Origin of the sequence: Streptomyces sp. NPDC001027 (assembly GCF_040299045.1) — a bacterium.
In the GTDB taxonomy this organism is placed as follows: domain Bacteria; phylum Actinomycetota; class Actinomycetes; order Streptomycetales; family Streptomycetaceae; genus Streptomyces.
This window is the reverse complement of the sequence record NZ_JBEPBI010000041.1, coordinates 1-52054: the sequence shown is the minus strand read 5'-3', so window position 1 is coordinate 52054 and position 52054 is coordinate 1. Positions and strand designations below refer to the sequence as shown.

The following is a 52054-nucleotide window of genomic DNA, read 5'->3' as shown; positions in this document are numbered from 1 at the left end:
CGGTTACATTCCGAACCCGGAAGCTAAGCCTCACAGCGCCGATGGTACTGCAGGGGGGACCCTGTGGGAGAGTAGGACACCGCCGAACAATCATTATAGGAAACCCCTGTGTCATTCGGCACGGGGGTTTTCTGCGTTTAAAAGGAATTTCCGAGTCGAAGCTCAGGCGCTACTGTGCTTTGCATGTACACGTATGCGGTTCGGGTGGTACGGCCGGAGGAGTGGGCCTCGGTCAAGGCGTTGCGGTTGCTCGCGCTCGAGGATCCGGCGGCGCCCCTCGCCTTTCTGGAGACGTACGAGACGGCCGCGGTCCGGCCGGACTCGTTCTGGCAGGAGCGGGCTGCCGGGGCGGCCGAGGGGTCGCTCGGAGCTCGGCAGTACATCGCCGAGGCGGAGGACGGGCAGTGGGCGGGTACCGTCACCCTGCTCGTGGAGAAGGCGGGCAGCGTCGACTGGGCCGGCCACCCCGTCGAGCGATCGCAGGGGCATGTCGTCGGGGTGTTCGTGCGGAAGGAGTGGCGGGGAAGCGGGATGACGCGTGCACTCCTCGACGCCGCCGCGGACTGGGCCTGGGAGCTGGGGCTGGAGCGGGTGCGGCTCATCGTGCACGAGCGGAACCTGCGGGCGCAGGGGGCGTACCGCAAGGCGGGGTTCGTGCCGACCGGGCGGACCGTGCTGCTGGGCGAGGACTCCCAGGAGAACGAGTACGAGTTCGCCCTCGAGCGTCCCGGGGCGTCAGACCGGTAGCTCGTGGTGCGGCCAGCGGGCCTTGGCCTGTTCGCGGGAGCGGAGCAGGGCCAGGGTGGGCAGGCCCCGGTCCGGGCCGTCGGCCAGGAGGTCCGGAAGCTGGGGGATCGGGGCCACGCCCGCCACATCGTCGAGGACGAGAGTCAGTGGTGGGTCGAGCCGACCGGAGGATGACCGTTCGGCCATGCGCCGGCCGCGCTCGACCACGCTGGAGACGAGGGCCGTCAGGAGGGGCATCGCGCCGGGGTCGGTCCTGGGGTCCTCGAGAGATTCACCGAGCACATAAAGAGTGCCCCCTTCGTCCACGAAGGAATCCAAGGCGAGGGCATCAGTTCGGTTGGGAGTGCACGCCTCGCGGATGTTCACCGTGGAGAGCGCGGAGAGGGCACGGGCCGTCAGTTCCTGGGCGATGTCACGGCGTTCGGGGTGGGCGGTCAGGGCGGCTTCAAGCTCGCCCGCCGCACCAGGAGCGGCCTTTGGGCTGGTGCGCAGGGTGCGCACCGCTTCCTGGACGCCGGTCCCCTGGGACCAGCGGTGGAGGTGGCGGACCGTGCGGCCGTCGATGGCGGCGGCGTGGAGATAGCTGCGGAGCAGTGTCTCGGCCGTCTCGGCCACCGCCTGGTCCAGCCGGGCCGTGGGGCGCACGGGCGTGAGGAGCGCCGCCGCGCGGGAGGCCGCGGTCGGTCGGTCCTCGCAGCCGGCGATGGGGGACCAGTGGAGGCGGGCCGGGGTGTCGCAGCGGTGCGCCGGGTCGTAGAGGTGGACCGGGCCCAGTTTGGCCCGGCCGTCCTTGGTGTCCTGCCAGAGTGCGGGGTCGGACGTGAGTACGAGGGCCGGCCCCGCGGCGTCCCGGACGGCCTGGGAGGCGAGCGTGAACCGGGTGGCGGGGGGCGCGTAGTGGACCGTCCCGCCTTCGGAGGGGGAGGTCTCCCAGCCGTGGGCGGACGTGGCGACGGCGGCCGCGTCGGGCTGCCGCGGCTCGGCCGGGTGTGACGGGGACGGGTGCGACGGGGGCGCGGGCGCCGGCGGGGGCGCCGTCACGGTCTGCCGGTCCGCCGGCGGGGCGGCCGAGGCGACGGACGGGGTCTGTGCGGCCGGGTCGGTGGGCGTCGTCTCCGTGCGCGGGGTGGGCACCTCGTGGTGCTGGGGCTCCGGGGTGTGCACGGGGGTCGTCCGGTCCGCCCTTCGGTGTGCGCGCACCGCCCGCCAGCGGGCCAGCGTGCCCATGACGAACACCGTGAGGACGAGCAGGATCATCAGCTGGCCGATGAGCAGGCCCCAGAAGAGGCCGTAGCCGGAGAAGCCCGCCGGGTCCGCGTCGGGCCAGGCCCCGGGGACGTCGTGGGGCTGGGCGATGAGGTGGCGCATGGCGAGGGGCGTGCGGGTGAAGGTGACCCCGGACGGCCAGGAACCGTGGGCGAGGAGAGCCGACAGTCCGGTGGCCGTCCAGACGAGGAGCGTCATGCCGAGCAGAAAGGCCAGTATGCCGACGAGCAGACCGTCGGGAACGCCCCCCTGCCCGGAGCCCCGGCCCGCGCCGTGGCTGTCGTGGCGATGCTCGTCACCCGGTCTCATGGCCATCCCGCCCCCTACGCCACCGTCGACTCGGAGGAGCCGTCCAGGTCGGCGATGTGCTGTTCCATGAAGGCCGCCGCGCGTCGTTCCTGTTCCAGCTCGGCGGCGAGCAGCGCGTCGTCGTCGGCGATGCGGTCGGCGGAGGACTCCGTCATCGCGCGGTCGGTGAACACCAGCGGGCGTTCCGTCTCGGTGACCAGGTGTTTGACGACCTGGACGTTGCCGTTGACGTCCCACACGGCGATGCCCGGGGTGAGGGTCGGGATGATCTCCACGGCCCAGCGGGGCAGGCCCAGCACGCGCCCGGTCGCTCTGGCCTCGTCCGTCTTCTGGGCGTAGATCGTCCTGGTGGAGGCCATCTTCAGGATGGCGGCGGCCTCCTTCGCCGCCGCTCCGTCCACCACGTCGGACAGGTGGTGGACGACGGCCACGAAGGACAGGCCCAGCCGGCGGCCGAACTTCAACAGCCGCTGGAAGAGCTGGGCCACGAAGGGGCTGCTGATGATGTGCCAGGCCTCCTCGACCAGGAAGATGCGCTTCTTCCGGTCGGGGCGGATCCAGGTGTGCTCCAGCCAGACCCCGACGATCGCCATCAGGATCGGCATGGCGATCGAGTTGCGGTCGATGTGGGACAGGTCGAACACGATCAGCGGGGCGTCCAGGTCGATGCCGACCGTCGTCGGGCCGTCGAACATGCCGCGTAGGTCGCCGTCGACCAGGCGGTCCAGGACCAGGGCGACGTCCAGGCCCCAGGCCCGCACGTCGTCTATGGCGACGTTCATCGCCTCCGCGGACTCCGGTTCGGGGTGGCGCAGCTGCTCGACGATGTCGGTGAGGACCGGCTGGCGCTCGACGATCGTCTCGTTGACGTAGGCGTGGGCGACCTTGAGGGCGAAGCCGGAGCGCTCGTCGAGGCCGTGGCCCATCGCCACCTCGATGATCGTGCGCAGCAGCGCGAGCTGGCCCGTCGTGGTGATCGACGGGTCCAGGGGGTTGAGGCGGATGCCGTGGTCGAGGGCGGCCATCGGGTCCAGACGGATGGGGGTTATTCCCAGCGCCTGCGCGATGAGGTTCCATTCGCCGACGCCGTCCTCGCCCTGGGCGTCCAGGACGACGACCTGCCGGTCGCGGAAGCGGAGCTGGCGCAGGACGTAGGTCTTCTCCAGGGCCGACTTGCCGTTGCCGGACTCGCCGAGGACGAGCCAGTGCGGGGCGGGCAGCTGCTGGCCGTACAGCTGGAAGGGGTCGTAGATGTAGCCCTTCCCGGAGTAGACCTCGCGGCCGATGATGACGCCGGAGTCGCCGAGGCCGGGCGCGGCCGTGGGCAGGTAGACGGCCTGGGCCTGGCCGGTGGAGGTGCGGACCGGAAGGCGGGTCGTCTCCACCTTGCCGAACAGGAAGGACGTGAAGGCGTCGGTGAGGACGGACATCGGGTCCCGCATGTGAAGCCCCTACCTTCGGATTCCGGTGGCGAACGGGAGGGTGTTCACGAACGCACGGTGGTGCTCCCGGTCGCACCACTCCAGCTTCAGGTACGACTTGCCGGCCGACGCCCTGATCGTCCGCTTGTCGCGGGCGAGGGCCTCGGGGTTGCGGGAGGAGACCGTGATGTAGCCGACCAGGTTCACGCCGGCCGCGCCGGACGCCAGGTCCTCGCCGCGCTGGTCGAGACGGGAGTGCGCGGCGACGTCGCGCGGGTCGACGGTCCGGTTCATCTTGGCGGCGCGGCTGGCCTCCGCCTCGTCGTTCGTCTTCTCCGTGAGCATGCGCTCGATGGCGACCTCGGTGGGTTCGAGGTCCATCGTGACGGCGACCGTGCGGATGACGTCCGGGGTGTGGACCAGCAGGGGGGCCAGGAAGTTGACGCCGACCGGGGTCATCGGCCACTCCTTCACCCAGGCCGTGGCGTGGCACCAGGGGGCGCGGGTGGACGACTCGCGGGTCTTGGCCTGGAGGTACGTCGGCTCCATGGCGTCCAGCTCGGCGGGCCAGGCGTTGCGCCTGGTCATCGCCTGGATGTGGTCGATGGGGTGGTCCGGGTCGTACATGGAGTGGACGAGGGAGGACAGCCGGCCCTGGCCGAGCGGCTGACGGACGCGGATGTCCGCCTCCTGCAGGCGTGAGCAGATGTCCGTGAGCTCGCGGGCCATGACGACGGCGAGGCCGGCGTCGCGGTCCAGCTTGCGGCCCGACCGGGGGTGGGCGGCGCGGGCCATCGCGTGGGCCTCGGCGGCCAGTTCGCGGGTGTAGTGCATGCACGCGACGAGGTAGGCGCGGTGCTGCTCGCTGCTGGTGGACACCATGGACTGGAGCTGGTCGTAGGAGCGGGCCAGCCAGTCGGGGGACTTCTCGTCCCCGCGGACGGCTACGTCCTTGGCGTGGGCGTCGGGGTCGGCGGGGAGGGTGCGGGCGAGTATCTGCAGCCGGGTGACGAAGCCGTCGCCGTTGGCCACGTGCTTGAGGAGGGTGCCGAAGCGGTCGACGAGGGCTTCCTGGTCCTCGCTGTCGCGCAGGCCGACGCCCGGGCCCTCGATCTCGATGGCGGCGGTCACCGTGCGCCGGTCCGCGTGCAGCAGGACGGCGATCTCGTCGGGGCCGAAGGGGGCGGCCAGCCAGCTGATGCGGCCGATGCCCGGCGGGGGGCCGACCTCGATCTCCTGGCCGTCCAGGCGGGTGCCGGCCTCCGAGGCGGTGGAGCGGTAGGCGGTGCCCCGGCGGAGGGTGCGCTTGTAGCTGCGGTTGATCTCGAACCACTTGTAGAAGGTGCGGTGCTTGTACGGCACGTACACCGCGGCCAGCGCGAGCATGGGGAAGCCGCTCAGCAGGACGATGCGCAGGGCGAGGACGGGGACGAGGAGGCCGCACATCATGCCGAGGAACGCGCCGATGACGATGAGCGCGATCTCGCCGGTCTCGCGGTTGCGGCCGACGATCGCGTTCGGCCGGGCGCGGCCGATCAGATATGTACGGCGGGGCGTGATCGCGTGGGACACGTGGGATTCGGTCGTCAACGCCCTTCACCTCCCGTGCGGTTGTTGCTGCTGTTTCGGGTGTTGCCGGCGTGCGGGGTGTTGACGGGGCTGCTCGCGCGGGGCGCGGGTGCGGCGGAGGGGACAGATCCGCCGCCCCCGTTCGGGGTGCGCGAGCTGTGTGCGGCGACCCCGCCGGACACCGGGTTGGCGGGGCGGCCGCCGGTCGCGCCGGACGAGCCGCCGCTGTCCGCGCGGGTGCTGTGCGTCTTGATGCCCTGGGCGACCAGGTTCGCCGGGGAGCTGATCACGGCGGCCGCCTTGCCCTCGGCTCCCTGCATGATGCGGTTGTTGCGGCCGTTCGCGATCTCGTCGCCGAAGCCGGGGACGAAGCGGTAGATCATCGCGCTGGCGAAGATGGCGAGCAGGATGATGGAGAGGCCGGAGACGACGGCGGAGAAGGAGTCCGGGCCGTCGCCGGAGGACAGCGCTCCGGCCAGGCCGAGCACTATCACGATGACCGGTTTGACGAGGATGACGGCGATCATGATGCCGGCCCAGCGGCGGACATGGCTCCACAGGTTCTTGTCGACCAGGCCTGCGTAGACGACCGTGCCGAGCAGCGCGCCCACGTAGAGCAGGGCGGCCCGGATGACGAGCTCCAGCCACAGCACTCCGGCGGCGAGGATCGACACGAGGGACACGACGATCAGCATGATCGGGCCGCCGCCGATGTTCTCGCCCTTGGCGAGGGCGGCGGAGAAGGTGCCGAAGAACGTGTCGGTCTGGTTGCCGGTCGTCTTGGCGAGGACGTCCGTGATGCCGTCCGTGGCGGAGACGACGGTGTAGAGGACGAGGGGGGTGAAGGCGGAGGCCAGGACGGTCAGCCAGAGGAACCCGACGGCCTCGCCGATGGCGGTCGTCAGGGGCACTCCGCGCACCGCCCGCTTGGCGACGGCCAGCAGCCACAGCAGGAGCGTCAGGACGGTCGAGGCGGCGAAGACGACGGCGTACTGCTTGAGGAACCGCTCGTTGGTGAAGTCGACGTTCGCCGTGTCCTTCACGGCGGCGCTGAGCTTGTCGATGGTCCAGGAGGCGGCGTCGGCGCAGCCCTTGGCGAGGGAGGAGAGGGGGTCGAGGGTGTCGGAGACGCCGGGGTTGGTGGTGGAGGAGTCCGCGTTGCCCCGCTCGCAGTACTTCTTGGCCTCTCCGGGGATGAGGCTGCAGTCGATGCTGCTGGACGGCGAGGGGGACGCGGAGGGCGTCGGGGTGGGCGACGGGTCCGCGAAGGCGCGGGTGGCCAGCAGCACGGCCGAGGTCTGGACGGCTGTCACGACTCCGGCGAGCCGGATCAGGCGGCGCGGCTTACCGGGCATACGTGAACCCTCCGTACTCCTCGATGGCCTTGCTGATCTCGTCGGACGTGGCGGCGGCGTCGTCGCCGGGGACCGGCGCGGGGCCGTCCTGCTGTGCGTCGTGGACGATCTTCCAGTCACCGTCGGTCCATTGGAGGTCGAAGGTCCAGGTCTTCCACGACGAGGTGACCGGGTCGGTCGACGTCGTCCCGGACATGCCGATGAGGCCCAGGTACCAGACGGCGACCTTGGCCGTGGCGGCGGAGTAGGACTGGGCGGTCGTGCCCACCGGCACCACGCGGGAGACGAAGGTGTCGCCCTTCGGCGCGTTGCCGTCGGCGTCGAGGCCCATCCGTGCGAGGAAGTCGGCCGAGTACGCCTGGTCCATCGCCGCCTGCAGCTTGGCCGCGGCGGCGGTGGTGTACACGGTGTCGACGAGGTCGTGCCGGCTGTCCTTCTGGAACATGCCGGTCGAGCCCAGGGCCACCGCGAAGTTGGCGGCGGCCGACTCGGCTCCCTGCCGGGTGTGGGCGAAGCCCGAGGGGATGCCGCCCGTCTTCGACTGGACCGGCTTCGTGCCGGTGGGGGCCGTGCTGGTGGCGTTCGGCTTGCCGCCGCCCGTCGAAGGGGACGACGTGGAAGAGGAATCGTCTCCTCCACGGTTCGCGAAGGCGATCGCCGCGATCAGCACGACGACGACGCCGACCACCGTCACCATGCCGCGCGACGGGCCGCGGGTCCCTCTTCGGGGGCCGCCGTAGAGGTCGTCCTCCGGCAGCCGGAGGCGGGTTCCGCCGTAGCGGCGGCCCTCGTCGGTGCGTGCGGGCTCGCCGTAGTCGTGTTCGTCGCCGGGAGTCATGCCGGGTACGCCCCCTCGTTGCCGTACCGGAACGCATAGCAGTACGACGGTAGCCGTGCTGGTTCCCGCGCGGGCGCGGTGTGGTGACTCGACATCAGGGACATCAGGGAAACGCAACCTCAGCCGGTGGGCACGACAGGTGGGTGGGGACGGGGGGCCGGGCGTGCCCGGACGGGACTGGGGGTGGTGCGGTGGCCGCAGCTACACGGCCATGCCGTACACGATCGTGAACAGTGTCCCCAGGGAACCGATGATGAAGACGCCTGTCAGACCGGCGATGATGAGGCCCTTGCCCTGTTCCGCGCTGAAGGTGTCCCGCAGGGCCGTGGCGCCGATGCGCTGTTTGGCCGCGCCCCAGATGGCGATGCCGAGGCAGAGGAGGATGGCGACCGCCATCACGACCTCGATCATCACCTTGGCCTCGTTGCCCAGGCTGCCGAAGGGCCCCCAGTCGGGAGCGATCCCGCCGATGATGGTGTTGATGTCGCCCTTGTCGGCCGCGAACAGCATGTAAGTCACCGCCCCTGGTGGGTAGTTCCGCCGCCCTCTGCCGGTGCGCAGAGGTCACGTCTCATTCTCGCCGACAAAGTCGCCGTCGTATGTCGACTTGGCGTCATTGACGGGCCGGATTCGTACGAATAGCTCGTATGGTCACTCTGTGTATCACGGCAGGTCACGCCGGGCAACGAGGCCGGAGCGGAACCTGTGGTGTGGTTCCGTCGTTAGCCCACTTCACGGCCCTGCGCGGTTTCTGACGGCCGGTCGGGTGAGCGTACGTTTCGATGTTCTCACGAGGAAGGGCGAACGGGCCGCGGCTGGGTGCCGCGGCCCGTTCGCCCTTTCGCCACGGGTGGCCCCCACGGCCCACTGTGGCTGATCGGTGTGACGGAAGGTCAGGTCACGAGGTCAGATCGTCAAGTCAGGTCATCCGGTGAAGGCGGCCGTCCCCTCGGGCGTGCCGAGACCGGTGGGGCCGTCGTAGCCGGAGCGGGCGGTGCAGAGGTAGGAGGCGCTGGAGGAGCAGGTGCCGTTGCTGCCGCTGGTGACGTCGTTCAGGGCGGAGGAGCCGGCGGCCGCGTAGGGGTACGAGGCCGGGTAGTCGCTGCTGCCGGGCGTGCCGGCGAGGGCGTAGACGGCGGCGATGATGGGCGAGGAGGCGCTGGTGCCGCCGAAGGTGTACCAGCCTGCGGTGACGCCGTAGGAGTCGTAGACGGAGACGCCGGTCGCCGGGTCGGCCACGGCCGAGACGTCGGAGACGGTGCGCTTGGCGCAGCCGGTGTCGGTCTGCCAGGTCGGCTTGGCGTCGTAGGCGGAGCAGCCCGAGCCGGTGCCCTCGGTGGAGCTGGTGTTCCAGACCTTCTCGGTCCAGCCGCGGGAGTTCGAGGACGCGGACAGGGCGGTGCCGCCGACGGACGTCACGTACTTGGAGGCGGCCGGGTACTCGGCCCCGTAGCCCTCGTCGCCCGCGCTGACCGTGATGGCGACGCCGGCGTGCTTGAAGTACGAGGTGTCGTACGAGGTGTCCGAGGAGGACTCGGAGCCGCCGTAGCTGTTGGACACGAACTTCGCGCCCAGCGTCACGGCCTCGTTCACGGCCTTGCCGAGGTTGGTCATGGAGGCGGAGTTGGCCTCGACGAGCAGGATCTTGCAGTTCGGGCAGACCGCGCTGGCCATGTCGAGGTCGAGGGACTCCTCCTCGGCCCAGCCGCTGTCGGCGGAGGGCAGCGAGGTCGTCGAGCCGGTCTGGCTCACCTTCTTGAAGCAGCCGTTGGCCACCGTGCAGGCGGGGAGACCGTAGTAGGAGCGGTACTTGGCGAGGTCGGCGGCGGCGTTCGGGTCGTCGTACGCGTCGACGATCGCGATGGTCCTGCCGGAGCCGTTGCTCGCGGCGGCGTCGGCCAGGCCGTAGGCGTCCTGGAGGTCGGACGGACCGTAGCCGGTGGGGGAGGCGGCGGCCGCCTTCGGGGTGACGGCGGCGGTCCGGCCGGTGTCGGCGGCGCGTTCCCTCTGGAAGGCGGTGCTGCCGCCGGTGACGCGGAAGGAGTTGCAGGTCAGATCACCCTTGTGCTTGGGGGTGGCACAGGGGGTCGCTGCCCAGGTGACCTTCGAGGGCGTCGTCTTGGCGGTGGCGGTGGGTGCCGCGCTCGCCTGGGCCGCGGCGCCGAGTCCGGCGAGCACGAGGGCGGCGGCGCCGAGGATCGAGGCGCCGGCGCGGCGTCGTCGGGCGGATCTGGCGGGGGAGGCGGGGGAAGTCGTCGTACGCAACGGACAGCTCCTGATGACGGGGTGACAGGGGCGGTGCGGGTGGGGGTGATGCGTGCCACCGGTACGTGGTCCCCGGAGGCGGGCGGCGGCCCACGACGACTGTTCCTTTGTTGAGTACGCGACAACAAGACACCCGGCGGAATCCTGACTTCCGCCTTACTGAAGGGGGTTGTGTGATTGCTGACCGATGGCGGGGGGATGGTGCGGCGATGGCGCTGGCTTGACCTCGGGGCGATCAAGTGGTCGTCGAGCCGCGGGACTTCGGCGCGCAACGCGGCATGCGGTGACGACCTTGGCCCGGACGTCGGGAGGCGGGGATGCGGGGAGGGAGACGGATGCGGGGAGGGAAGCGGAGGCGGGGGAGGGAAGCGGAGGCGGGGGAGGGAAGCGGAGGCGGGCGTGGGGTGTCGGAGGGCGCGGGCCGGGTACCCGCCTCGGTGCCTCAGTGCCTCAGTGCCTCAGTGCCTCAGTGCCTCGGTGCCTCGGTGCCTCGGGTTCCGGGGCCGGGGGCGAGGGCGGGAAGGTAAGGGTCGGGAGGTTGTGTGAGCCAGGTGCGGGTAGCGTCGGAAGTGCTGTCTGTCGCTTCTCTCACCTTCGTGGGACACAGTGGATCCGATGAACCGAAACGCACTGCTCGGTGCGGTCGTGCTGCTGGCCGCCCTCTCCGCCTCCGAGGCGGCCGCCGACGGGGGGCCCGGACCCCTCGGGGTGACGGCCGTCGCCGTGGCGACCGCGCAGTCCGCGAAGGTGGGCGCACTGCTGTCCGCAGACGACGCGGACGCGGGCAGACTGGCCGGCGAGCACGTCTGCACGGCGTCCGTGGTGCACAGCCCGCACCGTGATCTCGTCGTCACGGCCGCGCACTGTCTGATCGACGCCGACGACGTGGCCTTCGTCCCCGGCTACCGGGACGGAGAGGCCCCCTACGGGGTCTGGAAGGTCGCGAGGGTCTTCCTGCCCGACGGGTGGAAGCAGGGGCAGGACGAGGACAGCGACGTGGCGTTCGCCGCGCTCGAGGAGCAGGACGGCGAGGGCGTCGAGGACGTCGTCGGCGGCAACCGGTTCGCCCCGGGCACCGCCACCGGGGCCACGCCCGTGACCGTCACGGGGTACCCCAACGCCGGCGAGGCCCCGATACGGTGCGTGAACAGGCCCACGGTCCACACCGCCACCCAGCAGCGCATAGCCTGCCCCGGCTTTTCCGGCGGCACCAGCGGCAGCCCGTGGGTGAACGGCTACGGCGAGGTCGTCGGCATACTCGGCGGTCACGAGCAGGGCGGATCGACGGACGACGTCTCGTACAGCGTGGTCCTCGGACCGGAGGCCGCGCAGCTGTACCGGGAGGCGGCCTCCGATTCCTAGGGGGCCCTATGCGACAGGGTGCACGAGCTGGGTGGTCAGCTCGTAGCGGGCGCCGACGACGGCCAGCTCGCCGGCGGCGATCTTCGCGGCCAGGTCGGGCTCGGCGGCGAGGCGTGAGCGGACGGCCCGTATGTTGGCGTCGATCGTCGAGTCGACGCGGGCGTCGCCGGTCCTGGTGCGGTCGATGGCCGGGGAGATCTGGTCCGCCAGATACTGGATGTGGGCGGGCAGCCGCTCACCGGTCAGATCCGCCTGCACCGCGGCCTTCACCGCGCCGCACGACTGGTGCCCGAGCACCATGACCAGCGGTATCCCCAGTTCCAGCACTCCGTAGGCCACGCTGCCGAGCACGGCCTCGTCGAGGACCTCGCCCGCGCTGCGGACGGTCATCAGGTCGCCGAGGCCCTGGTCGAACACCAGCTCGGGCGGCACGCGCGAGTCGATGCAGCCGAGGATCAGGGCGAAGGGGTGTTGTCCGGCCGTCAGGTTCGCCCGGACGGCGGGCGTCTCGTCCGGATGGCGCTCACAGTAGGTGCGCCAGCGCCGGTTGCCCGCGGCGAGTTCCCGCAGTGCGCCGTCGGCGGTGGCGGGTCGGGGCGCGGAACCGCGCGGGGTCGTGGTGCGGGGGGCGGCGGAGGCGGGGGCCGCGGCGAGGGCGAGGCCGCTCAGGGTCGCCGTGCCGGCGAGGCCGCGCAGCAGTGCGCGGCGGGCGGTGGCGGCCGCGGGGCGCTGTGCGGAGCGGTGGGGGGCGTCTTCAGGATTCACGGGGTGGAACGTATGTCCGAGCCCGAAGGCGATCGCGCATGTTGCCGAATCATGGTCCCGCGTGACGATCAGGGGATCGAACGTTGGGCGATGCTTGACGTCGGCCCGGGCCGCCCTTTGCCCGGACGGAGGCCGGCTCGCCCGGACCGGTGGGGCGGGGACCGTTTCCCCGGCCAACTGAGCTGTATGGCATGGTCGGTTCGGTGGACGTACTGAAGGCTCAGGACCCCGCGCGGATAGGCGCGCACACACTTCTCGCGAGGCTCGGCGCAGGTGGCATGGGGCAGGTCTACCTCGGGCGGTCGCCCGGCGGACGGCTCGTGGCGATCAAGGTCATCCGGGACGAGATCGTCGACCACCCGGAAGCGCTGGCTCGGTTCCGGCGCGAGGTCGAGACGGTGCGGGCGGTCCGCAGCGCGTACACGGCCAACCTCATCGACGCCTCGCTGCAAACGGCGCCTTATTGGCTGGCGACGGAGTATGTGCCGGGGCCGACCCTGGGCGGTGCGGTGCGGGAACGGGGGCCGTTGCCCTCGGACAGCGCGCGGCGCCTGTTCGCCGCGCTGGCCGAAGCGCTGGCAAGCGTCCACGGGTACGGAGTGACACATCGGGACCTCAAACCGCAGAACGTGATCCTCTCGACGCAAGGCCCGCTGCTCATCGACTTCGGCATCGCCCGAGGGACGGCGGACACGGCCCTGACACAGACCGGACTCGCCCCGGGGACGCCCGGGTACACGGCGCCGGAGGTGCTGATCAGCAATCAGGTGGGGCCGGCCACCGACATGTTCGCCCTGGGGGCGACACTCGCCCTCGCCGTGACGGGACGTCCGCCGTTCGGGTCAGGCCCCACACACGCGGTGTCGTACCGGGTGGTGCACGAGGACATCGACGTCGGCGGGGTCGAGCCGGATCTGGCAGAGCTCATACGGGACTGCGTGGCGAAGGACCCCGCTCGGCGACCTGGGCCGGCCGAGGTGATCGCCCGCTGCGCGGTGGTCTCCGCGCTCGCCGAGGATCCGTTCTACGTTCGCCTCACCAGCGACGTCGAGGCCGCGCCGCAGGATCTCCAGGCCGCCCGGGCGGCCGGGCTGGTCCCGCCGGGGCACGGGGCCCCGACGCCGCCGGCGTACGCGCCGACCGCCGGGCCCGGCTACGCGCCGACGGCCGTCCCCGGATATGTGCCCACTCTCGTGCCCTCGGCGCCGACGGCCGTGCCGGGACGGCGACGGTCGCGTCGCACGCCGTGGGTCGTCGCCCTCGCGGTCGCCGTGGTGGTGGGGACGGGGACCGCGGTGACGCTGAAGGTGCTGGAAGGGAACAGGGCGGGGGCGAAGGGCGGAGGCTCGTCGCCCTCGGCGTCTCCCCCCGCGAGCAGGGCGCCGCAGAAGGCCCCGGAGTACATCCTGAACGACCGTGTCTCCCGGGACCGCTGGACCCTGTCCACGGAGCCGGCCGACGCCGCGCACGGTGTCGGCAAGTGCGCCCAGATCGGAGCCGTCAATGCGCCGATGGAACTTCAGTACGGGGTGGACGACCTCGACCACCCTGGCTCCCCCTCGATCGACAGACGAGCGAAGATCACCTTCCGCTTCAAGTACGCGGACATCGAGGACGAGAAACCGGCCCCGTACTACGTCTCGGTGGGCGTGAAACCGCCGCACGACATAGACGCCGACACGGGCAAGCCGTACGAGGTGATGGCGGACAGCAAGAGCGTCGGCTACACGAGCAGGCCCATGGACATCTACGAGCACTGGAAGACCGGCGGGTTCGTCCAGCTGACCTATCCGGACGACTTCCGCAGCCACTTCTCCCCGAGCGACTCCGAGCCGGCCATCCCCGTGATCAACGACCCGGGCGACTGGACCGCCGTGTTCTATCACGTCAAGAGCAGCCCGACCGACTACGAGAGCATCGGTTGCACCGGATTCCGGGTGGGAAGCTCATAGACTGACGAGGGCGGAATGCCGGGCGGCGAGGGGCGGTTGACGGTGCGTAAGGCGTGGCTCCTGACGGCCGCCGTTGCCGGGGCGGGGCTCAGCTTCGTGATGCTGCTCGTCGTCGGCGTGTACGTCGTCGCGGGGAACATCGTCAACGGTGTGGGCGGCAAGAGCGTGGGCCTGGCCAAGGGGGCCGTGCCGGCTGCGTACCAGGCGCTCGTGCAGAAGTGGGGAAACCACTGCCCGGCGATCAATCCCGCACTGCTCGCCGCGCAGCTGTACCAGGAGAGCGGATTCAACCCCAATGCCAAGAGCCCGGCGAAGGCGGAGGGAATAGCTCAGTTCATCCCCGGAACCTGGGCCACGCACGGCGTCGACGGCGACGGCGACGGCGACCGCGACGTCTGGGATCCGAATGACGCGATTCCATCGGCGGCGTCGTACGACTGCCAGCTCGCGTCCTACGTCAAGAGCGTGCCCGGGAACATCACGCACAACATGCTCGCGGCCTACAACGCGGGGCCGGACGCGGTCATCAAGTACGGCGGGGTGCCCCCGTACAGCGAGACCCGCACCTACGTGAAGACGATCACGACGCTCGAGAAGTCCTTTGCTGCTCCTGTTGCTCGGGTGGATCCCTCCAAGCAGGCTGCGGGGGCCATCTACTTCGCGCAGAAGAAGCTTGGCACGCCTTATCTGTGGGGTGGGAACGGCACCGCTGACCAGGGAGGACGGTTCGACTGCTCGGGGCTGACGAAGGCCGCCTACGAGAGCGTCGGGATCACCCTGCCCCGGGTCGCCAACGATCAGTACAACGCCGGGCCGCATCCGAAGCGGAGCGAGCTGCTGCCGGGGGACCTGGTGTTCTTCTCCACCGACCTCGGCAACTCGCGGGCCATCCATCACGTGGGGATCTACGTCGGCGGCGGGTACATGATCGACGCGCCCTACACCGGGGCCGTCATCCGCTTCGACCCCATCGACACCGCTGAGTACTTCGGAGCCACCCGGGTCACCGAAGATGGCGCGAAAGCGCTCCCGACGAGGGTGTGAGGAGGGCCGGAACCCCGGCTCTGAGCTGCGCGGATCTGTCTCTCTTCGATAACGTCTGAGTGATCATTCAGTGGAGAGTGGAACGTATCAACCGGGGCCGTGCGTTCCTGTTGAAGCGGGCGCATGCGAGGCGCGCCGAGCAGAACACGATGAAGGGGCCGCAGCACCATGGCTGGACTCGCCGAATCCGGGTCGAACCCCGACGTCGACCTGCTCTACGACATCAACGGGCTGGCCAAGGACGCCCCGCACTGGTTCGATCGCATCGTCGAATTCGTCGGTGAGTACGGGCTGTTGCTCGTGATGATCCTGCTGGTTCTGGGGTGCTGGTGGGGAGTGCGCCGTCGGCCGGGCGGAGCCGAGGAGGCCGCCTCCTCCGTGGCCGCGCTGGTGTGGGCGCCGCTCGCCGCAGCCGTCGCCGTGCTGGTGAACGTGCCGATAAGAGGGTTCGTCGAGCGGCCGCGGCCCTTCCTCGATCACCAGGGTCTCGAGGTGCTCGTCTCCGGCAAGACCGACTACTCGTTCGTGAGCGACCACGCCACGCTCACCATGGCCATGGCCGTGGGCCTCTTCGTCGCCAACCGGAAGTTCGGACTCGTCGGGATAGGGGTCGCCCTGCTCGAGGGGTTCTGCCGGGTCTACATGGGCGTGCACTACCCCACCGACGTGATCGGCGGGTTCGCGCTCGGCACCGCGGTGGCGCTGCTGCTGTCGCCGGTCGCCTCCATGCTGCTCACCCCGGTGCTGAGGGCCGTCGACCGGTCGCCCCGGATGGGCTGGCTGGTGCGCAGCCGGTCGGCCCGGGCCGGCGAGCGGGAGGGGTTCGGCCGCGGCGCCCGGCACGAGGTCGCCGCGGAGGAGCGGGACCTCGCCGCCTGACCCTGACGCCGCCTGACGCCGCGTGGGTCGCCCCCGGGCCTCAGAGGGCCTGGGGGTAGGTGAAGAAGCCGCCCGGGTCGTAGTGCTGCTTCAGCCGGGTCAGACGGGGGAGCGCGTCGCCGTAGTAGGCCTTGCGCCAGTTCGTCAGGGTCGGGTCCGCGTAGTTCTGGTAGGCGGCGCCCGAGGCGTACGGGGCCATCGCCCGGTGGGCGGTGTTCAGCCAGGACTGCGCCGCCGTCCCCGCGGTGCCGGCCCGCCAGGACGCGATGTACTGGGCCAGCATGCGTGAGCGGCGGTGGACGAACGCGGTGGCCATCGGCGAGACCCGGTTGACCGCGCCGCCCAGCGCCGTGAGCGCGATGCTGCCCGAGCCGCCCTGCACCGACGTGATCTGCTTCAGCAGCGTCTGGATGCCCGCCGCCGAGAGCGAGACGTCGAAGAAGTCCGAGCGGGCCGCGTACGTCTCCCGGCCCAGCGCGCCCTGCGGGGAGCGGCCCGGCGTGGAGCCCGGCAGGTGGCACTGGGCGTCCGAGGAGAAGGAGGAGCAGCCGGCGTAGATCTCCATCGCCGCCTCGTAGGTGCGCCGCCGCAGGGACACGTTCGTCGCGGGGGCGCCCACCCGGTCGGCGAGGCGGTCGACGGCGTTCTCGAGCTGGCCGTACGTGCCGATGCAGAACGCGGCGACGGAGATGGTGGGGGTGCCGCCGGGGGCGTTCGCCACGTGGAGGGAGGACCAGATCTCGTCGGGCTGGGCCGGGCCCCACTCCTGCCACGCCTTCATCACCGCGGCCGCCTTCGACCAGGGCCAGGTGAGGTAGCCGGTGACCGCCTGGGGCGCGGGGTGGGTCTTGAACTCCAGTTCGGTGACGACGCCGAAGTTGCCGTTGCCGGCTCCGCGCAGGGCCCAGAAGAGGGCCGTGTTCCTCGTCGCGTCGGCGGTGAGCTGCTTGCCGTCCGCGGTGATGATCGTGGCGCGGGTGAGGCTGTCGCAGGTCAGGCCGTAAGCGCGGGAGACCACGCCGTGGCCGCCGCCCAGCACGAGGCCGGAGACGCCGACCGTCGGGCAGGAGCCCGCGGGGATCGTCACGCCCTTCGCCGTGAGCGCCCGGTAGACGTCGATCAGCTTGGAGCCCGCGCCGACGACGGCCGAACCGCCGCTCGCCCGGACCCGGTTCAGCTTGGAGACGTCGATGATCAGCCGGCCGTCGCCGGAGGACCAGCCGCCGTAGGAGTGGCCGCCGTTGCGGATCGCGGCCTTGATCCGGTGGGCGCGGGCGTAGGCCATGACCGTGCGGATGTCGTCGGCGTGGGCGACGTAGGCCACCGCTGCGGGCTTGAGGCCGTCGAAGCGGGTGTTGTAGAGCTGACGGGCCGCCGCCCAGGAGGCTTCGCCGGGGCGGACCAGCGTGCCGTCCAGGCCGCGGGCGAGGGCGGCCCAGTTGGCGGGGGCGGAGACGCTGGTCGTCGTGAGGGTCGTCCCGGCGGACTTGTCGCCGCCCGCGGTGTGGGGGGCGGCGCTCGCGCTGCCGCCGCTCGCCCTGCACGCGGTCACTGCCGCCGCGACCGCGGCCGTGCCGCCCGCGATGAACGTACGCCGTTCCATGTTCGTGCGCCTTCCCTCGGCCACTGTCGGCTTCACAGAGCGAGACGGGGCCATGAGACCACAGGTTCCGCCGGCCGCCGGCGGTGACGGAACGGTGACGTCCGGAGGGCGGGCCTCCTGTCCGGCGGGTCGGGGCGGGGCGGGACCGGCCGGGCCGGCGGCCGGTCTAGCCGTGGACGTGGGTCTCCGCGTCCGACCTGGCCATGCTTCTCGCTCTGCGGGCCGGGCCGCGCCAGCCGCAGGTGCAGCTGGCGAGGCAGAAGCGGCCCTGTTCGACGGTCGTGGTGCGGTGTTCCCCGTCGGTGCGGGGCGAGGGCGAGCCGTCCTGCTGCGTCACATGGACAACGTTACCCAGCCGCGGCGGTCCGGCTTCCCTCCGGCCCGCGTGACGGCGGGCACCCGGCCGTCGTTAAGCGGAGCGACGGGGGGTCCGTGACGGACGTACCGGCTGGGGGTAGGCCATGGCGGAGCGGGGTCGGAGGAAGGCGGGCCGGGCGGTCCTGTCCGGGATCGTGGCCGGTGTCTGCGGGTGCGCCGCGGGGTGTTCCGCCGGTGGGGCCGTCGGCGAGGAAGGGCGGGCCGCCGATCCCGTGCAGACGCTGCACCGGGCCGCGGACGCCCTCGTCGCGGCGGGCACGTCGAAGGCCCGTACGTCGATGGAGATGGCCACCGGCGGGACCCTGGTGACCATCCGGGGGCAGGGCGTCTACGACTACCGCAGGCAGCTCGGGCAGTTGAAGGTGCTGCTGCCGCAGGACCCCGCGGGGACCGTCGAGCACCGTCCGATCACCGAACTCCTCGCCCCCGGGGCCCTGTTCATGAAGAACCGGGGAGCCGGGGTGCCGGACGACAAGTGGGTGCGGGTGGCGACGGCGACGCTGTCCGACGGGAATCTGGTGACCGGCGGGGCCACCGACCCGTTCGCCGCGGCCGAGGTGCTGCGCGGGACGCGCACCGCGAGGTACGTGGGGCGGACCGAGGTGGCCGGGACGGCGGTGCGGCACTACCGGGGCACCGCCGACCTGACGGCGGCCGCCGAGGGCGCGTCGGCGGGCGGCCGGGACGCGTTGCGGGCGGCGGCGAGGGGGTTCGCGACGGCTCGTGTGCCGTTCGACGTCTATCTCGACGACGAGGGGCGGATCCGCAAGATCCGGCACCGGTTCAGCTTTGTGAACGGGCAGCGGAAGGAGGCCGTCGCCGTCGCCTCGACGACCCTGCTGTACGACTTCGGCGCTCCCGTCCAGGTGCGGCTGCCGGCCGCGGACGACATCTACGCCGGGCGGATCGCGGAGTAGCCGGCTCCGCCCGGACAGAGTGTTTTCGGCCACAGGGCGGTCGTAAGGACTAGCCCGTCCGTGCCATGCGCGCCGTGTGGACCGCTCCCTACTCTAGGAAGCCGGTGACGGCAGAGACGAGGTGAGGCGCGTGGCTCCGGGCGGCGGCACGGCAGTTCAGGACCTCGTGGCCCTCGCCGAGATCGAACTGTGCGGGGAGCTGATCATCGCGGCCTCGGCCGCCGGAGAGGAACGGCTCAGCCTGGAGAGCATCGACGAGGTGCTGCGGGTGGGCGAGGAGCGGGCCGGGAGGCAGGGCGGCGCCGCGGGCTCAGGTGCGCAGTAGGCGGGCGATCGCCTTCGTCGCCTCTTCGACCTTCTCGTCGATCTCGTCGCCGCCCTTGAGCGCCGCGTCGGCGACGCAGTGCCGCAGGTGTTCCTCCAGGAGCTGCAGGGCGAAGGACTGCAGTGCCTTGGTGGAGGCGGACACCTGGGTGAGTATGTCGATGCAGTAGGTGTCCTCGTCCACCATGCGCTGCAGGCCGCGGATCTGGCCCTCGACGCGGCGCAGGCGCTTGAGGTGCTCGGCCTTCTGCTGGTGGTAGCCGTGGACGACTCCGGCCGGGTGCTCCGCGCGGTCCGCGTCATCCGCGTGCTCCGGGGCGGCGGGGGTGTGCGGGTCGGGGGCCGAGAGGGCTTCCGCGTCGGCCTCGGTGGTCGTCATCGTGCCCTCCAGCGCTCCGGCTCCAGACATATACCCCTACTGGGTATATGGTACCGAACTTCGACGGGAGCCGGGTCCTGGCCGGACGGTCCGGTCGCCCCCCTGCCGGGCCTCGCGGTCGATGGGCGACACTGGGGGGCGGCCCCATTAGCCGTGGCCGGATGATGCGCCTAGCATCAGCCTGACCGAAACCGATGCATCTTGAGGACCCCAACGTGCGCTTTCGTCTGACCCCCAGGGAGACGAGCTTCTATGACATGTTCGCCGCATCCGCGGACAACATCGTCACGGGCTCGAAACTCCTGATGGAACTGCTCGGGGCGGACCCCGCCGGCCGGGCCGAGATCGCAGAGCGCATGCGGGCCGCGGAACACGCAGGCGACGACGCGACGCACGCGATCTTCCATCAGCTGAACTCCTCGTTCATCACGCCGTTCGACCGCGAGGACATCTACAACCTCGCGTCCTCCCTCGACGACATCATGGACTTCATGGAGGAGGCCGTCGACCTGGTCGTCCTCTACAACGTGGAGGAACTGCCCAAGGGCGTCGAGCAGCAGATCGAGGTGCTGGCGCGGGCGGCGGAGCTGACGGCCGAGGCGATGCCGAACCTGCGGACCATGGAGAACCTCACCGAGTACTGGATCGAGGTCAACCGGCTCGAGAACCAGGCCGACCAGATCCACCGCAAGCTGCTCGCGCATCTCTTCAACGGCAAGTACGAGGCCATCGAGGTGCTCAAGCTGAAGCAGATCGTGGATGTGCTGGAGGAGGCCGCCGACGCCTTCGAGCACGTGGCCAACACGGTGGAGACCATCGCGGTCAAGGAGTCCTGAGCCCTTCATGGACACCTTCGCTCTGATCGTGACCATCGGCGTCGCGCTCGGATTCACCTACACCAACGGTTTTCACGACTCCGCGAACGCGATCGCCACGTCGGTCTCCACCCGGGCGCTGACGCCGCGCGCCGCACTGGCCATGGCCGCGGTGATGAACCTCGCCGGCGCGTTCCTCGGCAGCGGCGTCGCGCACACCGTCAGCAAGGGGCTGATCGAGACCCCCGACGGTTCCACGGGCATGGCGATCCTGTTCTCCGCGCTGGTCGGGGCGATCGTGTGGAACCTCGTCACCTGGTACTTCGGGCTGCCCTCGTCCTCGTCCCACGCCCTGTTCGGAGGGATGGTGGGCGCCGCGCTGGCGGGCGGCACGGCCGTCATCTGGTCCGGGGTGCTCGACAAGGTCGTCATTCCGATGTTCCTGTCGCCGGTGGTGGGACTCGTCGCGGGCTACCTGGTGATGACCGCCATCCTGTGGATGTTCCGGCGGGCCAATCCGCACAAGGCCAAGAGGGGTTTCCGCATAGCCCAGACGGTGTCCGCGGCCGCCATGGCGCTGGGGCACGGTCTGCAGGACGCGCAGAAGACGATGGGCATCGTGGTGATGGCGCTCGTCATCGGCGACGTCCAGAGCGCGGACGCGCCGATCCCGGTGTGGGTGAAGATCGCGTGCGCCGTGATGCTGTCGCTCGGGACGTACGCGGGCGGCTGGCGCATCATGCGCACGCTCGGACGGAAGATCATCGAGCTGGACCCGCCCCAGGGCTTCGCCGCGGAGACGACCGGGGCGTCGATCATGTTCACCACGGCGTTCCTGTTCAAGGCGCCGATCTCCACCACGCATGTGATCACCTCGGCGATCATGGGCGTGGGCGCGACGAAGCGGATCAACGCCGTGCGCTGGGGAGTCGCCAAGAACATCGTGCTGGGCTGGTTCATCACGATGCCGGCGGCGGCGGTCGTCGCCGCGTGCGCCTTCTGGCTCGTGGATCTGGCCTTCCTGTAGGGCCCTGTCCGCACGTTCACGGCAGGGAAAGGGCCCGCCCCCGGGAGCAGGGGCGGGCCCTTTCGTGTGCCTCGCGGTGGCACCGCCATGCAGCACCGCGAGGGGTCCGGTCAGCCGAAGCGGCCCGAGATGTAGTCCTCGGTGGCCTGCACCGACGGGTTGGAGAAGATGCGCGCGGTGTCGTCCAGCTCGATCAGCTTGCCGGGCTGGCCGACCGCGGCCAGGTTGAAGAAGGCCGTGCGGTCGGAGACGCGCGCCGCCTGCTGCATGTTGTGCGTCACGATGACGATCGTGAAGCGTTCCTTCAGCTCGCCGATCAGGTCCTCGATGGCGAGCGTCGAGATGGGGTCGAGGGCCGAGCAGGGCTCGTCCATCAGCAGGACCTTCGGCTCCACCGCGATGGCGCGGGCGATGCACAGACGCTGTTGCTGGCCGCCCGACAGGCCCGAGCCCGGCTTGTTCAGGCGGTCCTTGACCTCGTTCCACAGGTTGGCGCCCTGAAGGGACTTCTCGACGATGTCGGCCAGTTCGCTCTTCTTGTACGAGCCGTTCAGCCGCAGGCCGGCCGCCACGTTGTCGAAGATCGACATGGTGGGGAACGGGTTCGGGCGCTGGAAGACCATGCCGACCTCGCGGCGGACCGAGACCGGGTCCACGCCCGCGCCGTACAGGTCCTCGTCGTCCAGCAGCACCTTGCCCTCGACGCGGCCGCCCGACGTCACCTCGTGCATGCGGTTCAGCGTGCGAAGGAACGTGGACTTGCCGCAGCCGGAGGGGCCGATGAAGGCGGTGACCGAGCGCGGCTCCACGGTCATCGAGATGTCGTCGATCGCCTTGTGGGATCCGTAGTAGGCGGTCAGTCCGCTGACGTCGATTCGCTTGGCCATGTCTTCCACTTCACTTCCGGTCGTATGGATCAGTCGCTGTATGGCCGCTTCAGCGACCCGGCAACGCGGCGGCAGCCGCGCGGTGTCAGCGTGGGGCCTTCCAGCGGGCGATGCCGCGGGCCACCAGGTTGAGGATCATCACGAAGGCGATCAGCGTGAGCGACGCCGCCCAGGCGCGGTCGTAGGCCGCCGTCGAGCCCGCGCTCTGCGCGTACTGCTGGTAGATGTACAGCGGCAGCGACGCCTGCGCGCCCTCGAAGGGGTTGGCGTTGATGAACGGGTTGCCGAAGACCAGCAGCAGCACCGGGGCCGTCTCGCCCGCGATACGGGCGATCGCCAGCATCACGCCCGTGATGATGCCTCCGATGGACGTCGGGACGACCACCTTCAGGATCGTGCGCCACTTGGGGACCCCCAGGGCCAGCGAGGCCTCGCGCAGCTCGTTCGGGACGAGCTTCAGCATCTCCTCCGTGGAGCGCACGACCACCGGCATCATCAGGATCGCCAGGGCGAGGGAGCCCGCGAAGCCGAAGGGCTGCAGGTCGAGCATCAGCATCAGGCTGAGGATGAACAGGCCCGCCACGATGGAGGGGATGCCGGTCATGACGTCGACGAAGAACGTGACCGCCTTCGCCAGGCCGCCCCGGCCGTACTCGACCAGGTAGATCGCCGTCAGGATGCCGACGGGGGCGCCGATCGCCGTGGCGAGCCCCACCTGCTCCAGGCTGCCGAGGATCGCGTGGTAGATGCCGCCGCCGGGCTCGCTGTCCGCGACGACGCCCATCGAGTGGGTCAGGAAGTAGACGTCCAGGACCTTCACGCCGCGCGCGATCGTCGTCCACAGGAGGGAGACGAGCGGGACCACGGCCAGCAGGAACGCCACCCAGACCAGGCTCGTCGCCACCCGGTCCTTGGCCTGGCGGCGGCCCTCCACCTTCGCGGCGACGCCGTAGGTCCCGAGGACGAAGAGGAGACCGGCGATCAGGCCCCACTGGACCTTGCTGTCCAGGCCGCCGACGACGCCGACGCCGACGGCGAGGACGAGGGATCCCCCGGCGATGGCCCAGGGCGACCACTTCGGCAGGCTCGCGCCGCGGAGCGTGCTCGGGGACTTGTCGGCTACTGCGCTTGCGTGGCTCATGCGTTGGCCCCCGAGTACTCCTTGCGACGGGCGATGATCATGCGCGCCGCGCCGTTGACCAGCAGGGTGATGACGAACAGGACCAGGCCGGAGGCGATGAGCGCGTCACGGCCGAACTCCGTCGCCTCGTTGAACTTGCTGGCGATGTTCTGGGCGAAGGTGCCGCCGCCCGGGTTCAGCAGGCTGGCGTGGATGTCGAAGTCGGGGGAGAGGACCGTGGCCACGGCCATCGTCTCGCCGAGCGCGCGGCCGAGGCCGAGCATCGAGGCCGAGATGACTCCGGAGCGGCCGAAGGGGATCACCGCCATGCGGATGACCTCCCAGCGGGTGGCGCCCAGCGCCAGGGCCGCCTCCTCGTGCATCTGCGGGACCTGGCGGAACACCTCGCGGCTGACGTTGGTGATGACCGGAAGGATCATCACGGCCAGCAGGATGCCCACCGTGAGCATCGAGCGCGGGGCTCCCTGGTCCCAGGAGAAGACTCCGGTCCAGCCCAGGTAGCGGTCCAGCCAGCCGAACAGGCCGTCCATGTGCGGCACGAGGACGAGGGCGCCCCAGAGGCCGTACACGATGGACGGGACGGCGGCGAGCAGGTCGATCACGTACGCGACGGGGCCGCTCATGCGGCGCGGGGCGTAGTGGGTGATGAAGAGGGCGATCGCGACGGCGATCGGGACCGCGATGACCATCGCGATGACCGACGAGACCACCGTGCCGAAGGCGAGGACCGCGATGCCGAACTTCGGCGGCACGAGGCTGGTGTTCCACTCGAACGCCGTCAGGAAGTTGGCGTCGTCCTTGCTGATGGCGAGGCTCGCGCGGTAGGCGAGGAACACCGCGATCGCGGCCATGATCGCCAGCAGGAAGATGCCCGAACCGCGCGAGAGGGCCAGGAAGATCCTGTCCCCGGGCCGGGTCGCGCCGCGGGCCGCGCGCTTCTCCTCGGCCGTCTCGGGGGGCAGGCCGGCGGAGAGGGCCGGCGAGTCCTGCGGGCCCGTGGGGCGTGGGGCGTCGTCGGTGTCTGACTTCTGCGTCTCTATGTCCATGGGGGTCTCCGGTCTGCGGAGCCGCCTGTTGGTGTGGGCGGCTCGGGTGGGGCCGGATCGCGGGCGGCGGCCCCTGGCGGCGGTGCACCGGACGGGTGCGGTCCGGACCGGGTCGACCCCGGCGCCGGACCGCACCGCTCAGATCAGCTCAGGCCCTCGATGGTGGTGCGGACCTTGGCGATGATGGCGTCGGGGATCGGCGCGTAGTCGATGCCCGACAGGATGCCCTGGCCGTCCGCGCTGGCGATGTAGCGCAGGAACGCCTTGGTGGCGGGCAGGGTGTCGGCCTTGTTGCCCTTGTCGCAGGCGATCTCGTACGTCACCAGGGTGAGCGGGTAGGCGCCGTCGGCCTTGGTGTTGTAGTCCAGCTTCAGCGACAGGTCGCTGCCGGTGCCGACGACCTGCGCGGCGGCGACGGCCTTGGTGGCGCCGTCGGAGGAGGGCTTGACCGGGGCCGCGGCGCCGGTGTTGACGGCGACGGTGCCGAGGCCGTCCTTGGCGTAGGACAGCTCCATGTAGCCGATCGCGCCGTTGGTCTGCTTGACGCCCTGCGCGACGCCGGAGGAGCCGGCCGCGGCCTGGCCGCCCTTGGCCTGCCAGGCCTTGCCGCCGGAGTACTTCCAGTCGTTCGGGGCGGCGGCGATCAGGTACTTGGTGAAGTTGTCCGTGGTGCCGGACTCGTCCGAGCGGTGGTACGGCTGGATCTTCAGGTCGGGCAGCGTGGCGCCCGCGTTGAGCTTGGCGATCGCCGGGTCGTTCCACTTGGTGATCTTGCCGTCGAAGATCTTGGCGATCGTGGAGGCGTCGAGCACCAGGTTGTCCACGCCGGAGACGTTGTAGGCGACGGCGATCGGGCCGGCCACCATCGGCAGGTCGATGCCCTGGCCGCCCTTGCAGACGGACTTGGAGGCGGCGACGGCGTCGGGCTTCAGCGCGGAGTCCGAGCCGGCGAAGGCGACCTGGCCCTGCGTGAACGCGGTGACGCCCGCGCCGGAGCCGGAGCCCTTGTAGTTGACCTGGACGCCGGAGCAGGCCTGCGTGAAGTTCTTCACCCAGGCGTCGATCGCGTTCTTCTGCGCGGAGGAGCCGTCGGCGAGCAGCTGGCCCTTGGCGTCGTCGCACTTGATCGAACCGGCGGCCGCGGTCGCGGAGGACTTGCCGCCGTCGGCCTTGGTGCCGGTGTCGTCGGAGCCGCACGCCGTGAGGGCCAGGGCGCCGGAGACGGCGAGAGCACCGAGGGAGAGAGCCCGCCGGTTCATGCGCTGAAGCTTCACTTGAGGAAGGTCCTTCCAGGAGCCGCCGTCCTGAATCCGGCGGCGTGCGGTGGGTGCGAAGTCTGTTTGGTGTGGACGCGTCCCCTTGGTCGCGTGCCGCACCGGGTAAGGCTGAAATTAGGCAGATCAGGTGAAGGCGCTCACGGACGGGAGTGAACGGGGGGTGAACCCCTGGGGACGGTGCGGTGAGGTCACGGAAAGCTCACGCCGAGGACACGGAGCGGTACCGGTGCGGGAGGGAGCGGCGGTGGGGCGAGGGTCGGGCGTGGGCTGCCGAAACCTCGGGAATCAGCCGTCGGCCGTGGGCCTTCGCACCCTTATGCCAGGTGCAGGACCTGCAGCAGCGCGTCCACGAGGGTGCGGTCCCTCGGCTGGGTGAGCCGCAGACGGGCGGCGGGCGGCGGCAGCCAGAGGAGGCGGTCGACCTCGTCGTTCGGGGTGAAGGCCCCGGAGACGGCCTCCGCCGCCCAGTAGTGGACCTGCTTCGGGCGGCCGTTCGCCTCGTAGTCCACGGTCGGCAGGGGCGCGCCGGGGGCGGCCCGGTGACCGGTCTCCTCCTCGACCTCGCGCAGGGCTCCCGCGAGCGGGTCCTCGTCGCGTTTCAGCTTGCCCTTCGGGTGCGACCAGTCGTCGTACTTGGGGCGGTGCACGAGACACACCTCCAGGCCGTCGTCCGTCGGCGCGCGACGCCACAGCACGCAGCCGGCCGCCTGCACGGGGGCGGCGTCGAGGGCGTCGGGGGCTTCGTCGGGGTTCCTCGCCGTGCTCACCGGTGCTCACCGCCTGTCGGGTAGGGGTGCGGGGTCTGGTCGGTCAGGTCGTCGTGACGGGTTGTCGCTGCCAGCAGCGCTGGAACGCGTACCGTGCCGCCTCCACCTCGTGCCGCTGGTCCGCGTGCAGCACGCCGAGCGCGTACGCCGTCGCGGGCGCGATCCGGGGCGTCCGGGCCGCCTGCGCCGCGGCGGACGCCGCCTCAGAGGCGTCCCGGTGCCGGTCCAGGGCGGCGCCGGCGGTCGTCAGACGGACGTCGCCCTGCGCGGCGTCCGGTCCCTCCAGGACCTCGCATGCGTACCGGTGCAGACGCAGCAGGAGACGGACGTGGTGCCAGGGCGCATCCTGCGGGTGCGGGGCCTCGTCCGCGGAGAGGCCGTGGATCAAGGCCTCCGCGTTGTAGGGGCTGCCCGCGGTGACCAGCGGCAGCGCGGCGACGGCGTCGGCGAGGCGCTGCTCGGCCGCGGCGGCGAAGGGGCGCAGGTCGGCGGCGGAGGCGGCCGGTGTGAGGGGGACCTCGCTGGCGAGGACGGCGGCCCTGTCCGCCACGGCGTGGAAGCGGGAGGAGCCGAGGGCCTGCAGGGCGGTCGAGTGGGCGCGGGTGCGGGCGAGGGTGAGCTGACGGTCCAGAAGGGCGCCGGCCTTCGCCGCGCCGACGGTGAGGTGGCCGCGGTCGGGGAGCGCGGCGGAGGTGGATGCGGGCGCGTGGTGCGCGGCGGCGGGACGGGCGTCGGCGGCGCGGGGAGCCGTGCCGGGACGGGAGGCGGTGTCGGCGGCGTCGGCGCGCGAGGCGGTCGCGCTGCGGGAGGCGGCCGGGGTGCGGGCGCCGGCCGGGACGGCGGTGAGGGTCCCGGCCTGCGCGCCTCTCGCACCGCGCGTCCCGGTACGGGCGTCGGTCGCGGTACGGGCGTCGGTCGCGCCGGCCGTGGGAGGAGGGGGGTCGGGCAGGACGGGAGCCCCGGGTGCGGCCGCACCGCCCGGTGCTCCCGGGGCGGCCGGTGCGGACGACGCGTGCGGCGTGGGCGGCGGCACCAGCACCGCCGCGGGCTGCGGGGCCGCGCCGGACAGGCGGTTCAGGGCGAGCAGCAGGCGTTCCAGGCGGGCTCCGTAGGCGTGCTCCAGGGCCAGCGTGGCGGACAGCCAGGACAGTTCGGACCGGAGCGCCTCCGACCACTCGGCGTCGAGGAGGGGGCGGAAGGTGCGCAGACTGCCGCTGATGCGGCGGGCCGAGCGGCGCAGGGCGCGCGCCGCGTCGTCCCGTTCCTCCGCGCCGCTCGCCGGGGAGTGCGACGCGCCGTGCGACGCCGCGCTCCCCGCCTCGCGGTGCTGGCGCAGCGCGCGGAGGAACTCCGTGCCCTGGGCCCGCAGGTAGCCGTCGAGGGCGTCCCCGGTGGTGACGGGCCCGGCCGCGGAGGCCGTCAGATCATGGTGTCGCTGTGCCACGCCGGCGCCTCCGGGCGTCTATGAGCATCTCCTGGACGTTGCGCAGGGGGCCGCCTTCCGCGTCCGTCGCGTGCCGCGTCCACTCGCCGTCGGGACCGAGGTGCCAGGACGCGGTGGCGTCGGACATGCCCGTCTCCAGGAACCGGTTCAAGGTCGCCCGGTGCGCGGGGTCGGTGACCCTGACCAGGGCCTCGATACGGCGGTCGAGGTTGCGGTGCATCATGTCGGCGCTGCCGATCCACACCTCGGGCTCCCCGCCGTTGCCGAAGCCGAAGACGCGGGAGTGCTCGAGGAAGCGGCCGAGGATGGAGCGGACCCGGATGTTGTCCGACAGGCCCGGCACGCCCGGGCGCACCGCGCAGATGCCGCGCACCCAGACGTCGACCGGCACGCCCGCCTGCGACGCCCGGTACAGGGAGTCGATGAGCGCTTCGTCGACGATGGAGTTGACCTTGATGCGGACGTGTGCGGGCCGTCCGGCGCGGTGGTGCTGGATCTCCTTGTCGACCCGGGAGATCAGTCCGTCGCGCAACGACTTGGGGGCGACGAGCAGGCGTCGGTACGTCTCGCGGCGCGAGTAGCCGGACAGCCGGTTGAAGAGGTCGGAGAGGTCCGCGCCGACCTGCGGGTCGGCGGTGAGCAGGCCGAGGTCCTCGTAGAGCCGGGCCGTCTTCGGGTGGTAGTTGCCCGTGCCGACGTGGCAGTAGCGCCGCAGCGTCTCGCCCTCCTGGCGGACCACCAGCGACAGCTTGCAGTGGGTCTTCAGGCCGACGAGGCCGTACACGACGTGGCAGCCGGCCTCTTCCAGCTTGCGCGCCCACCGGATGTTGGCGTGCTCGTCGAAGCGGGCCTTGATCTCGACCAGGACGAGGACCTGCTTGCCCGACTCCGCGGCCTCGATGAGCGCGTCCACTATCGGCGAGTCGCCCGAGGTGCGGTACAGGGTCTGCTTGATGGCGAGGACGTCCGGGTCCATCGCCGCCTGCTCCAGGAAGGCCTGCACGGACGTCGAGAAGGAGTCGTACGGGTGGTGCAGCAGGACGTCCCGGCTGCGCAGCGCGGCGAAGATGTCCGGCGGGGACGCCGACTCGACCTCCGCGAGGTCGCGGTGGGTGCCTGCGATGAACTTCCGGTACTTCAGCTCGGGCCGGTCGAGGCCGTGGATGCGGAAGAGGCCGGTGAGGTCGAGGGGGCCGGGGAGCGGGTAGACCTCCGCCTCGGAGATCTTCAGCTCGCGCACCAGGAGGTCGAGCACCTCGCGGTCGATGGACTCCTCGACCTCCAGGCGCACCGGCGGCCCGAAACGGCGGCGCATGAGCTCCTTCTCCAGGGCCTGGAGCAGGTTCTCGGCGTCGTCCTCCTCGACTTCGAGGTCCTCGTTGCGGGTGAGCCGGAAGGCGTGGTGCTCCAGCACCTCCATGCCCGGGAAGAGCTCCTCGAGGTGGGCGCCGATGACGTCCTCGATGGGGACGTACCGGCCCGGCGAGCTCTCCAGGAAGCGGGACAGCAGCGGGGGCACCTTGACGCGCGCGAAGTGCTTGTGGCCGCTGACCGGGTTGCGCACGACGACCGCGAGGTTGAGCGAGAGACCCGAGATGTACGGGAAGGGGTGGGCGGGGTCCACGGCGAGGGGCGTGAGGACGGGGAAGATCTGGTGCCGGAAGAGGGTGAAGAGGCGGGCCTGCTCCTTCTCCGTCAGCTCGTTCCAGCGGACCAGGTGGATGCCCTCCTCCGCGAGGGCGGGGGCGATGTCCTCGTGGTAGGTCGCGGCGTGCCGGGCCATGAGCTCACGCGAGCGGGCCCAGATCATCTCCAGCACCTCGCGGGGCTGGAGGCCGGAGGCGGAGCGGGTGGCGACGCCGGTGGCGATGCGGCGCTTCAGTCCGGCCACCCGGACCATGAAGAACTCGTCCAGGTTGCTGGCGAAGATGGCCAGGAAGTTCGCCCGCTCGAGCAGGGGCGTGTCGGGGTCCTCGGCGAGTTCCAGGACCCGTTCGTTGAACGCGAGCCAGCTGCGCTCCCGGTCGAGGAAACGACCTTGCGGCAGCTGAGGGCCGTCGTAGGGGGCCTCCTCGTAGGTGTCGAGGTCGGCGTCGATGTCTGGCTCCAGATCGGAGACGACGGCAGCCACGGTGTGCGGGCGGTGCGCGGCTATGGAGCCCACGGAGGGCTGCGCGTGCTGGACCTCGGCCTGGGTGTCTGACTGGCTCATGAACCCATTCTTCCGCGCGAACAGCGAGACAGGCGCGTCGGAATGTGCGGGCGGGATCGCGGCGGAGCCTCCGTGGGGCTGATTTGCCTCGGGAGGCGGCGAAGGCTCGGGCACGGCGGGCTTCATTGACAGAGCGTTGCAAGGTCGTCTTAACCGACGGTTACGGCGACATGGCGTGCGGGATATCGGGGGGCGGCCCGCGAGGGTCGAAAGTGTTCGAATACCGTTCGAACGGACGAGTGAATGAACGGTGAGCGGGTGAACGGGAGTGGGGGATGGTGCGCGGAAAATCGTGCGGCGGATCGTGAACCGATCGGCGGGGCCGATCCGATGAGGTGTTGTGAGCGAGACGAGAAGCGACGGGGAGCTGCTGCGGGCCATCGCGGCGGACCGGGACCGTCCTGCCTTCGAGGAGCTGTACCGGCGGTACGCGCCCTGGCTGACCGCGCGCATGCGCGGCCGCTGTGCCGACGCGGGGATAGTCGACGACGTCGTCCAGGAGACGTTCCTCGCGGTGTGGCGCGGCACCGCCCGCCATCGCGAGGAGGGCTTCTCCGGCGACGCCGCCGGCTGGCTGTGGCGCATCGCCGCACGCCGGCTGGTCGACGCCGTGCGCGGCGACGGGGCGCGCGGCAGGCTGCGCCAGGCGCTGTCCCGGCTGCGCCACCGGGACGAGGCCTCGGCGGAGGAGCGCGTGCTCGCGGGGGTGGAGCACGGGGACCTCGCCGGGGCGCTCACCCGCCTCTCGCCGGAGCTGCGGGCCGTCCTGCAGGCGACCGTCATCGACGGGCTCACCACCCGGGAGGCGGCCGTCGTGCTCGGCATCCCGCCCGGCACCGTCAAGACGCGGGCCCTGCGCGCCCGCAAGCACCTGCGGGAGGCGCTGGCATGAGGCGGTACGTCCGCGGAAGAGACCCGCGCGCCCGCGTGGGCGACGAACGGCAGCCGAGGGAGGCACGGGCATGACGTGGCACGTCGCAGAAGAGGATCTGCGCGCCTACGCGCAGGGCGAGCTGTCCCCGCCGCTGCTGTGGTCCGCCGACGCCCATCTGACCGGATGCGCCGAGTGCCGGGCCCGGCTGGCGGAGGCCGCCGACCCGGTCGCGCTGGACGCCGGATGGGCACGGCTGGACGCCGAGCTGGACGCGCCGCGGCCCAGCCTGCTCGAGCGGACGCTGGTGCGGCTCGGGGTGGCCGACCACACCGCGCGGCTGCTCGCGGCGACCCCGGTGCTGCGCCGCTCCTGGCTGCTGTCGGTGCTGTTCCTGCTCGTCATGACGGTGCTGGCGGTGCGCCTCGCGGGCCAGCCCGCACTGTTCCTGGCGCTGGCCCCGCTCCTCCCGCTCGCCGGGGTAGCCCTGTCGTACGGCCCGTCCCTCGACCCGACCTACGAGATGGCCGTCGTCGCCCCGACACACGGCTTCCGGCTGCTCATGATCCGCACGGTCGCGGTGCTCACGGCGGGCCTGGCGCTCAACGGCCTGGCCACGCTGGCCCTGCCGGGATACGGGCTGCTGGCCCTGGCGTGGCTGCTGCCCGCGCTCGCCCTCACCGGCGCCGGCCTCGCGCTGACCGCCCGGCTGGGCCCGGTCCTCGGGCCCTCCCTGGTCGGCGTCGCCTGGGTGACGGTGCTGGCGGTGGCCCGCGTCCAGACGCCGCCGCACGACACGCTCGCCCCGTTCACTGCGGCGGGCCAGGGCGCCGCGGCCACGGTGGCGGTCCTCGCCGCTCTGCTGCTCCACCGGGTCCGCGACCGCTTCGACACCCGTCCCCTGGGCGGCTTCCCGGCCGACGGCGCCGGATGACCCGCCCTCCGTCGCGCCGAGCCCGCCCCCGACCTCCCGCCGGATCTCCAGGAGACCTCGCATGACCACCACGCCCACCCCGGGCCCCGCCTCCGGGTCCACGCCGGCCCCCGCCTCCGGGCCCGCCACCGTGACGGCCGTCGACCTGTCCCTGCGCTTCGGGGGGACCCGCGCCCTGGACGGCGTCTCGCTGCGGCTGGGCCGCGGCGTCACCGGGCTGCTCGGGCCGAACGGGGCGGGCAAGACGACCCTGTTGCGGGTGCTGGCCACGGCGGCGCCGCCGGACGGCGGGCGGTTCACCGCCCTCGGCCACGACCCCGGCACCGCCTCCGGACGCCTCGCCCTGCGCCGCACGCTCGGCTATCTGCCCCAGACCCCCGGATTCCACCCCGACTTCACGGCCTTCGACTTCGTCGACTACGTGGCGATCCTGAAGGAGCTCACCGACCGCGCCGCCCGGCACCGCGAGGTGCGCCGCCTGCTGGACGCCGTCGATCTCTCCGATGTGCGCGGCAAGCGCCTCAAGCGGCTCTCCGGAGGCATGCGGCAGCGCGTCGCCCTGGCCGCCGCGCTCCTCGGCGAACCGGGCTTCCTCGTGCTGGACGAACCGACCGTCGGTCTCGACCCCGAACAGCGCATGCGCTTTCGCGAGCTGATCGCCCAGGCCGGCGAGGGCCGCACCGTCCTGCTGTCCACGCACCAGACCGAGGACGTGGCGATGCTCTGCCACCGGGTGATCGTCCTGGCCGGCGGCCGTGTCCGCTTCGAGGGCACCCCGGCCGAGCTGACCGCCCGCGCCGCCGGCCGGGTCTGGAGCGGCGCCCGCCGCGACCCGGGCGCCCTGGCCGGCTGGCGCACCGGCGCCGGCACGTTCCGCAACGTCGGCGAACCGCCCGAGGGCGCCGACCTCGTCGAACCCACCCTCGAGGACGGCTACCTGCTCGTCCTCGACGGCGAGAGCGCGGTGGCGACGGCATGAGCGCCACGACCGCGACACTCGACGACCCCGCTCGCACGCTCGCCGAGCCGCCGCGCGAGGCCCGCCGCACCCGAGCCGTCCTCGGTCTCGCCCGCTTCGAGGCCCGCGAACTGCTGCATCAGGCCCCGGTGCCGGTGTTCTTCGCCCTGTACGTCGGCCTCGTCGTCCTGCGGCTGGTGAGCAGGGACGGCATGGACGCCTACCCGGTCCTCAACACGGTCGACCGGCGCAGCCAGGGGGCGCCGCTGCTGTTCGCCGTCGCCCTGCTCGTCTGCGTCAACGTGGCCGCGCTGCGCTCGCGCAAGCACGGCACCGTGCAGCAGTTCGGGGTCCTGGCCATGGAGCCGTGGCGGCGTGTCCTCGCACATCTGCTGTCCGTGGTGCCGTACGCGGCGCTGACCGCGGGCGTCGTCGCCGTCGAGTTCGGATGGGAGGCGCACAAGCCCGGAGCCATCGGGCACGGTTCGCTCGGAGAGCTCGCCGTCGCCCCGCTGACCGTGCTGTTCGCCGGGGTCGTCGGGGTGCTGCTGGCCCGACTGCTGCCCTCGTCGTTCGTCCCGCTGCTGTTCGTCATCGCCTTCTACGTCGTCGCGCTCCTCGCCTCGGCGGCCGGCGCCGAGGGCAAGCGGGCGGGCTGGCTCTCGCCGGTCGTCTTCGTCGCCGAGACGGGCGGCGATCCGGTGCCCTCCGATCTGCTGGGCCGCCCCGCCGGCTGGCACGCGCTGTACGTGACGGCGCTGTGCGTCCTGCTGGCCTGCGCGGCGCTGCTGAAGGCCGGCGGCCGCACCCGAGCCGTCAAGGCGGCGACGGCCCTCGCGCTGGCGGCTGTCGTGACCGGCGTGATCGGCCAGTCCTCGCAGGACACGGCGGCCCTGGCCGGGGCGCGCACGACGGCGTCCGACTCTCCGCAGAAGGTCCAATCGTGCACGACCGTCGAGGGCTCGCGGTACTGCGCGTTCCCCGAGTGGAGCGGGGTGCGGTCCGAGTGGGCCGGGGTCGTCGAACGGGTCCGCTCCCTCGCGGGCGGCGAAGCGGCGACCGCCTCCCTGACGGTCCGCCAGCACATCGACGCCCGGGGCGAAGTGGAGGTCGACGCCACCCTCACGCCCTCCACCGTCCCCGGCCAGGTCACGGTAGGCACCCGCTGGGGCGGCAACCGCGTCCCGGAGTTCGCCGTCGGCGTCGCCACCGTCCTGGTGGCCGGCGCCGAGGCGGCGACGGAGCAGGAGATGTGCCGCGACGCTCGCCCGATCACGATCATGTGGCTGGTCCTGGGCGCCGACCCGACGCCGTCGGACACCTTCCGGCGCGTGCGTCTGAGCGACAGCACGGAGGGCTCGGGCCTGGTCCTCGCGCCGACGAACGGACTGAGCATGACGGCGGCGCAGTCGACGGTGGTCCGCGAACTGTTGGCCCGTCCGCGCGCCGAGGTGAGCGCCCGGGTCAAGGCCCACTGGGCGGAACTGACGTCCACGGCGACGTCCCCGGCCGAGGCGGCGAAGCTGCTGGGGGTCGCGGCGCCGCACGAGACGGAGGCGCAGTCGTGCGAGGAGTGACGCTGCGGGCCCTCGCGGCGCCGGTGTGGCGCAGCCTTCCTTGGCGGGCGCTGATCGCGGCGGGCGGGCTGGGCCTGCTGCTGGCGAGCACCGCACGCCTGCCCGACCGGGCGCCGGATCCCGAGCTGGGCCGGCTGGTGCTGCGCCTCACGGCGCTCACCGGCGCCCTGGGCCTGGCCTTCCTGCTGGACGACCCGGCCCGGCGCACGACCGCGGCGACCCCGGTGGGCCGTGCCTCCCGGGCGGCCCTGCGCCTGGCGTTGGCCGCCCCCGTCGCGGCCCTGTGGTGGACGGCGGCCGTGCTCCTGGTGCCGGCCCCGAACCGCCCGGACCTGATCCCGGCCACCGTCGAAGCCGCGGCGACGGCGTGCGCGGCGCTCGCCCTGGCCACGCTCGCCGTCCGCTTCACGGAGGCGGCGGAGGTGGGCAGGGCAGCGGCCGTCCGGCTGGGAGCGGCGGCCGGAGCAGCGCTCCTGGTCCCCGACCGCTGGGGCCTGCTGGGCACACCGGCCGACCCCTGGTGGCAGGCGACGCAGCTCCGATGGGCGGCCGTGCTGGCGCTGGCGCTGACGCTGTGCGCGACGGGAACCGGCGAGCCGGTCCGGCGACGGTACCGAAGACCGGTCCGGCAGGCCCGCCCCCACCGGCAGCTGAGGCGGGACCGGACCAGCACCGAAGCGGCGCCCCCGGGGTGACCGACACCCGGGTGCGGACATGCCGGGCGCGCCCCGCCCGGTCTTCGCCCGCAGCCGGGAGGGATCACGTCTCGGTGCGGTACATCAGGTCCGTCTCATGGGTGAGGAAGCCCAGACGCTCGTAGACCGACACCGCCGCCTTGTTGTCGGCGTCGACGTACAGCATCGCGGTCGGCAGACCCTGTGCGGCGAGGTGCCGCAGGCCGATCGTGGTGAGGGCCTTGCCGAGGCCGCCGCCCTGCGCGCCGGGGGCCACGCCGAGGACGTACACCTCGCCGAGCTGCTCCTGGGCGTGGACCTTCGTCCAGTGGAACCCGACGAGCGTGTCGCCGCGGAAGGCGAGGAAGAATCCGGCCGCGTCGAACCAGGGCTCGGACCGGCGGTCGTCGAGGTCGCGCTGGGTGAGGGAGCCCTGCTCGGGATGGTGCGCGAAGGAGGCGGCGTTGACGGCGAGCCAGGCGGAGTCGTCCCGTCCGGGCACGAAGGGACGGACCGTCACACCCGCGGGCAGCACCGGGTCGGGCAGCTCCAGGTCGGTCAACGACCGCCGCATCTGCCGCAGTTCGCGGAACAGGGTCAGGCCGAGGACCTGGGCGAGGTGGCGGGCCGCGGAGTGGCCGCCGTGGGCCCACACCCGAAGCCGCTTGCCGGAGGCGGCGAGCAGGGCGGAGCCGAGCGCGCGCCCGTGGCCGTGGCCGCGGTGCGAGGGGTGCACGACAAGTTCGGCGGCGGGGGCCTCGACGGGGTCGGTGTCCTCGAGCTGGGCGTAGCCGACGAGTTCGTCCCCGACGGTCAGGACGAGATGGGAGACGCCCTCGCGGGATCCTCCGCGCAGCTGCAGCCGTCCCTGCTCGGACACCGCCTGCTGGCCGTCCGACCGGGCGGCCTCGGCGAGCAGGGCGAGGACGGCCTCGGTCTGTCCGGGGGAGAGCGCGGAGTGGGTCTCGATGGATCGGGAGCCGGGGAGCCGTGCGGTGTCGTCGCTGGTCATGCGTCGAGGGTAAAGGGCGGTTGCCACAAAACGGGGGCAAAGGACAGGGCAAGGGGAAACCAGGTTGTAACCACGAACCCCCTGTCGCGCTACGCGCGTTGACCTTAGGCTGCGCCGGACGGGAGCCACCGCATTCCAGCCGATCCACAGGGGGGCGCATGCCAGCCACTTCCCAGCCGCAGCCGAGCGACAGACGCGGCCGCCGCCGTACGTACCGTCTTGTCGCGGCCTCCGCCGTTCTCGCCACCGCGGGCGCCCTCGCCGCCGCGCTTCCGGCGGACGCTCACGAGGGCAAGCACTCCAAGCCGCGGCCCAGCCGCTACCAGGACGTGCAGCTGCTGTCCTTCAACGACCTGCACGGCAACCTCGAGCCGCCGTCCGGTTCCTCCGGCCGCGTCACCGAGCTGCAGCCGGACGGCACGACGAAGACCATCGACGCGGGCGGCGTGGAGTACCTGGCCACGCATCTGCGCGAGGCCCGCAAGGGCAACGCCTACTCGATCACCGCGGCCGGCGGCGACATGGTCGGCGCCTCCCCGCTGATCTCGGGCCTCTTCCACGACGAGCCCACCATCGAGGCGCTGAACAAGCTCGACCTGGACGTCACGTCCGTCGGAAACCACGAGTTCGACGAGGGCGCCAAGGAGCTGGGCCGGCTGCAGAACGGCGGCTGTCACCCGACGGACGGCTGCTACAACGGCAAGAAGTTCCGGGGCGCCGACTTCCCGTACCTCGCGGCGAACGTCCTGAACGAGAAGTCCGGCAAGCCGATCCTGAAGCCGTACTGGGTGTGGAAGAAGAAGGACGTCAAGATCGGCTTCATCGGCGTGACGCTGGAGGACACTCCGGGCGTGGTGTCCGCCGAGGGCGTCAGGGGCCTCAAGTTCAAGGACGAGGTCGAGACGATCAACAAGTACGCCAAGGTGCTGCAGAAGCAGGGCGTGAAGTCGATCGTGGCGCTGATCCACGAGGGCGGTCTGCCCGCCTCGGGCTCCTACAACTACAACTGTGACTCGCCGGGCGCGGGCGCCGGGATCTCCGGCCCGATCGTCGACATCGCGAAGAACGTCACGCCGGCGGTGGACGCGCTGGTGACGGGCCACACGCACGCGGCCTACGCCTGCACGATCCCGGACCCGTCGGGCAAGCCGCGCACGGTCACCTCGGCCGCGTCCTTCGGCCGTCTGTACACGGACACCACGCTGACGTACGACCGCTACACGGGCGACATCGCGCGCACGGCGGTCAAGTCGGCGAACCACGTGGTCACCCGGACCGTCGCCAAGGCGCCCGACATGACCGAGCTGATCACCCGGTGGAACACCCTGGCGGCGCCGATCGGCAACCGCGCGATCGGGTACATCTCCGCGGACGTCCCCAGCACGGGCACCGAGTCCCCGATGGGCGACCTCATCGCGGACGCCCAGCTCTGGTACGGCAAGAAGCTCGACGCGGACACGGACCTCGCGCTGATGAACCCGGGCGGCGTGCGCGCCGGCCTCACCTACGCGGCCAAGGGCGCGGAGGGCGACGGCGTGGTCACCTACGCCGAGGGCTTCACCGTGCAGCCGTTCTCCAACACCGTGAACCTGCAGAACTTCACCGGCGCCCAGCTGATCCAGGTGCTCAAGGAGCAGGTGAGCGGCACGAACACGAGCGCGCCGAAGATCCTGCAGCCGTCCGCCAACCTCACGTACACGCTGGACATGACGAAGACCGGCGCGGACCGTGTCGTCGCGGACTCCGTGAAGCTGAACGGGGCGGCGGTCGACCCGGCCGCGACCTACCGCGTCGCGACGAACAGCTTCCTCGCGGGCGGCGGCGACGGCTTCCCGACGCTGGGCCAGGGTACGAACGACCTCGTCGGCGCCGACGACCTGTCGGCCCTCGAGCAGTACCTGCTCGCCAACTCCTCGGCGGCGGGCCCGATCGCGCCGCCGGCGACGAACCGGATCACGATCGTGAAGTAGCGCCCGGCGCTCCCTGATCGGAGACCGAGCGCTCCTTCCTGCCGGAGCACTCCGTGACAAGAGGCGGCCGCGTCACCGACGCGGCCGCCTCTTCGGCGTACGGGGACCGGGTCGCCCGTGCCGCGGGGACGGTTCAGGACGCGCTGGGGGTCCAGCCGGCGAGCCAGTCCGCGACCTCCTGGCCGGCGGCCTGGGCGTCCGTCAGATGGGGGCGCTCCGTGCTCGCGGCGCCCGCGCCGGGACCCTTGTTCTGGTACTCGGCGAACCGGTCGTCCTTCCAGTGGAAGCCGCTCATGTCGGTCCAGGGCGCGGTCCTGATCGCGGCGCTCAGCGTGCTGTTGCGGACGGTGGTCTGCGGGTCGAGGCTCGCGTCGCCGCCGGCGTGCCAGGGGCGGCCGAGGTAGAAGGCGCGGTCGGAGACGTCCCCGCCGATCGTGCTGTCGGAGATCAGGATGCCCTTGCGTCCGGCGGCCGTGCTGGGGGCGGTGACATAGCCGGCCGAGGCGCCGTTGAAGCGCTTCTTCAGCGTGATGACGGACTTGTCGATCACGGCGGTGGCACGGCCGAAGATGAAGTCGACGTTGCCGACGACGTAGGAGTTCCTCATGTAGACGCGGCCGAGCCTGTCCTTGGACGCGGTGTCCAGCAGCAGGGTGTCCTGGTCGCCGCTGACGATGATGCCGTCCAGGAAGACCTTGTCGGAGGCGGTGCGCAGGGCGACCGCCTGGCCGGCGATGTCCTGGTGGGCGCCCTCGTCGAAGTCGTTGGAGATGGTCAGGTTGCGGGCCTGGAAGTCGTCCGCCTCGACGGCGACGGTCGCGCTGCCGCCGGTGCCGTACGTGCCTCCGCCGGGTTTGGGGGTGCCCGAGGCGTTGTCGTAGACGATCGTGGTGTCCTTGCGGCTGCCGCCGGTGCCCTGGATGGTGACGTGCGGCTTGTTGCTCGGCACCTTCACCAGCTCGCGGTACGTGCCCGGCTTCACGGCGATCACCACGCGCGAGGGGTTGTTCGCCGGTACGGCGTTCACGGCGGCCTGCACGGTTGTGTACTGCCCGCTGCCGTCCTTGGCCACGGTGAGCGTGGTGGCGGCGGCCGTCTTCGTGGTGGCGGCGGTCGCGGCCGCCTTCGTGCCGATCGAACTGCGCGGTCCCGTGCCCGACTTGAGGAGCGCCGGGACGTCGGCCGCCTTGTCGAGGGTGTACGCGTAGTACGTCTTCGGGTTCCAGGCCGCGCCCGGCCCGCCGCTCTCGTTCCTGCCGCTCGTGCCGGAGAACACGTTGCCGCGCTGGACGAGGGTGGCCGTCGCGTCCCGGACGACGGGGTTGGCCATGCCCTGGAAGTAGGAGTTCTCCAGCACCATGTTCGTCTTGCCGCGGGAGTAGTTGCCGTACGAGGACTTGATGTCGGTCCCCGCCGCGTCCTCCAGGAAGTTGTTGTACAGGTGCGCGTGGGCGACGTTGTCCGTGGAGGGGTTGCGCTGCTCGGTCTCGCGGACCCAGTTGTGGTGGATCGTGATGTCGGCGGTGACGTTCGGGGTCCAGCCGATGCCGAAGGCCTTGTTCTCCTGACTGAGTTTGTTCCAGGACACCGTCAGGTAGGTCGTGTCCTTGCGGCTGTCGATGAGCCCGTCGGCCATGTGGCGGATGTCGTTGTGGTCGATCCAGACGTGGTGGGCACCGTCCATCTGGATGCCGTCGAAGTCGTGTTCCTTGTCGTTCCAGACGCCCTGGTAGGCGTCCCGGATCGTCAGGTTCCGGATGATCACGTTGTGGACGCCCTGGCCGAGGAAGAAGCCGCCGCCGACGATCTGCCCGGAGGTCCCGGACCCGACGATCGTCTTGTCCGACTGGACCCTGATCTCCTTGCCGACCGGATTCATGGTGATCGCAGCCGCCACGACGATGACGTACGGCTCGCTGGCGGTCGCGTACCTCTCCAGGTCGGCGAGGGTCTTCACGGTGACGGTCTTGCCGTCGCGGCCGCCGTAGGTGCCCTTCTGCCCCAGGGCGTCGACCGAGGCGAAGCCGTCGGCGGAGGCGGTCGCCCAGGCGGGGGCGGCGGTCGCGGCCGACGCCGTGTGCTGCGCGGCGCTGCCGAAAGCGCCCAGATCCGTGCCGTAGGCGAGAGCGCAGGCCGCGGTCAGCGTGAGGGGGACGCCCAGCGCGAGGACCTTGCCGCGCTTGCGGTGCCGACGCCTGGGCGTGCCGTTGAAATCGCTCATGTGCGGGATTCCGTTCCGTGGAGGAGGACCACCCGTGGGGGGTTCGGGACGTGGCATGGTCGCCGCACGGAACGGAAAGGTTGCCGAGGAAGCCTCAGGAGATCGCCGACACGTCTCCCGGCGTCTCCGGCGGAGGGACCGGCGCCCCCGGCATCCGCACCGTCGCCACCGTGCCGCCGCCGTCGGCCCGCTCCAACGTGACCTGACCGCCCGCCTCTTCCACGGTGCGGGCCACGATCGACAGACCGAGACCGGAGCCGGGCAGCGCCCGCGCGCCGGGGGAGCGCCAGAAGCGGTCGAAGACGTGCGGGAGTTCGTCTTCCGGGATGCCGGGCCCGTGGTCGCGCACGGTCAGCGTCCCGTCGACGAGGCGGACGTCGATGGCGCCGCCCTCGGGGCTGAACTTCACCGCGTTGTCCAGGATGTTGACCACCGCCCGCTCCAGCGCGGCCGGCTCCGCCCGGGTGTACCAGGACTCCAGCGACGCGGTGATGGTCAGCTCCGGCCCGCGCAGCCGGGCCCGGCGCAGCGCCGACTCCACGGTGTCCTCGAACGACACCACCTGCACGCGCTCGCCGCGCTGCCCCTCCGCACGGGACAGCTCCTGGAGGTCGCCGATGAGCGACGCCAGTTCGGTCATCTGCGCCTTCACGGAGGCGAGCAGGGCCTTGCGGTCCGCCTCGGGGATCGGACGGCCCGTCTCCTCGCTGCGGGTCAGGAGCTCGATGTTGGTGCGCAGGGAGGTCAGCGGGGTGCGCAGCTCGTGGCCGGCGTCCGCGATCAGCTGCTGTTGCAGCTCGCGGGAGTCGGCGAGGGAGGCGGTCATCGAGTTGAAGGAGCGGGAGAGCCGGGCGATCTCGTCGTCGGTCTCGTCCTCCACGGGGATCCGGATGCTCAGGTCCTCCGTCCTGGCCACGTGCTCGACGGCCTCGGTGAGCCTGTCGACGGGCCGCAGCCCCGCCCGGGCGACCGCGAGACCGGCGGCGCCGGCGCCGACGACCCCGACACCGGAGACGAGGAGCAGCAGAAGTGCCAGGTCGTTGAGGGTGGACTGGGTGTTCTTCAGAGGAAGCGCGATGAGGAGGGCGGCGTTGGAGGTGCTCTGCGAGGCGGTGTCGGCGACCGTCAGTCCCGGCAGGATGAGGACGCGTACGTCGTTGCCCTCCGAGTCGGTGCCGTTGCGGAACCTCCCGCGGGTGTCGCCTCCCTGCGCGATGAGCTTCCTGTCGGCCTCGGTCACCTTGACCATGCCGGCGGAGAACGGCGTCACACAGGACTTTCCGTCCTCCGTGACCATCTGGTAGTAGGTGGTGCGCGGCGGCCCGTTGCCGGTGTCCAGCGGCGCCTGCGTGGTGCAGTTGTTGACCGCGGACCTGGCCTGGTCCTGGAGCCGCGGCGTGCTCAGGGACTTCTCGAGATCCTGGTCGACCTGGTCGTACAGCTTCCCCTGCACGATGAACCAGCAGGTCACCGAGACCGCCGCCACCGCGAACGCCACAGCGGCGGCGACCAGCATCGACAGCCGGGCCCGGATGGGCAGGGTCCGCAGCCGCCGGACGACCCTGTTCACTCGGCCCCGCCCTGCCGCAGCACATACCCGACCCCTCGCACGGTGTGCACGAGGCGCGGCTCACCGCCCGCCTCGGTCTTGCGGCGCAGGTACATCACGTACACGTCCAGCGAGTTGGACGACGGCTCGAAGTCGAAGCCCCAGACCGCCTTCAGGATCTGTTCGCGGGTGAGGACCTGGCGCGGGTGCGCCATGAACATCTCCAGCAGGGTGAACTCCGTGCGGGTCAGTTCGACCGGCCGCCCGCCCCGCGTCACCTCCCGCGTCGCGAGGTTCATGCGCAGGTCGGCGAAGGCGAGGGCGTCGTCCTCCTGCGCCGCGCCCGCGCCGGACGCCGCCGCGTAGGAGCTGCGGCGCAGCAGGGCCCGGACGCGGGCGAAGAGCTCGTCGAGTTCGAAGGGCTTGACCAGGTAGTCGTCGGCGCCCGCGTCGAGCCCGGTGACGCGGTCGCCCACCGTGTCACGGGCCGTCAGCATCAGGATGGGGGTGGTGTCGCCCGCGCCCCGGATGCGGCGGGCCGCCGTCAGGCCGTCCATGCGCGGCATCTGGATGTCCAGGACGACCAGGTCGGGCCGGTAGAGCGTCGCCTTCTCCAGCGCGTCCACGCCGTCCACGGCGACCTGCGTGCCGTAGCCCTCGAAGGCGAGGCTGCGCTGGAGGGCCTCGCGGACCGCCGGCTCGTCGTCGACGATCAGGATGCGCTGGGTGTCACGGTCGCCTTCGGCGGGGCTCATGGGCGTGGATTCCTCGGGTGCGGTGGGACGACGGGGAGGCTGGTCCTGCTGGACGCGGTGAGCGTCCTCAGCCTCGCACGGTTCCCGTCGGGCGCGTAGGGGCGTGGGGAGCGGGCGCGGCGGTCGGGGCGGGGTCAGCCGCGCAGCGCCGCGAGCCGGTTCAGCGGAACCTTGCGCACGTGCGGCCGCCCGGCCGGGGCGCGCAGACCGGTCAGCTGCGGGGGCGGGGCCAGCTCCGGCGCGCGGGTCGCCGCGTTCTGCGCGTGCAGCTCGTGCGCCACGTCGAGGGCCAGCCCGAGGTCGGCCGCACCGCATCCGGTCACCGTGTGCGAAACCTGCTTGATCATGACGTGCTCCCTGGCTCGGTCGGAGGGCGGTTCAGCTGTCGGAGCCGCCCGCCCGCAGCGTGGCGAGGTCGGACTTGACGGTGTTGATCGGGATGGCGAATCCGAGGCCGACGCTGCCGGCGTCGGAGGAGGACGAGTCGGCCGCGGCGGAGTACATCGCGGAGTTGATGCCGATGATGTCGCCCGCGGCGTTGATGAGGGCGCCGCCGGAGTTGCCGGGGTTGAGGGAGGCGTCCGTCTGAAGCGCCTTGTACGTCGTGGTGGACTGGCCGGTGTCGCCGTTGAACTGCCGGCCGCCGAACTGGAACGGCCAGTTGCCCTCCCCGCCGCCCTGCTGCTGCCCCTGGTTCTCGTCGGTGGAGACGGTCACGTCGCGGTCGAGCGCGGAGACGATGCCGCTGGTGACGGTGCCGGTCAGGCCCTCGGGAGAGCCGATCGCCACGACGGTGTCACCGACCTTGACCCCGTCGGAGTCGCCGAGGGTCGCCGCCTTCAGGCCGGAGGCGTTCTCCAGCTTGATGAGCGCGAGGTCCTTCTTGCTGTCCGTGCCGACGACCTTGGCGGTGTACGACTTGCCGTCGCTGGTGGTCACCTTGATCGAGTTCGCGCCGGAGACGACGTGGTTGTTGGTGACGACCTCGCCGCCGCTGGTGATGATCACGCCGGACCCGGTGGACGTCCCGTTGCTGAGCGTGGCGCTGACCTCGACGACGCTCGGGCTGACCGCGGCCGCGATGGTGGCCACGTCGCCCGTCTTGCTGGAGGGCACCACGCTGGTGGTGGTGGACGTGGCGACTGCCTGGTCCTTGCCGGTCAGCTCCTGTATGCCGTAGGCGGTGCCGCCCCCGATGGCGGCCGCGACGATCGCCACCGCGGCGAGCAGCGCGAACGGACCGCGGTTGCGCCTCTTCCTGGCGTGCGGAGCGGGCTCGGCGGCCGGGGGAGCGAGGAGAGCGGTTCCGCCGCCGCCGTGGCCGTCGCCGGCCGGGGCCGTCCGGGCCTGCCATCCGGCGGCGGGGTCGACCGTGGGCTGCTGTGCGGTCTGCTGCTGCGGCGCCGGCTGCTGAGCGCTCTGCAGCGGGTCGTGGGCGGCGGGCCGGTAGGCGGGCGGGGGCGGCCACTCCGGGTTCACCGGGGAGGGGGCCATCGGGGAGGGGGCCGCCGGCGACGGGACCGCCGACGACGGAGCCGCCGACGACGGAGCCGCCGGGGAGGAGGCGTGCTGCTGGGCGCCCTCGTACGGGGCCTGGTACGGGTTCTCGTACTCGCCGCTGCGGCGGATGCTCTCGGTCATGGAAGGAAGCTTGTCGCTCGACCATGAGAGCTTCCTGAGTGCTCCCTGAGAAGCCCGGCAGAACCTCGTCTGCCCGATATAAAGCCGGACACGGCGGTTGCGCGAGGTCTCTCAGACAAACCTCATGAAGGCCGTCCCGGCACGTGCGCGCCCTGCCCGCCGCGCGGGCCGCCGAGCGAGGGGGCGCTACTCGCAGCCGCAGGACCGCCGCGCCACCAGACGGGAGGGGAACACCTTCAGGCGCTCGCGCCGGGACCCCGCGACCCGCAGACCGTCGTCCAGGACGAGGTCGACGGCGGCCCGGGCCATCGCCGAGCGGTCCGAGGCGATCGTCGTCATGGGCGGGTCGGCCAGGGCCGCTTCCTTGATGTCGTCGAAGCCGATGACCGCCAGCTCGCCGGGGACGTCGATGCGCAGCTCGCGCGCCGCGCGCAGCAGGCCGATCGCCTGGTCGTCGGTGGAGCAGAAGACGGCCGGCGGCCGGTCAGGGCCCGCCAGCAGCTTCAGGGAGACGCGGTAGGCGTCGTAGCGGTTGTAGGGGGCCTCGAAGAGCCGGCCCTCCGTGCTGATCCCGGCCTCGTCCATCGCGCGCCGCCAGCCCTCGACGTGGTCGGAGACCGGGTCGCCGACGGAGGGGGTCTCGGCGGTGCCGCCGACGCAGGCGACGTACGGGTGGCCGTGCTCGAGGAGGTGGCGGACGGCGACCTGGGCGCCGCCGAGGTCGTCGGTGACGACGGCGACGTCGTCGATGGCCTCCGGACGCTCGTGCAGCAGTACCACGCGCGCGTCCCAGGCGTCGATCTCGGCGGCCGCCTGGTCGTTCAGCGCGTGGCTGACGAGGATGAGGCCGGAGACCCGCATCCCGAGGAACGCCCGCAGATAGTGGACCTCGCGCTCGGCGACGTAGTCGGTGTTGCCGACCAGCACCATCTTCCCGCGCTCGGAGGCGGCCTGCTCGACCGCGTGCGCCATCTCGCCGAAGAAGGGCTGACGGGCGTCCGGGATGATCAGGCCTATGAGATCGGTGCGTCGGGACGCCATCGCCTGGGCGACCCGGTCCGGCCGGTACCCCAGCTCCTTGATGGCGGCGAGGACACGCTCGCGCGTGGCCGGGGCGACCGGCCGGGGTCCGTTGTTGATGACGTAACTGACGACGGCGGTCGAAGTCCCCGCCAGCCGCGCCACATCATCCCGAGTCACCTTTGCCACGCGCGGAGTCTACGCGGATGGACCGGCTCTGGGCAGGGCGTGAAGAACCTTCCGCTTGCGGAAGCAACGCCCTGTCCGAGCAGGTGCGGGGCCTACTGGCGGGTACTACGCCTCCGCCGGGACCTCGGTGGCGTCCAGGGCGGACGCGTTGTCCGACTCGCCCGTCTTTGCCTGGTCCGGCCGGTCCGTCTTCGCCTTGGTCTCGTCCGCGGAGCGTTCCCCCTTCTCAGGGGTAACGAATCGATAACCGACGTTCCGGACGGTTCCGATCAGCGACTCGTGCTCCGGGCCCAGCTTGGCCCGCAGCCGCCGTACGTGGACGTCGACCGTGCGGGTGCCGCCGAAGTAGTCGTAGCCCCAGACCTCCTGGAGCAGCTGTGCGCGCGTGAACACCCGGCCCGGGTGCTGGGCCAGGTACTTCAACAGCTCGAACTCCTTGAAGGTGAGGTCCAGGACCCGCCCCTTCAGCTTCGCGCTGTACGTCGCCTCGTCGACCGACAGGTCGCCGTTGCGGATCTCCATCGGGGAGTCGTCGTTGACGATCTGCTGGCGGCCCATGGCCAGCCGCAGCCGCGCCTCGACCTCGGCCGGTCCGGCGGTGTCCAGGAGCACGTCGTCGATGCCCCAGTCGGCGGTGACCGCGGCGAGGCCGCCCTCGGTCACCACGAGGACGAGCGGACAGCCGGGCCCGGTGGAGCGCAGCAGCTGGCACAGGCTGCGCACCTGGGGCAGGTCTCGACGTCCGTCCACGAGGATGACGTCGGCGCCCGGGGTGTCGACGAGCGCGGGGCCTTCCGCCGGGGCCACGCGCACGTTGTGCAGCAGCAGGCCGAGGGCCGGCAGCACTTCCGTCGAGGGCTGGAGAGCGTTGGTCAGGAGCAGCAGAGAACTCATATGTCTGGTTCCTCCTCGGTCCCTGCGTGGGGCCCCTCCCACGCTTGGGGGCGGTGGGGGAGTTCTTGCGGCACTGCGGTCGGCGCGGCACTGCACGAAAACTGCGTTCCCGGCACCCTTACACCCACGTTCACCTGGCGTTTCCCGCTCGGTGGCCGTTCGTATACAGCGTGTCCGAAAGCACAAAAGGACCCGGGGGCTGCGCTGCCCGAGTCCTCTGTCCAGCAGAATAGCCCACATGAGCAGCGGTCCGGCAGGTCATGTGGTGCGTTCCACCGTTCGTCCGCATCGCGAGACGGGCGCCTCTGCACCATTGCGGACGTTTCTGCCCACCGCCGACGGGGTTTCCATCGATTTCGTATACGAACCGGGTGCGGCCGTATACGACGCCGCCGAGTCATCCGCGCGTCACCCGGTGTTCGCCGTCGCACACGGGTTCACCGGCGACGTGGACCGGCCGCACGTCCGGCGGGTGGCGTCCGTCCTCGCCCGGCACGGGGCCGTCGTCACGTTCTCCTTCCGCGGGCACGGCCGCTCCGGCGGGCACTCCACCGTGGGCGACCGCGAAGTCCTCGACCTGGCCGCCGCGGTGGACCGGGCCCGCTCGCTCGGGCACGCGCGCGTGGTCACCGTCGGCTTCTCCATGGGGGGATCGGTCGTCCTGCGGCACGCGGCGCTGCACCCGGGCACGGTCGACGCCGTGGTCTCGGTGAGCGCCCCCGCCCGCTGGTACTACCGCGGCACGGCGCCCATGCGCCGGCTGCACTGGATGGTGACCCGCCCCGAGGGCCGTCTCGTCGGTCGCTACGGCTTCCGCACCCGCATCCACCGCCGCGACTGGGACCCGGTTCCGTTGTCCCCGGTGGAGGCGGTCCCGCGGATCGCCCCGGCGCCGCTGCTGATCGTGCACGGCGACCGGGACGGCTACTTCCCGCTCGACCACCCCCGGATGCTGGCGGAGGCCGCCGCCGGACACGGCGAACTCTGGCTGGAGCACGGCATGGGCCACGCCGAGCACGCGGCCGGCGAAGGCCTGCTGACCCGCATCGGGGACTGGGCGGTCGCCCGGGCGGGCTAGCCTGACCGTGTACACAGCCGATCGATTGAGGAACCCATGCCCCAGGTCACGGTGCGCTACTGGGCCGCCGCGAAGGCCGCGGCCGGCATCGCCGAGGAGCCGCAGGAAGCGGCCACGCTCGCCGAGGCGCTCGACTCCGTACGCGAGCGACACCCCGGAGAACTCGTGCGTGTCCTGCAGCGATGCTCGTTCCTCGTCGACGGTGACCCCGTGGGCACCCGCGAACATGAGACGGTACGGCTGGCCGACGGCGGCACGGTCGAGGTGCTCCCGCCGTTCGCAGGAGGGTGAGATGACCGACCAGCCGTACGACCATCAGGGTTACCCGGGCCACCAGGGGCATCAGGGCCATCAAGGGCATCAGGGCCAAGAGGGTTATCAGGCTCAGGGCCCGGAGGGTTACGGGAGCCAGGACGGCCACCAGGCGCACCAGCAGCACCAAGGGCGCCAAGGGCAGCCGGGGCACGACCCGTACGCCCACCATGCCCACCGGGCGCACCAGCCTCACCAGGCGCAGCAGCAGGCGTGGCCGGGGCAGCAGCAGGGGTACGACGATCCGCAGGCGCACCTCCAGTACACGCAGCAGTGGCAGGGGCAGACCTGGGAGACGAGCGTCCAGCCGCCGGTCAGCGCCGCCGACCCCGCCCTGGCCGCCGACCCGGCCAGAACCGCGTACCTGCCGCCGCAGACGGGCGGAGCCCCCGCGTACGGGAGCCCGCAGGCCGGCTACGGAGATCCGGCGGCCGCCGTGCCCCCGGCACAGGAGCACCGCGACCCGGCGGACGGGGCGGACGGCCGGCACTCCGCCGTGGCCCACCAGCCCCAGCCCACGGGCGGCACCGGCTCTGGCTACGGCCCCGCCACGATGGCCGGCAACGCCCGGGTCACCGACGCCCAGCGGGCCCGGCAGGAGGGCCGCTCGCCGATCATCGAGCCGGGCATACAGCCCGCCGCGCTCACCGCGCTGCTCGGTCTGCTGCTCTCCGGCACGGCGGCGATCGGCTCGTACGCCCTGCTCGTCCCGCTCGTCGTCCTCCAGGCCGTGACGGCCGCGGGCTGGTTCCGGCTGAACGGCATGTGGCCCGCCCGGCAGGGCATCGCCCTCGCCTTCCTCGGCGCGCTCGTCGCCGACGCGGTGCTTCTCGCCGCCGGCCGGGAGCACGCGCCCGCGGCCATCCTCGGCACCCTGGGCGTCTGGGTCCTGCTCTGCCTCATCCTCCAGCTGCGCTCGCACGCCGATCCCGACGAGCGCATGTACGGGCTGATGGCGACCGTCACCTCCAGCGCGCTGGCCGTCCTCGCCGCCGGCCACCTCGGCGCCGATCCGGACGCGGTCTCGGTCGGCGCGGCCGCGGTGGCGGTGGCCGTCGTCGCCCGGGCGCTGCCGCTGCCGACGCCGGCCTCCGTCGTGGTGTCCCTGCTCGCCGCGGCGGGAGCGGGCATCGCGGTCGGCGGGATGACCGGGCTGGGCGCGGGGGGCGCGCTGCTCGGCGCGGGCGCGGCGGTCTGCGCGCTCATCGGCCACCGGGTCGCGAGCTACGACTACCCCTCCCGCTTCGTGCACTTCACGGCGGGCGTGGCCCTGCCGCTGGCCGCGGCGGCGCCCGCGGTGTACGTGCTGGGACGGGCGCTGGCATAGCAAGTCGCGTCAGAAGCGAGTCAGAAGCGAGTCAGAAGCGAGTCAGAAGCGCGTCAGAGGCAGGAGCAGCCAGCAGGTAAGAGCGGTAAGGGTCTGTCACAGGTGATCGACAATCCGGCGGCGGGCCTTTCCCCGAGGGTTACCTTGAACCGTTGTCAATGAACTGTTCAGGTCGTCCGGTGGGGGAATATCCGTCATGCGTGCACTCCGCATACTTCTGGTCGTCGTCGTGGTCCTGGGCGGCCTGTTCGTGCTCGCGGACCGTCTCGCCGTGAACTTCGCGGAGGGCGAGGTGGCGGACAAGCTCAAGGCGCACGAGGGCCTCGCGGCCGCGCCGGACGTGTCCATCAAGGGCTTCCCGTTCCTCACCCAGGTCGTCGGCGGCTCGCTGGACGACGTCGAGGTGGGCATCAAGGACTACCAGGCGGCGACCGGCGCCAGCGGTCGGACGATCCGCATCGGAGACCTCCAGGCGGACATGAAGGGCGTCGAGTTCTCCGGCGACTACAGCTCCGCGACCGCCGCGAGCGCCACCGGCACCGCGTCGATCACCTACGCCGAGCTGCTGAAGACGGCCAAGTCCGAGCCGACCGAGGTGGTGCGGGGCGTCACCGCGAACGTCGTCGGCCTCTCGGACGGCGGCAACGGCAAGATCAAGGTCGCCGTCGAGGCCACCGTCCTCGGCGCCAAGCTGCCGCAGCCCGTGTACGTGCTGAGCACGGTCACCGTCCAGGGCGACACCGTCCGCGTGCACGCCGACTCCCTGCCGAGCTTCGGCGGGGTCCGGGCGGCCGAGAACGAGGTGCGCTCGATCACCGACTTCCAGCAGAAGATCGACGACCTGCCCGGCGGCATCAAGCTCGACAAGGTCCAGGCGGGCAAGGACGGCGTCGAGATCTCGGTGAAGGGTTCGAACGTCAGGCTGGCCGGGTAAGGCAGGCAGGACGCCGACGGCCGCGCCGCCGAAGCGGGAGGGGCCGTCGATGGACGGCAGATGTCCGACAGGCGAGACGCGAGCGTCCGCGCGGCAGATGTGACGACGGATACAAGCGCACGGAACCCGTGTCCCCACGGTCCGGGCGCTTCTTCGTTCTCGACATGCGGACGATCGCGTCTCACTATGCGGAGCGTTGATGACATGGCCGCCTGTACGTCCCTACGATCGACGGCATGATGCAGCGACAGGCGGATCTCACGAAGCGGCGGGCAGTAGACCTGTGCCGCGTCGCCGCCATGCTCTGTCGCCCCTTCTGAGCGGAAGCGCCGCCGGCCTTCCGCGTCTCCCCGCCCTCTTCCGAGGGCATCCGTGCGCCGGCCGCCGGCGAGTCCCGGTCGCGCACCCCTCTTTCTTGCACACCCCCGCCGTAACTGCCCCGGAGGAGAACGAGCATGAGCCGCAGCGACGTCCTGGTCGACGCCGACTGGGTCGAGGCCAACCTCGACAACGCCGACATCGCCATCGTCGAGGTCGACGAGGACACGTCCGCGTACGAGAAGAACCACATCAGGAACGCGATCCGGATCGACTGGACCCAGGACCTCCAGGACCCGGTCCGCCGTGACTTCGTCGACCAGGAGGGCTTCGAGAAGCTCCTGTCCGCGAAGGGCATCGCCAACGACACGCTGGTGATCCTCTACGGCGGCAACAACAACTGGTTCGCCTCCTACGCCTACTGGTACTTCAAGCTGTACGGCCACGAGAACGTCAAGCTCCTCGACGGCGGCCGCAAGAAGTGGGAGCTGGACGCCCGCGAGCTGGTCGAAGAGGTGCCCGAGCGCGCGACGACCGACTACAGGGCCAAGCCGCAGAACACGGCCATCCGCGCCTACCGCGACGACGTCGTGGCGGCCATCGGCGTCCAGAACCTGGTCGACGTCCGCTCGCCCGACGAGTTCAGCGGCAAGCTGCTCGCTCCCGCGCACCTGCCGCAGGAGCAGTCGCAGCGTCCGGGTCACGTCCCGTCCGCCCGCAACATCCCGTGGTCGAAGAACGCCAACGACGACGGCACGTTCAAGTCGGACGACGAGCTGAAGGAGCTCTACGCCGACGAGCAGGTCGACCTGGCCAAGGACACCATCGCGTACTGCCGCATCGGCGAGCGCTCGGCCCTGACCTGGTTCGTGCTGCACGAGCTGCTGGGCGTGGAGAACGTCAAGAACTACGACGGCTCCTGGACCGAGTACGGCTCCCTGGTCGGCGTCCCGATCGAGCTCGGCGCCAACAAGTAATCCCACCCGACCGACCTTCTGGTCAGACCCCTCTGGAGAAACACATGTGTGGAGCGAAGGCCGGCGGCCCGGACGCCTCGACGATCAAGCCCGGTGAGACCACGATCCAGGGTCAGGTGACCCGGGACGGCGAGCCGGTGACGGGCTACGTCCGTCTGCTGGACTCGACCGGCGAGTTCACCGCGGAGGTCCCGACCTCCGCCACCGGACAGTTCCGCTTCTACGCGGCCGAAGGCACCTGGACCGTCCGCGCTCTCGTGCCCGGCGGCACCGCCGACCGCACGGTGGTCGCCCAGCAGGGCGGTCTCGCCGAGGTCGCGATCGCGGTCTGAGCACGACGCAGGGGCCGTGTCCCAAGGGCTGCCCGCCCGGGACACGGCCCTTCGCCGTGTCCCGGCCTACCCTGGACGTATGTTGGCCCGCCGGCGGCACGTCTATTTCGCGATGATGGGCACCTGCATCGCGCTCTTCGTCCTGGCCTGGGCCGTCGTGCGCATCTGGTCGACGCCCGCGGCCGTCGCGATGTGCCTGGTGGCGATGGTCATCCCGCCGGTCGCGGCGATGGTCGCCAACCGCCGCGGCCCCGACGACCGCTGGTGGGACGACCCCTCGGGCGATCCCAAGTCCGACGAGTGGTGGGACGAACTCGACGGCAAGAAACGCCGCCCGTAGAAACGCCGCCCATGGAAACGGCGCCCGTAGGAACGCCTCGCGTAGAAACGCGTCTCTGAAACGCCTCCTGTGGAAACGCCCCGGACGCCCTAGGTCGTGTCTTCAATTGATCTTGAGTGGTGGATCATGGTCGGGTGATACGTCGCCATGAACTGTCCGATGAGGAGTGGGAGTTCCTCCGT

General features: G+C 71.6%; 49 protein-coding genes and 1 rRNA gene. 24 read left to right on the top strand and 26 right to left on the bottom strand.

What is annotated here, in order from left to right; all coding sequences use genetic code 11:
• Nucleotides 1-88: ribosomal RNA gene (gene rrf, locus ABT300_RS14820) — 5S ribosomal RNA — on the top strand; the annotation flags it as partial.
• Between the two features lie 95 nt (nt 89-183).
• Nucleotides 184-747 (top strand): GNAT family N-acetyltransferase, encoded by a 564-nt coding sequence (locus ABT300_RS14815; RefSeq protein WP_351675045.1) that lies wholly within the window; start codon nt 184-186, stop codon nt 745-747.
• Here ABT300_RS14815 and ABT300_RS14810 read toward each other — a convergent pair.
• The 7 genes from ABT300_RS14810 to ABT300_RS14780 form a co-directional block, all read right to left on the bottom strand.
• Nucleotides 736-2322 carry a type IV secretory system conjugative DNA transfer family protein gene (locus tag ABT300_RS14810; RefSeq protein ID WP_351675048.1) on the bottom strand — a complete coding sequence of 529 codons (1587 nt, stop codon included), beginning with the start codon at nt 2320-2322 and terminating at the stop codon, nt 736-738. The genes ABT300_RS14815 and ABT300_RS14810 overlap by 12 nt on opposite strands.
• Before the next feature lie 14 nt (nt 2323-2336).
• Nucleotides 2337-3764 carry an ATP-binding protein gene (locus ABT300_RS14805; RefSeq protein ID WP_351675043.1) on the bottom strand — a complete coding sequence of 476 codons (1428 nt, stop codon included), beginning with the start codon at nt 3762-3764 and terminating at the stop codon, nt 2337-2339.
• 9 nt (nt 3765-3773) lie between these two features.
• Complete coding sequence (locus ABT300_RS14800) at nt 3774-5333, bottom strand: SCO6880 family protein (RefSeq protein WP_351675040.1); 1560 nt, start codon at nt 5331-5333, stop codon at nt 3774-3776.
• Complete coding sequence (locus ABT300_RS14795; RefSeq protein ID WP_351675038.1) at nt 5330-6667, bottom strand: hypothetical protein; 1338 nt, start codon at nt 6665-6667, stop codon at nt 5330-5332. The genes ABT300_RS14800 and ABT300_RS14795 overlap by 4 nt, the downstream gene beginning before the upstream one ends.
• Nucleotides 6657-7505, bottom strand: a complete 849-nt coding sequence (locus tag ABT300_RS14790; RefSeq protein ID WP_351675036.1) for a DUF8175 domain-containg protein — start codon at nt 7503-7505, stop codon at nt 6657-6659. The genes ABT300_RS14795 and ABT300_RS14790 overlap by 11 nt, the downstream gene beginning before the upstream one ends.
• A gap of 201 nt (nt 7506-7706) precedes the next feature.
• A complete protein-coding gene (locus ABT300_RS14785; RefSeq protein WP_003991275.1) occupies nt 7707-8015 on the bottom strand; it encodes a DUF8827 family protein in 309 nt (102 codons plus the stop codon).
• A 414-nt stretch (nt 8016-8429) separates the two neighbouring features.
• Nucleotides 8430-9770, bottom strand: coding sequence for a S53 family peptidase (locus ABT300_RS14780; RefSeq protein WP_351675033.1), 1341 nt, complete (start codon nt 9768-9770; stop codon nt 8430-8432).
• Nucleotides 9771-10385: 615 nt separating this feature from the next.
• Between ABT300_RS14780 and ABT300_RS14775 the strand changes: the two genes are divergently transcribed.
• Complete coding sequence (locus ABT300_RS14775; RefSeq protein ID WP_351675031.1) at nt 10386-11132, top strand: trypsin-like serine peptidase; 747 nt, start codon at nt 10386-10388, stop codon at nt 11130-11132.
• Between the two features lie 6 nt (nt 11133-11138).
• Here the strand turns inward: ABT300_RS14775 and ABT300_RS14770 are convergent, their stop codons facing one another.
• Nucleotides 11139-11897, bottom strand: a complete 759-nt coding sequence (locus ABT300_RS14770; protein WP_351675028.1) for a carbonic anhydrase — start codon at nt 11895-11897, stop codon at nt 11139-11141.
• A gap of 203 nt (nt 11898-12100) precedes the next feature.
• Here ABT300_RS14770 and ABT300_RS14765 point away from each other — a divergent pair, with 203 nt between their 5' ends.
• From ABT300_RS14765 to ABT300_RS14755, 3 genes are all read left to right on the top strand, one after another.
• Nucleotides 12101-13849: a serine/threonine-protein kinase gene (locus ABT300_RS14765; RefSeq protein ID WP_351675026.1), complete on the top strand. Its 1749-nt coding sequence runs from the start codon at nt 12101-12103 to the stop codon at nt 13847-13849.
• Between the two features lie 36 nt (nt 13850-13885).
• Nucleotides 13886-14893, top strand: coding sequence for a C40 family peptidase (locus tag ABT300_RS14760; RefSeq protein WP_351675024.1), 1008 nt, complete (start codon nt 13886-13888; stop codon nt 14891-14893).
• 168 nt (nt 14894-15061) lie between these two features.
• Nucleotides 15062-15772 (top strand): phosphatase PAP2 family protein, encoded by a 711-nt coding sequence (locus ABT300_RS14755; RefSeq protein WP_351675021.1) that lies wholly within the window; start codon nt 15062-15064, stop codon nt 15770-15772.
• A 40-nt stretch (nt 15773-15812) separates the two neighbouring features.
• Here the strand turns inward: ABT300_RS14755 and ABT300_RS14750 are convergent, their stop codons facing one another.
• Together ABT300_RS14750 and ABT300_RS14745 are read right to left on the bottom strand one after the other, a co-directional pair.
• Nucleotides 15813-17375, bottom strand: a complete 1563-nt coding sequence (locus ABT300_RS14750; protein ID WP_351675019.1) for an FAD-binding oxidoreductase — start codon at nt 17373-17375, stop codon at nt 15813-15815.
• A gap of 166 nt (nt 17376-17541) precedes the next feature.
• Nucleotides 17542-17712 (bottom strand): hypothetical protein, encoded by a 171-nt coding sequence (locus ABT300_RS14745; RefSeq protein ID WP_351675016.1) that lies wholly within the window; start codon nt 17710-17712, stop codon nt 17542-17544.
• A gap of 124 nt (nt 17713-17836) precedes the next feature.
• Here ABT300_RS14745 and ABT300_RS14740 point away from each other — a divergent pair, with 124 nt between their 5' ends.
• Both ABT300_RS14740 and ABT300_RS14735 read left to right on the top strand, forming a co-directional pair.
• Nucleotides 17837-18670, top strand: a complete 834-nt coding sequence (locus ABT300_RS14740; protein WP_351675013.1) for an SCO4651 family lipoprotein — start codon at nt 17837-17839, stop codon at nt 18668-18670.
• Between the two features lie 121 nt (nt 18671-18791).
• Nucleotides 18792-18995 carry a hypothetical protein gene (locus tag ABT300_RS14735; protein WP_351675010.1) on the top strand — a complete coding sequence of 68 codons (204 nt, stop codon included), beginning with the start codon at nt 18792-18794 and terminating at the stop codon, nt 18993-18995.
• On the opposite strand, the gene ABT300_RS14730 is transcribed toward ABT300_RS14735, so the two are convergent.
• Entirely contained in the window at nt 18981-19373 is a 393-nt protein-coding gene (locus tag ABT300_RS14730) for a metal-sensitive transcriptional regulator (RefSeq protein ID WP_351675007.1), read from the bottom strand. The two genes, ABT300_RS14735 and ABT300_RS14730, sit on opposite strands and share 15 nt — an antisense overlap.
• Nucleotides 19374-19588: 215 nt before the next feature.
• Here ABT300_RS14730 and ABT300_RS14725 point away from each other — a divergent pair, with 215 nt between their 5' ends.
• Together ABT300_RS14725 and ABT300_RS14720 are read left to right on the top strand one after the other, a co-directional pair.
• Nucleotides 19589-20209, top strand: coding sequence for a DUF47 domain-containing protein (locus ABT300_RS14725; protein ID WP_057579445.1), 621 nt, complete (start codon nt 19589-19591; stop codon nt 20207-20209).
• A gap of 7 nt (nt 20210-20216) precedes the next feature.
• Nucleotides 20217-21215 (top strand): inorganic phosphate transporter, encoded by a 999-nt coding sequence (locus ABT300_RS14720; protein WP_351675003.1) that lies wholly within the window; start codon nt 20217-20219, stop codon nt 21213-21215.
• Between the two features lie 110 nt (nt 21216-21325).
• On the opposite strand, the gene pstB is transcribed toward ABT300_RS14720, so the two are convergent.
• The 7 genes from pstB to ABT300_RS14685 all read right to left on the bottom strand — a co-directional run bounded on the left by pstB (nt 21326) and on the right by ABT300_RS14685 (nt 29989).
• A complete protein-coding gene (gene pstB, locus ABT300_RS14715) occupies nt 21326-22102 on the bottom strand; it encodes a phosphate ABC transporter ATP-binding protein PstB (protein WP_351675001.1) in 777 nt (258 codons plus the stop codon).
• 85 nt (nt 22103-22187) lie between these two features.
• Nucleotides 22188-23243 (bottom strand): phosphate ABC transporter permease PstA, encoded by a 1056-nt coding sequence (gene pstA / locus ABT300_RS14710; protein WP_351674998.1) that lies wholly within the window; start codon nt 23241-23243, stop codon nt 22188-22190.
• On the bottom strand, nt 23240-24289 hold the full coding sequence (pstC, locus tag ABT300_RS14705) for a phosphate ABC transporter permease subunit PstC (protein WP_351674995.1): 1050 nt from the start codon (nt 24287-24289) through the stop codon (nt 23240-23242). Before pstC ends, pstA begins: the two co-directional genes overlap by 4 nt.
• 143 nt (nt 24290-24432) lie before the next feature.
• Nucleotides 24433-25563, bottom strand: a complete 1131-nt coding sequence (pstS, locus tag ABT300_RS14700) for a phosphate ABC transporter substrate-binding protein PstS (protein ID WP_351674992.1) — start codon at nt 25561-25563, stop codon at nt 24433-24435.
• Nucleotides 25564-25880: 317 nt separating this feature from the next.
• The gene (locus ABT300_RS14695; protein WP_351674989.1) at nt 25881-26333 is read right to left on the bottom strand and encodes an NUDIX hydrolase; all 453 of its coding nucleotides are present in this window, start codon (nt 26331-26333) and stop codon (nt 25881-25883) included.
• A 43-nt stretch (nt 26334-26376) separates the two neighbouring features.
• A complete protein-coding gene (locus tag ABT300_RS14690) occupies nt 26377-27777 on the bottom strand; it encodes a CHAD domain-containing protein (protein WP_351674986.1) in 1401 nt (466 codons plus the stop codon).
• Complete coding sequence (locus ABT300_RS14685) at nt 27758-29989, bottom strand: RNA degradosome polyphosphate kinase (protein ID WP_351674983.1); 2232 nt, start codon at nt 29987-29989, stop codon at nt 27758-27760. The genes ABT300_RS14690 and ABT300_RS14685 overlap by 20 nt, the downstream gene beginning before the upstream one ends.
• A gap of 340 nt (nt 29990-30329) precedes the next feature.
• Here ABT300_RS14685 and ABT300_RS14680 point away from each other — a divergent pair, with 340 nt between their 5' ends.
• From ABT300_RS14680 to ABT300_RS14660, 5 genes are all read left to right on the top strand, one after another.
• Nucleotides 30330-30881, top strand: a complete 552-nt coding sequence (locus ABT300_RS14680) for an RNA polymerase sigma factor (protein ID WP_351674980.1) — start codon at nt 30330-30332, stop codon at nt 30879-30881.
• 70 nt (nt 30882-30951) lie between these two features.
• Complete coding sequence (locus ABT300_RS14675; RefSeq protein ID WP_351674977.1) at nt 30952-31794, top strand: zf-HC2 domain-containing protein; 843 nt, start codon at nt 30952-30954, stop codon at nt 31792-31794.
• A gap of 61 nt (nt 31795-31855) precedes the next feature.
• Entirely contained in the window at nt 31856-32773 is a 918-nt protein-coding gene (locus ABT300_RS14670) for an ABC transporter ATP-binding protein (protein ID WP_351674974.1), read from the top strand.
• Complete coding sequence (locus ABT300_RS14665) at nt 32770-34329, top strand: ABC transporter permease (RefSeq protein ID WP_351674972.1); 1560 nt, start codon at nt 32770-32772, stop codon at nt 34327-34329. The genes ABT300_RS14670 and ABT300_RS14665 overlap by 4 nt, the downstream gene beginning before the upstream one ends.
• The gene (locus ABT300_RS14660) at nt 34317-35024 is read left to right on the top strand and encodes an ABC transporter (protein ID WP_351674969.1); all 708 of its coding nucleotides are present in this window, start codon (nt 34317-34319) and stop codon (nt 35022-35024) included. Before ABT300_RS14665 ends, ABT300_RS14660 begins: the two co-directional genes overlap by 13 nt.
• Nucleotides 35025-35088: 64 nt before the next feature.
• Here ABT300_RS14660 and mshD read toward each other — a convergent pair whose 3' ends face one another.
• Nucleotides 35089-36015 carry a mycothiol synthase gene (gene mshD, locus ABT300_RS14655; protein ID WP_351674966.1) on the bottom strand — a complete coding sequence of 309 codons (927 nt, stop codon included), beginning with the start codon at nt 36013-36015 and terminating at the stop codon, nt 35089-35091.
• Nucleotides 36016-36173: 158 nt separating this feature from the next.
• Here mshD and ABT300_RS14650 point away from each other — a divergent pair, with 158 nt between their 5' ends.
• Nucleotides 36174-37985 carry a bifunctional metallophosphatase/5'-nucleotidase gene (locus ABT300_RS14650; protein ID WP_351674964.1) on the top strand — a complete coding sequence of 604 codons (1812 nt, stop codon included), beginning with the start codon at nt 36174-36176 and terminating at the stop codon, nt 37983-37985.
• Nucleotides 37986-38118: 133 nt separating this feature from the next.
• On the opposite strand, the gene ABT300_RS14645 is transcribed toward ABT300_RS14650, so the two are convergent.
• From ABT300_RS14645 to ABT300_RS14615, 7 genes are all read right to left on the bottom strand, one after another.
• Nucleotides 38119-40206, bottom strand: coding sequence for a pectinesterase family protein (locus ABT300_RS14645; RefSeq protein WP_351674961.1), 2088 nt, complete (start codon nt 40204-40206; stop codon nt 38119-38121).
• A 94-nt stretch (nt 40207-40300) separates the two neighbouring features.
• Nucleotides 40301-41776: a HAMP domain-containing sensor histidine kinase gene (locus ABT300_RS14640; protein WP_351674959.1), complete on the bottom strand. Its 1476-nt coding sequence runs from the start codon at nt 41774-41776 to the stop codon at nt 40301-40303.
• Nucleotides 41773-42510 carry a response regulator transcription factor gene (locus ABT300_RS14635; protein ID WP_351674956.1) on the bottom strand — a complete coding sequence of 246 codons (738 nt, stop codon included), beginning with the start codon at nt 42508-42510 and terminating at the stop codon, nt 41773-41775. The genes ABT300_RS14640 and ABT300_RS14635 overlap by 4 nt, the downstream gene beginning before the upstream one ends.
• A 134-nt stretch (nt 42511-42644) precedes the next feature.
• Nucleotides 42645-42857 carry a hypothetical protein gene (locus ABT300_RS14630; protein WP_351674953.1) on the bottom strand — a complete coding sequence of 71 codons (213 nt, stop codon included), beginning with the start codon at nt 42855-42857 and terminating at the stop codon, nt 42645-42647.
• A gap of 31 nt (nt 42858-42888) precedes the next feature.
• Entirely contained in the window at nt 42889-44151 is a 1263-nt protein-coding gene (locus ABT300_RS14625; RefSeq protein ID WP_351674951.1) for a S1C family serine protease, read from the bottom strand.
• A 186-nt stretch (nt 44152-44337) separates the two neighbouring features.
• Nucleotides 44338-45360, bottom strand: coding sequence for a LacI family DNA-binding transcriptional regulator (locus tag ABT300_RS14620; protein ID WP_351674949.1), 1023 nt, complete (start codon nt 45358-45360; stop codon nt 44338-44340).
• A gap of 105 nt (nt 45361-45465) precedes the next feature.
• On the bottom strand, nt 45466-46254 hold the full coding sequence (locus ABT300_RS14615) for a response regulator transcription factor (protein ID WP_351674947.1): 789 nt from the start codon (nt 46252-46254) through the stop codon (nt 45466-45468).
• Between the two features lie 238 nt (nt 46255-46492).
• On the opposite strand from ABT300_RS14615, the gene ABT300_RS14610 reads away from it, so the two are divergent.
• The 8 genes from ABT300_RS14610 to ABT300_RS14575 all read left to right on the top strand — a co-directional run bounded on the left by ABT300_RS14610 (nt 46493) and on the right by ABT300_RS14575 (nt 51872).
• Nucleotides 46493-47332 (top strand): alpha/beta hydrolase, encoded by an 840-nt coding sequence (locus tag ABT300_RS14610; RefSeq protein WP_351674945.1) that lies wholly within the window; start codon nt 46493-46495, stop codon nt 47330-47332.
• A 36-nt stretch (nt 47333-47368) separates the two neighbouring features.
• A complete protein-coding gene (locus ABT300_RS14605) occupies nt 47369-47623 on the top strand; it encodes a MoaD/ThiS family protein (RefSeq protein WP_319277934.1) in 255 nt (84 codons plus the stop codon).
• Between the two features lies 1 nt (nt 47624).
• Entirely contained in the window at nt 47625-48971 is a 1347-nt protein-coding gene (locus ABT300_RS14600) for a hypothetical protein (RefSeq protein WP_351674943.1), read from the top strand.
• Nucleotides 48972-49167: 196 nt separating this feature from the next.
• Entirely contained in the window at nt 49168-49905 is a 738-nt protein-coding gene (locus ABT300_RS14595; RefSeq protein WP_351674941.1) for an LmeA family phospholipid-binding protein, read from the top strand.
• Nucleotides 49906-50141: 236 nt separating this feature from the next.
• Entirely contained in the window at nt 50142-50225 is an 84-nt protein-coding gene (locus ABT300_RS14590; protein ID WP_350818853.1) for an Ms5788A family Cys-rich leader peptide, read from the top strand.
• 135 nt (nt 50226-50360) lie between these two features.
• Complete coding sequence (locus ABT300_RS14585; RefSeq protein ID WP_351674938.1) at nt 50361-51200, top strand: sulfurtransferase; 840 nt, start codon at nt 50361-50363, stop codon at nt 51198-51200.
• A gap of 44 nt (nt 51201-51244) precedes the next feature.
• The gene (locus tag ABT300_RS14580) at nt 51245-51532 is read left to right on the top strand and encodes a DUF1416 domain-containing protein (protein WP_004986406.1); all 288 of its coding nucleotides are present in this window, start codon (nt 51245-51247) and stop codon (nt 51530-51532) included.
• A 79-nt stretch (nt 51533-51611) separates the two neighbouring features.
• On the top strand, nt 51612-51872 hold the full coding sequence (locus ABT300_RS14575) for a DUF3099 domain-containing protein (RefSeq protein ID WP_351674937.1): 261 nt from the start codon (nt 51612-51614) through the stop codon (nt 51870-51872).
• Nucleotides 51873-52054: the final 182 nt, after the last annotated feature.

What these genes read in the sequence shown, in the direction of transcription:
- ABT300_RS14815 (WP_351675045.1), top strand. Translation starts at nt 184, where the DNA reads ATGTACACGTATGCGGTTCGGGTGGTACGGCCGGAGGAGTGGGCCTCG.
- ABT300_RS14810 (WP_351675048.1), bottom strand. Translation starts at nt 2,322, where the DNA reads ATGAGACCGGGTGACGAGCATCGCCACGACAGCCACGGCGCGGGCCGG.
- ABT300_RS14805 (WP_351675043.1), bottom strand. Translation starts at nt 3,764, where the DNA reads ATGCGGGACCCGATGTCCGTCCTCACCGACGCCTTCACGTCCTTCCTG.
- ABT300_RS14795 (WP_351675038.1), bottom strand. Translation starts at nt 6,667, where the DNA reads ATGCCCGGTAAGCCGCGCCGCCTGATCCGGCTCGCCGGAGTCGTGACA.
- ABT300_RS14790 (WP_351675036.1), bottom strand. Translation starts at nt 7,505, where the DNA reads ATGACTCCCGGCGACGAACACGACTACGGCGAGCCCGCACGCACCGAC.
- ABT300_RS14785 (WP_003991275.1), bottom strand. Translation starts at nt 8,015, where the DNA reads ATGCTGTTCGCGGCCGACAAGGGCGACATCAACACCATCATCGGCGGG.
- ABT300_RS14775 (WP_351675031.1), top strand. Translation starts at nt 10,386, where the DNA reads ATGAACCGAAACGCACTGCTCGGTGCGGTCGTGCTGCTGGCCGCCCTC.
- ABT300_RS14755 (WP_351675021.1), top strand. Translation starts at nt 15,062, where the DNA reads ATGGCTGGACTCGCCGAATCCGGGTCGAACCCCGACGTCGACCTGCTC.
- ABT300_RS14750 (WP_351675019.1), bottom strand. Translation starts at nt 17,375, where the DNA reads ATGGAACGGCGTACGTTCATCGCGGGCGGCACGGCCGCGGTCGCGGCG.
- ABT300_RS14740 (WP_351675013.1), top strand. Translation starts at nt 17,837, where the DNA reads ATGGCGGAGCGGGGTCGGAGGAAGGCGGGCCGGGCGGTCCTGTCCGGG.
- ABT300_RS14730 (WP_351675007.1), bottom strand. Translation starts at nt 19,373, where the DNA reads ATGACGACCACCGAGGCCGACGCGGAAGCCCTCTCGGCCCCCGACCCG.
- ABT300_RS14720 (WP_351675003.1), top strand. Translation starts at nt 20,217, where the DNA reads ATGGACACCTTCGCTCTGATCGTGACCATCGGCGTCGCGCTCGGATTC.
- pstB (WP_351675001.1), bottom strand. Translation starts at nt 22,102, where the DNA reads ATGGCCAAGCGAATCGACGTCAGCGGACTGACCGCCTACTACGGATCC.
- pstA (WP_351674998.1), bottom strand. Translation starts at nt 23,243, where the DNA reads ATGAGCCACGCAAGCGCAGTAGCCGACAAGTCCCCGAGCACGCTCCGC.
- pstC (WP_351674995.1), bottom strand. Translation starts at nt 24,289, where the DNA reads ATGGACATAGAGACGCAGAAGTCAGACACCGACGACGCCCCACGCCCC.
- ABT300_RS14685 (WP_351674983.1), bottom strand. Translation starts at nt 29,989, where the DNA reads ATGAGCCAGTCAGACACCCAGGCCGAGGTCCAGCACGCGCAGCCCTCC.
- ABT300_RS14675 (WP_351674977.1), top strand. Translation starts at nt 30,952, where the DNA reads ATGACGTGGCACGTCGCAGAAGAGGATCTGCGCGCCTACGCGCAGGGC.
- ABT300_RS14670 (WP_351674974.1), top strand. Translation starts at nt 31,856, where the DNA reads ATGACCACCACGCCCACCCCGGGCCCCGCCTCCGGGTCCACGCCGGCC.
- ABT300_RS14665 (WP_351674972.1), top strand. Translation starts at nt 32,770, where the DNA reads ATGAGCGCCACGACCGCGACACTCGACGACCCCGCTCGCACGCTCGCC.
- mshD (WP_351674966.1), bottom strand. Translation starts at nt 36,015, where the DNA reads ATGACCAGCGACGACACCGCACGGCTCCCCGGCTCCCGATCCATCGAG.
- ABT300_RS14650 (WP_351674964.1), top strand. Translation starts at nt 36,174, where the DNA reads ATGCCAGCCACTTCCCAGCCGCAGCCGAGCGACAGACGCGGCCGCCGC.
- ABT300_RS14645 (WP_351674961.1), bottom strand. Translation starts at nt 40,206, where the DNA reads ATGAGCGATTTCAACGGCACGCCCAGGCGTCGGCACCGCAAGCGCGGC.
- ABT300_RS14635 (WP_351674956.1), bottom strand. Translation starts at nt 42,510, where the DNA reads ATGAGCCCCGCCGAAGGCGACCGTGACACCCAGCGCATCCTGATCGTC.
- ABT300_RS14630 (WP_351674953.1), bottom strand. Translation starts at nt 42,857, where the DNA reads ATGATCAAGCAGGTTTCGCACACGGTGACCGGATGCGGTGCGGCCGAC.
- ABT300_RS14625 (WP_351674951.1), bottom strand. Translation starts at nt 44,151, where the DNA reads ATGACCGAGAGCATCCGCCGCAGCGGCGAGTACGAGAACCCGTACCAG.
- ABT300_RS14615 (WP_351674947.1), bottom strand. Translation starts at nt 46,254, where the DNA reads ATGAGTTCTCTGCTGCTCCTGACCAACGCTCTCCAGCCCTCGACGGAA.
- ABT300_RS14610 (WP_351674945.1), top strand. Translation starts at nt 46,493, where the DNA reads ATGAGCAGCGGTCCGGCAGGTCATGTGGTGCGTTCCACCGTTCGTCCG.
- ABT300_RS14605 (WP_319277934.1), top strand. Translation starts at nt 47,369, where the DNA reads ATGCCCCAGGTCACGGTGCGCTACTGGGCCGCCGCGAAGGCCGCGGCC.
- ABT300_RS14600 (WP_351674943.1), top strand. Translation starts at nt 47,625, where the DNA reads ATGACCGACCAGCCGTACGACCATCAGGGTTACCCGGGCCACCAGGGG.
- ABT300_RS14595 (WP_351674941.1), top strand. Translation starts at nt 49,168, where the DNA reads ATGCGTGCACTCCGCATACTTCTGGTCGTCGTCGTGGTCCTGGGCGGC.
- ABT300_RS14590 (WP_350818853.1), top strand. Translation starts at nt 50,142, where the DNA reads ATGATGCAGCGACAGGCGGATCTCACGAAGCGGCGGGCAGTAGACCTG.
- ABT300_RS14585 (WP_351674938.1), top strand. Translation starts at nt 50,361, where the DNA reads ATGAGCCGCAGCGACGTCCTGGTCGACGCCGACTGGGTCGAGGCCAAC.
- ABT300_RS14580 (WP_004986406.1), top strand. Translation starts at nt 51,245, where the DNA reads ATGTGTGGAGCGAAGGCCGGCGGCCCGGACGCCTCGACGATCAAGCCC.
- ABT300_RS14575 (WP_351674937.1), top strand. Translation starts at nt 51,612, where the DNA reads ATGTTGGCCCGCCGGCGGCACGTCTATTTCGCGATGATGGGCACCTGC.